At 65.4% G+C, this 56,926-nt stretch carries 52 protein-coding genes and 1 tRNA gene (1 of these 53 cut by a window edge); 27 read left to right on the top strand and 26 right to left on the bottom strand.

Going from position 1 to position 56,926, the window contains the following annotated elements; genetic code table 11:
* Nucleotides 1-533, top strand: partial view of a phosphoserine transaminase gene (gene serC / locus BEP01S_RS05790; RefSeq protein ID WP_062241361.1) — the final stretch only. Its footprint begins 649 nt before the window's first position; only the last 533 of its 1,182 coding nucleotides appear in the window; its start codon lies beyond the left edge, outside the window; its stop codon occupies nt 531-533.
* Between the two features lie 129 nt (nt 534-662).
* On the opposite strand, the gene BEP01S_RS05785 is transcribed toward serC, so the two are convergent.
* From BEP01S_RS05785 to BEP01S_RS05765, 5 genes are all read right to left on the bottom strand, one after another.
* Nucleotides 663-1,160 carry a DUF456 domain-containing protein gene (locus tag BEP01S_RS05785; protein WP_062241359.1) on the bottom strand — a complete coding sequence of 166 codons (498 nt, stop codon included), beginning with the start codon at nt 1,158-1,160 and terminating at the stop codon, nt 663-665.
* A 105-nt stretch (nt 1,161-1,265) separates the two neighbouring features.
* Entirely contained in the window at nt 1,266-2,543 is a 1,278-nt protein-coding gene (locus BEP01S_RS05780) for an MFS transporter (RefSeq protein ID WP_062241356.1), read from the bottom strand.
* Between the two features lie 8 nt (nt 2,544-2,551).
* Complete coding sequence (locus BEP01S_RS05775; protein ID WP_062241354.1) at nt 2,552-3,508, bottom strand: DUF3027 domain-containing protein; 957 nt, start codon at nt 3,506-3,508, stop codon at nt 2,552-2,554.
* Entirely contained in the window at nt 3,508-3,888 is a 381-nt protein-coding gene (locus BEP01S_RS05770; protein ID WP_039208526.1) for a cold-shock protein, read from the bottom strand. The genes BEP01S_RS05775 and BEP01S_RS05770 overlap by 1 nt, the downstream gene beginning before the upstream one ends.
* Nucleotides 3,889-4,219: 331 nt before the next feature.
* Nucleotides 4,220-4,450, bottom strand: a complete 231-nt coding sequence (locus tag BEP01S_RS05765; RefSeq protein ID WP_039208523.1) for a hypothetical protein — start codon at nt 4,448-4,450, stop codon at nt 4,220-4,222.
* A 73-nt stretch (nt 4,451-4,523) separates the two neighbouring features.
* Between BEP01S_RS05765 and BEP01S_RS05760 the strand changes: the two genes are divergently transcribed.
* A complete protein-coding gene (locus BEP01S_RS05760) occupies nt 4,524-6,653 on the top strand; it encodes a helicase-associated domain-containing protein (protein WP_083532578.1) in 2,130 nt (709 codons plus the stop codon).
* Between the two features lie 135 nt (nt 6,654-6,788).
* A complete protein-coding gene (locus tag BEP01S_RS05755; protein WP_062241349.1) occupies nt 6,789-8,423 on the top strand; it encodes a DNA repair helicase XPB in 1,635 nt (544 codons plus the stop codon).
* A gap of 71 nt (nt 8,424-8,494) precedes the next feature.
* On the opposite strand, the gene BEP01S_RS05750 is transcribed toward BEP01S_RS05755, so the two are convergent.
* Nucleotides 8,495-9,457 carry an EamA family transporter gene (locus BEP01S_RS05750; RefSeq protein ID WP_039208514.1) on the bottom strand — a complete coding sequence of 321 codons (963 nt, stop codon included), beginning with the start codon at nt 9,455-9,457 and terminating at the stop codon, nt 8,495-8,497.
* Nucleotides 9,458-9,684: 227 nt separating this feature from the next.
* Between BEP01S_RS05750 and BEP01S_RS05745 the strand changes: the two genes are divergently transcribed.
* The 10 genes from BEP01S_RS05745 (at nt 9,685) to pspAB (ending at nt 19,810) form a co-directional block, all read left to right on the top strand.
* On the top strand, nt 9,685-10,284 hold the full coding sequence (locus tag BEP01S_RS05745) for a CGNR zinc finger domain-containing protein (RefSeq protein WP_062241346.1): 600 nt from the start codon (nt 9,685-9,687) through the stop codon (nt 10,282-10,284).
* Between the two features lie 15 nt (nt 10,285-10,299).
* Nucleotides 10,300-11,076 carry a hypothetical protein gene (locus BEP01S_RS05740; RefSeq protein WP_062241344.1) on the top strand — a complete coding sequence of 259 codons (777 nt, stop codon included), beginning with the start codon at nt 10,300-10,302 and terminating at the stop codon, nt 11,074-11,076.
* Between the two features lie 285 nt (nt 11,077-11,361).
* On the top strand, nt 11,362-12,120 hold the full coding sequence (locus tag BEP01S_RS05735) for a response regulator transcription factor (RefSeq protein WP_062241342.1): 759 nt from the start codon (nt 11,362-11,364) through the stop codon (nt 12,118-12,120).
* Between the two features lie 30 nt (nt 12,121-12,150).
* The gene (locus BEP01S_RS05730; protein ID WP_062241341.1) at nt 12,151-14,211 is read left to right on the top strand and encodes a HAMP domain-containing sensor histidine kinase; all 2,061 of its coding nucleotides are present in this window, start codon (nt 12,151-12,153) and stop codon (nt 14,209-14,211) included.
* Nucleotides 14,208-16,430: a trypsin-like peptidase domain-containing protein gene (locus BEP01S_RS16775; protein WP_157070527.1), complete on the top strand. Its 2,223-nt coding sequence runs from the start codon at nt 14,208-14,210 to the stop codon at nt 16,428-16,430. The genes BEP01S_RS05730 and BEP01S_RS16775 overlap by 4 nt, the downstream gene beginning before the upstream one ends.
* Before the next feature lie 245 nt (nt 16,431-16,675).
* The gene (locus BEP01S_RS05720) at nt 16,676-16,963 is read left to right on the top strand and encodes a WXG100 family type VII secretion target (protein ID WP_039208504.1); all 288 of its coding nucleotides are present in this window, start codon (nt 16,676-16,678) and stop codon (nt 16,961-16,963) included.
* 178 nt (nt 16,964-17,141) lie between these two features.
* Nucleotides 17,142-17,891, top strand: coding sequence for a PspA/IM30 family protein (locus BEP01S_RS05715; protein WP_039208503.1), 750 nt, complete (start codon nt 17,142-17,144; stop codon nt 17,889-17,891).
* Entirely contained in the window at nt 17,888-18,172 is a 285-nt protein-coding gene (gene pspAA, locus BEP01S_RS05710; protein WP_062241336.1) for a PspA-associated protein PspAA, read from the top strand. Before BEP01S_RS05715 ends, pspAA begins: the two co-directional genes overlap by 4 nt.
* A 79-nt stretch (nt 18,173-18,251) precedes the next feature.
* On the top strand, nt 18,252-19,163 hold the full coding sequence (gene htpX / locus BEP01S_RS05705) for a zinc metalloprotease HtpX (protein WP_062241335.1): 912 nt from the start codon (nt 18,252-18,254) through the stop codon (nt 19,161-19,163).
* A 47-nt stretch (nt 19,164-19,210) separates the two neighbouring features.
* Nucleotides 19,211-19,810, top strand: a complete 600-nt coding sequence (gene pspAB / locus BEP01S_RS05700; RefSeq protein ID WP_062241333.1) for a PspA-associated protein PspAB — start codon at nt 19,211-19,213, stop codon at nt 19,808-19,810.
* Nucleotides 19,811-19,927: 117 nt separating this feature from the next.
* Here the strand turns inward: pspAB and BEP01S_RS05695 are convergent, their stop codons facing one another.
* The 3 genes from BEP01S_RS05695 to BEP01S_RS05685 form a co-directional block, all read right to left on the bottom strand.
* Entirely contained in the window at nt 19,928-20,143 is a 216-nt protein-coding gene (locus BEP01S_RS05695; protein WP_062241331.1) for an RNA-binding S4 domain-containing protein, read from the bottom strand.
* Nucleotides 20,143-20,964 carry a hypothetical protein gene (locus tag BEP01S_RS05690; protein ID WP_062241330.1) on the bottom strand — a complete coding sequence of 274 codons (822 nt, stop codon included), beginning with the start codon at nt 20,962-20,964 and terminating at the stop codon, nt 20,143-20,145. Before BEP01S_RS05690 ends, BEP01S_RS05695 begins: the two co-directional genes overlap by 1 nt.
* A gap of 157 nt (nt 20,965-21,121) precedes the next feature.
* Nucleotides 21,122-21,871, bottom strand: coding sequence for a sulfite exporter TauE/SafE family protein (locus BEP01S_RS05685; RefSeq protein ID WP_062241328.1), 750 nt, complete (start codon nt 21,869-21,871; stop codon nt 21,122-21,124).
* Nucleotides 21,872-21,947: 76 nt separating this feature from the next.
* Between BEP01S_RS05685 and BEP01S_RS05680 the strand changes: the two genes are divergently transcribed.
* Nucleotides 21,948-22,715 carry a DUF1707 SHOCT-like domain-containing protein gene (locus tag BEP01S_RS05680; protein WP_062241326.1) on the top strand — a complete coding sequence of 256 codons (768 nt, stop codon included), beginning with the start codon at nt 21,948-21,950 and terminating at the stop codon, nt 22,713-22,715.
* Between the two features lie 35 nt (nt 22,716-22,750).
* Here the strand turns inward: BEP01S_RS05680 and BEP01S_RS05675 are convergent, their stop codons facing one another.
* From BEP01S_RS05675 to BEP01S_RS05650, 6 genes are all read right to left on the bottom strand, one after another.
* Entirely contained in the window at nt 22,751-23,134 is a 384-nt protein-coding gene (locus BEP01S_RS05675) for a nuclear transport factor 2-like protein (protein ID WP_062241324.1), read from the bottom strand.
* A gap of 176 nt (nt 23,135-23,310) precedes the next feature.
* Nucleotides 23,311-24,954 (bottom strand): chaperonin GroEL, encoded by a 1,644-nt coding sequence (gene groL, locus BEP01S_RS05670; RefSeq protein WP_062241323.1) that lies wholly within the window; start codon nt 24,952-24,954, stop codon nt 23,311-23,313.
* A 781-nt stretch (nt 24,955-25,735) separates the two neighbouring features.
* Nucleotides 25,736-25,939, bottom strand: coding sequence for a cold-shock protein (locus BEP01S_RS05665; RefSeq protein WP_025780447.1), 204 nt, complete (start codon nt 25,937-25,939; stop codon nt 25,736-25,738).
* 404 nt (nt 25,940-26,343) lie between these two features.
* Nucleotides 26,344-26,904: a LytR C-terminal domain-containing protein gene (locus BEP01S_RS05660; protein WP_083532577.1), complete on the bottom strand. Its 561-nt coding sequence runs from the start codon at nt 26,902-26,904 to the stop codon at nt 26,344-26,346.
* Nucleotides 26,905-26,906: 2 nt separating this feature from the next.
* Complete coding sequence (locus BEP01S_RS05655; RefSeq protein WP_025780444.1) at nt 26,907-27,173, bottom strand: DUF3263 domain-containing protein; 267 nt, start codon at nt 27,171-27,173, stop codon at nt 26,907-26,909.
* A 237-nt stretch (nt 27,174-27,410) separates the two neighbouring features.
* Nucleotides 27,411-28,877 carry an aldehyde dehydrogenase family protein gene (locus tag BEP01S_RS05650; RefSeq protein ID WP_062241321.1) on the bottom strand — a complete coding sequence of 489 codons (1,467 nt, stop codon included), beginning with the start codon at nt 28,875-28,877 and terminating at the stop codon, nt 27,411-27,413.
* 174 nt (nt 28,878-29,051) lie between these two features.
* Between BEP01S_RS05650 and BEP01S_RS05645 the strand changes: the two genes are divergently transcribed.
* Nucleotides 29,052-29,753, top strand: coding sequence for a uracil-DNA glycosylase (locus BEP01S_RS05645; RefSeq protein WP_062241319.1), 702 nt, complete (start codon nt 29,052-29,054; stop codon nt 29,751-29,753).
* Nucleotides 29,754-29,836: 83 nt separating this feature from the next.
* Here the strand turns inward: BEP01S_RS05645 and BEP01S_RS05640 are convergent, their stop codons facing one another.
* On the bottom strand, nt 29,837-31,789 hold the full coding sequence (locus BEP01S_RS05640; protein ID WP_083532576.1) for a threonine/serine exporter family protein: 1,953 nt from the start codon (nt 31,787-31,789) through the stop codon (nt 29,837-29,839).
* The gene (locus tag BEP01S_RS05635; protein ID WP_083532575.1) at nt 31,786-33,066 is read right to left on the bottom strand and encodes an amidohydrolase; all 1,281 of its coding nucleotides are present in this window, start codon (nt 33,064-33,066) and stop codon (nt 31,786-31,788) included. The genes BEP01S_RS05640 and BEP01S_RS05635 overlap by 4 nt, the downstream gene beginning before the upstream one ends.
* A 305-nt stretch (nt 33,067-33,371) precedes the next feature.
* On the opposite strand from BEP01S_RS05635, the gene BEP01S_RS05630 reads away from it, so the two are divergent.
* Both BEP01S_RS05630 and BEP01S_RS05625 read left to right on the top strand, forming a co-directional pair.
* The gene (locus tag BEP01S_RS05630; protein ID WP_039208477.1) at nt 33,372-34,277 is read left to right on the top strand and encodes an SGNH/GDSL hydrolase family protein; all 906 of its coding nucleotides are present in this window, start codon (nt 33,372-33,374) and stop codon (nt 34,275-34,277) included.
* A complete protein-coding gene (locus BEP01S_RS05625) occupies nt 34,274-35,038 on the top strand; it encodes an alpha/beta hydrolase (RefSeq protein WP_039208474.1) in 765 nt (254 codons plus the stop codon). Before BEP01S_RS05630 ends, BEP01S_RS05625 begins: the two co-directional genes overlap by 4 nt.
* A 67-nt stretch (nt 35,039-35,105) precedes the next feature.
* Here BEP01S_RS05625 and BEP01S_RS05620 read toward each other — a convergent pair whose 3' ends face one another.
* The 3 genes from BEP01S_RS05620 to BEP01S_RS05610 are packed head-to-tail and all read right to left on the bottom strand — an operon-like array spanning nt 35,106 to nt 37,539.
* The gene (locus tag BEP01S_RS05620) at nt 35,106-36,026 is read right to left on the bottom strand and encodes a tryptophan 2,3-dioxygenase (RefSeq protein WP_052239893.1); all 921 of its coding nucleotides are present in this window, start codon (nt 36,024-36,026) and stop codon (nt 35,106-35,108) included.
* 17 nt (nt 36,027-36,043) lie between these two features.
* Nucleotides 36,044-36,418 carry a protealysin inhibitor emfourin gene (locus tag BEP01S_RS05615; protein WP_039208471.1) on the bottom strand — a complete coding sequence of 125 codons (375 nt, stop codon included), beginning with the start codon at nt 36,416-36,418 and terminating at the stop codon, nt 36,044-36,046.
* Entirely contained in the window at nt 36,415-37,539 is a 1,125-nt protein-coding gene (locus tag BEP01S_RS05610; protein WP_062241317.1) for a M4 family metallopeptidase, read from the bottom strand. The genes BEP01S_RS05615 and BEP01S_RS05610 overlap by 4 nt, the downstream gene beginning before the upstream one ends.
* A gap of 118 nt (nt 37,540-37,657) precedes the next feature.
* Here BEP01S_RS05610 and BEP01S_RS05605 point away from each other — a divergent pair, with 118 nt between their 5' ends.
* Both BEP01S_RS05605 and BEP01S_RS05600 read left to right on the top strand, forming a co-directional pair.
* Nucleotides 37,658-38,293 carry a winged helix-turn-helix domain-containing protein gene (locus tag BEP01S_RS05605; RefSeq protein WP_062241315.1) on the top strand — a complete coding sequence of 212 codons (636 nt, stop codon included), beginning with the start codon at nt 37,658-37,660 and terminating at the stop codon, nt 38,291-38,293.
* Nucleotides 38,290-38,589, top strand: a complete 300-nt coding sequence (locus BEP01S_RS05600) for a hypothetical protein (protein ID WP_062241314.1) — start codon at nt 38,290-38,292, stop codon at nt 38,587-38,589. The genes BEP01S_RS05605 and BEP01S_RS05600 overlap by 4 nt, the downstream gene beginning before the upstream one ends.
* Nucleotides 38,590-38,594: 5 nt before the next feature.
* Here the strand turns inward: BEP01S_RS05600 and BEP01S_RS05595 are convergent, their stop codons facing one another.
* On the bottom strand, nt 38,595-39,797 hold the full coding sequence (locus BEP01S_RS05595) for a low temperature requirement protein A (protein ID WP_218004326.1): 1,203 nt from the start codon (nt 39,795-39,797) through the stop codon (nt 38,595-38,597).
* A gap of 161 nt (nt 39,798-39,958) precedes the next feature.
* Here BEP01S_RS05595 and BEP01S_RS05590 point away from each other — a divergent pair, with 161 nt between their 5' ends.
* Nucleotides 39,959-41,287, top strand: coding sequence for an MFS transporter (locus tag BEP01S_RS05590; protein WP_083532573.1), 1,329 nt, complete (start codon nt 39,959-39,961; stop codon nt 41,285-41,287).
* Between the two features lie 192 nt (nt 41,288-41,479).
* On the top strand, nt 41,480-43,492 hold the full coding sequence (locus tag BEP01S_RS05585) for an ABC1 kinase family protein (protein ID WP_083532572.1): 2,013 nt from the start codon (nt 41,480-41,482) through the stop codon (nt 43,490-43,492).
* A gap of 417 nt (nt 43,493-43,909) precedes the next feature.
* Here BEP01S_RS05585 and BEP01S_RS05580 read toward each other — a convergent pair.
* The 3 genes from BEP01S_RS05580 to BEP01S_RS05570 all read right to left on the bottom strand — a co-directional run bounded on the left by BEP01S_RS05580 (nt 43,910) and on the right by BEP01S_RS05570 (nt 47,393).
* A tRNA-Thr gene (locus BEP01S_RS05580) sits at nt 43,910-43,985 on the bottom strand.
* A 228-nt stretch (nt 43,986-44,213) separates the two neighbouring features.
* Nucleotides 44,214-45,074: a DsbA family protein gene (locus BEP01S_RS05575; protein ID WP_062241313.1), complete on the bottom strand. Its 861-nt coding sequence runs from the start codon at nt 45,072-45,074 to the stop codon at nt 44,214-44,216.
* 273 nt (nt 45,075-45,347) lie between these two features.
* Nucleotides 45,348-47,393, bottom strand: coding sequence for a serine/threonine protein kinase (locus tag BEP01S_RS05570; protein ID WP_062241311.1), 2,046 nt, complete (start codon nt 47,391-47,393; stop codon nt 45,348-45,350).
* Between the two features lie 65 nt (nt 47,394-47,458).
* Here BEP01S_RS05570 and BEP01S_RS05565 point away from each other — a divergent pair, with 65 nt between their 5' ends.
* Both BEP01S_RS05565 and otsB read left to right on the top strand, forming a co-directional pair.
* Nucleotides 47,459-49,048: an alpha,alpha-trehalose-phosphate synthase (UDP-forming) gene (locus BEP01S_RS05565; RefSeq protein WP_083532571.1), complete on the top strand. Its 1,590-nt coding sequence runs from the start codon at nt 47,459-47,461 to the stop codon at nt 49,046-49,048.
* Nucleotides 49,049-49,058: 10 nt separating this feature from the next.
* Nucleotides 49,059-49,943 (top strand): trehalose-phosphatase, encoded by an 885-nt coding sequence (otsB, locus tag BEP01S_RS05560; RefSeq protein ID WP_062241309.1) that lies wholly within the window; start codon nt 49,059-49,061, stop codon nt 49,941-49,943.
* 44 nt (nt 49,944-49,987) lie between these two features.
* Here otsB and BEP01S_RS05555 read toward each other — a convergent pair whose 3' ends face one another.
* Both BEP01S_RS05555 and BEP01S_RS05550 read right to left on the bottom strand, forming a co-directional pair.
* Entirely contained in the window at nt 49,988-51,055 is a 1,068-nt protein-coding gene (locus BEP01S_RS05555; protein WP_062241307.1) for a substrate-binding domain-containing protein, read from the bottom strand.
* Nucleotides 51,052-52,143 (bottom strand): LacI family DNA-binding transcriptional regulator, encoded by a 1,092-nt coding sequence (locus BEP01S_RS05550; protein WP_062241305.1) that lies wholly within the window; start codon nt 52,141-52,143, stop codon nt 51,052-51,054. Before BEP01S_RS05550 ends, BEP01S_RS05555 begins: the two co-directional genes overlap by 4 nt.
* A gap of 191 nt (nt 52,144-52,334) precedes the next feature.
* Between BEP01S_RS05550 and BEP01S_RS05545 the strand changes: the two genes are divergently transcribed.
* From BEP01S_RS05545 to BEP01S_RS05530, 4 genes are all read left to right on the top strand, one after another.
* Nucleotides 52,335-53,042 (top strand): ABC transporter ATP-binding protein, encoded by a 708-nt coding sequence (locus tag BEP01S_RS05545; RefSeq protein WP_039208452.1) that lies wholly within the window; start codon nt 52,335-52,337, stop codon nt 53,040-53,042.
* A 3-nt stretch (nt 53,043-53,045) separates the two neighbouring features.
* Entirely contained in the window at nt 53,046-54,278 is a 1,233-nt protein-coding gene (locus tag BEP01S_RS05540) for a DUF4032 domain-containing protein (RefSeq protein ID WP_062241302.1), read from the top strand.
* 133 nt (nt 54,279-54,411) lie between these two features.
* On the top strand, nt 54,412-55,275 hold the full coding sequence (locus BEP01S_RS05535; RefSeq protein ID WP_236853177.1) for an SDR family NAD(P)-dependent oxidoreductase: 864 nt from the start codon (nt 54,412-54,414) through the stop codon (nt 55,273-55,275).
* Nucleotides 55,276-55,419: 144 nt separating this feature from the next.
* The gene (locus BEP01S_RS05530; RefSeq protein ID WP_062241300.1) at nt 55,420-56,919 is read left to right on the top strand and encodes an amino acid permease; all 1,500 of its coding nucleotides are present in this window, start codon (nt 55,420-55,422) and stop codon (nt 56,917-56,919) included.
* The last annotated feature ends 7 nt before the right edge of the window (nt 56,920-56,926 follow it).

Genomic DNA, 56,926 nt, shown 5'->3' with positions numbered 1-56,926 from the left:
ACATGGGCTCCGACGGCGGCCTATGGGTAGCGATCATGTCGCCGCGCGCGATCGCCCGCGCGCAGGAGATCAAGGACTCCGGACGCTGGATCCCGACCTCGCTCGATCTCGTCACCGCGGTCGAGAACTCGGCCAAGGATCAGACCTACAACACCCCGGCCGTAGCGACCCTGCTGCTGCTTGCCGAGCAGATCGAATGGATCAACGGCAACGGCGGCCTGACCTGGGCAACCGAGCGGACCGCTGAGTCCTCCGGGCTCGTCTACGACTGGGCTGAATCCGCCGAGGCGACCCACCCCTACGTCGTCGAACCGGCCGATCGTTCATCCGTTGTCGCCACCGTCGACTTCGACGAGTCGGTCGATGCTGCTGCTGTGGCCAAGGTGCTGCGCGCCAATGGCGTCGTCGATGTCGAGCCCTACCGCAAGCTCGGCCGCAACCAGCTGCGCATCGCGACCTTCGTCTCCGTCGACCCCGACGATGTGCGGGCGCTTCTGGCCTGCATCGACTACGTCATCGACGCCCTGAAGTAACGAGCGGCGCGCCGTCCGCGCAATTCCTCCACTTAGTGCCATAACCTCCCGTGGCAACGGGGCGTTATGGCACTTTGTGTGTCGGATGCGTTGGCAGGTGCAGAACAGCCGTCAGCCGCAGCACAGCCCTCAGGCGAAGAAGTGGATGAGCACGCCGATGCCGAAAGTGATGGCGGCGAGCATGGCGAGGGCGAATTCGATGGCAGCGCCGAGGCCGATCGCCTTGATCGACTCCCAGCTGGAGTTCCACGCCGTCTTCCCATCCTTGAGCCGAGAGTATTCGGCGAGGTAGAGGCCGCCGACGAAGCCGATGGGCAGGCCGAGCACGGGGATGACGAAGAAGCCGATGATGGCGAGCACCCCGCCCAGCAGCACCGAGGAGTTCGGCACCTGCATGGATTTCAGCTTGCGACCGGTGAGCACGAGTGAGGCGCTCATTCCGGCCGCGACGAACACGGCGACGATGGCGAAGATGATCCACGCGGCCGGTCCGCCGATGATGATCGCCCAGATGAGCACCGCGATGGCGATGAGAATCGACCCGGGCAGCACCGGCACGATGATGCCCAGGCAGCCGACGAGGATCGCCAGGCCCACGAGCGCCGAGGTGATGATGTCAGTTGTCACAGTCCGTCCGTTTCCTTTGGGCGACCCTCGAATCCCTCGCCGAGGCGGTCGACCGAAATTCTATGACACGAACCTCCGGGCCCGCCGAGTGCCGACCAGTCGCCGTCAGTGTCCGCTGTGTCCCGGCGGACGGCCGTGATAGCTCATGTGCAGCCGGATCCGCGACTTCGGATCCCGGTGGAGGCGCAGATCCTTGGCCGTGACCATCCACAGCAGTCCCACGGCGAAGGCGATGATCCCCGAGGCGGCTCCGACGACGAGTGCCATCCGCGGTCCGAAGGTGTCGGCGACCCATCCGGCCAGGGGTGCTCCGATCGGGGTGCCGCCCATGACGACGGCCGCGTAGATTGCCATCACTCGGCCGCGGTAGTTCGCGGCCGTGGTCGTCTGCACATACGCATTCGCCGAGGTCATCATCGTCAGCGAGGCGAAGCCGACGAACATCAGCGAGGCGGCGAAGAGATAGTAGTTCGGCATCAGCGATGCCACTCCGACGGCCACACCGAATCCGCCGGCGGCGCCGAAGATGAACCGCAGTCGGGGTTTCTCGCGTCTGGCCGAGGCGAGCGCTCCGGTCACGGATCCGATGGCCATGACGGAGTTGAGCAGACCGAAGCCGCTGGCGTCCTTGCCGAACTCGATCTTCGCCATCGTCGCCGTGTAGATGTTGAAGTTGAATCCGAAGGTCGCGACGATGAACAGCACGACGAGCACGACCGTGATGTCCGGGCGCCTGCGCAGGTATTTCAGTCCGCCGAGCACTCCGCCCTTGCCGCGCCGACCGGAGGGATGCAGCTTCGACTTGTCGAGGCGGATGAGCACCGTGAGCGTCGCCGCGAACCCGAGGCCGCTGATGAGGAACACGGGACCGGCGCCGATGAGTGCGGTGAGCACACCTGCGACGGCCGGGCCGATCATGCGGGCGCCGTTGAACGACGCCGAGTTGAGGCTGACGGCATTCGGCAGCAGCTTCTCACCGACGAGTTCGGAGACGAAGGCCTGCCGGGCCGGGTTGTCCAGAGTCGTGAGCATTCCGAGCGTGAACGCGAGCACGTAGACGTGCCACAGGACGATGACGTCGGTGATGGTCAGAGCAAAGAGGATGAGACCGATGAATCCCAGCAGCGCCTGTGTGACCATGAGCAGCCGTCGTTTGTCGAACTTGTCGACGAGGTTGCCCGCGAACGGGAACATGATGAGCTGCGGCCCCAGCTGCAGAGCCATGGTGAAGCCCAGCGCCGAGGCGTTGTTGTCCGTGAGCATGGTCAGGACGATCCAGTCCTGAGCCGTGCGCTGCATCCACGTTCCGGTGTTGGAGATCAGGGCACCAGCGAACCAGTGCCGGTAGTTCGGCTCCGAAAGCGACCGGAACGTCTGGGACATCGAGTGTGTCAGCCCTCCTGGAACTCGAGTTCGCCGGAGTAGTCGTCGACGACGGCTTCTGCGGGCTCATGGTCGGGCTTGCGCACGTCCGTCTCCGAGTGCGCTCCGCAGCCGGATTGGAGTCCGACGACGCGGCCGTCGAATGGTGACCATTCGTTGGCGCAGACACCGAACTTCTGTCGCAGCGATCCGGCGATCGGCATGAGGTAGCCGCAGCTGCCGCAGTTCGCCGACGCCCGGGAGGCGAATTCGCCATCGGGACCGGCGTCCGAATCGGCCCAGCGGCTGGCCGCGGCCGAGAGCCCGTCGGAGGAGAGCACGCGTTCACGTCCGAGACCGAACTCGAAGTTCGCGATCTGGTCGACGTTGTCCGCCGCATTGTCCTCGGTCTGCTGGAAACCCGGCTGCAGGTTCGGGTCCTGGTCGAGCTTCGGCAGTGTGTCACGCGGACCCATATCGCCGGGCTCGAGTCGTTCCTCCCACGGCACCCATTCGGGGGCGACGAGGGCGTCGGGCCCGGGCAGCAGTGCGGTTTCGCAGACCGTGACCTTCTTCGCGCGCGGGGCGCGGGCGAGCACAGCCACCCACCGCCAACCGCGGTAGGTCGGGTCGGTGCACACGAAGTAGTGGGTGACCAGGCGGGTCGCTTCGGCCACCGTTCCCAGGTGTTCGCCGACGACGGAAGTGCCGGCCACCTCGGTGATGGCGGAGCGGGCGATGTCGATCGCCGCGGCCAGCTGGGTGTCAAGGACGACTTTCTCCGTGCCCGACCGGCCACGGCCGGTCTTCGATTCCTTCGCCGAGGCGGTCGTGCCGGAATCCCCAGCGACCGCACTTCCAGCGGCGGTCGTCTCACCCGCGGCGGGCGCGTCTACGCCTGCGGTCGCCTCGGTGGTCTGCTCGGCGTCGTTCTCGGCGGGCGCGGCGGTCTGCCGGGCCAGCCAATCACTGAACAGTGATGACATCAGGACTCCAAATCGTCGGCAATCGCCCGCAGCAGGCTGGCGACCTTGTTCCCATGGGTGGGGTCCGGATAACGGCCGTGCTGCAGTCCGTTGTTGAGGTCATCCAATACTTTGATGACATCTTCAACCATAACTGCCATGTCCACGGCCGGACGTCGGCGGGCCTTGGCAACTTTGCCCGGAGTGTTCACGGGGCGGGCCTTGAGCACCTGTGCTCCGCGGCGGGAATCGACGACATCGTATTCGAGTCGGGTGCCCTTGGTGACTTCGAGTCCCTCAGGCAGCACGGAGGAATGGAGGAAGGCCTGCGAGCCGTCCTCGGCGATGACGAAGCCGAAGCCCTTGTCGGCATCGAACCATTTCACGCGTCCGGTGGGCATGATGTCCTTTCTGTCTGGTCGTACCCGCGGTGGCGGGCTCAACGTGTGGTGCCCGCTGAGGCGGGCGGTGTGTCGGTCAGACTGTGCTGACGTGGATGGCGAGGGCTGCCGTGATCGTGCAGGATGTGATCTCTGGATCTCGCTCAACAGCGAGGACCGTACACACCGTGCTGGTGGGAGCCTTGTCGGTGGCGGGAGATCACGGGCACGTGCGCACTGAGGTGGTCGGTCGCCTCGGCGAGGTGGGGATCCGCCCCGCCTGGATCACACTGTGCGGGCGTGGCTCATGCCCGTCCCCGCACCGGCGGGATGAGCGGCATGAGTGATGGTTTCAGCGGTGGCCCACCCCGGTCTGTCTGCGACGCATGGCGGCTCTGATCATGGCCACGCAGGCCAGGATGATGGCGATGGGCACGAGGATCATGGGCAGGTAGGTCAGCAGCGAACTGGGCGTTTGTCCCATCCACGCTTGGCCGAGGACGCCGATGAGGCCGAGCGCCCCGATGGCTGCGGCGGCAACCGCGGCGACGACGATGGTCGTGTCGACTCGAGTGGCTGACAATGCGCGTCCTTCCGTCCGATCTGTGATCCTGTTCTGCCCCTCCATTGTACCCCTCGCGATAGACTGATCTGCGATGTCAATGACCTTCAGCCAGTGGCTGTCCCACAGTGCAGATGCCGACTTCGAGTCCTTCGTCCGGACCCGACGCGACCTCCTCCAACCCGAGTCCCCGACGATGGCGGCCCTGGCCGCGGCCGCGTCCTCACGCATCGGGGTCTCCCGCGGCATCGAAGCCCTCGATGCGCAGACGCTCGAGGTCTTCATCTCCTTGGCCAAGGCGGCCCGGACGAAACCCGAAATCGAGATCACGGGCAATCCGCATCTCGACCCCACCCTCACCGAGGTGGCCCTCCCCCGACTGCGCGACCTCGGCCTGGCATGGCCGGCCGATGAGGACGCGGGTGCTGGTGGGTCTGGCAGGTCTGGTGGGACTGCGGCTGCGGGCGTCTGGAAGATCCAGTCGGAGGCCATCACCCTATTGCCGACCTCGGCGGCCGAATCCTCCCGGGCCTACCCGTGGCAGATCGCTGGGTCCGCAATCGATTCGTCCACGGCCACGATCGGCCAGCCGCTCATCCACAACAGCGAACAGGCCGCAGTGGCCGAGGTCATCTCGTCTCTGCGCGGACTCGTCGATGAGCTCGCCGCCTCCCCGATCTCCCGGCTGACCAGCGGCGGCATCTCGAAACGGGATGTCTCCCGGCTCGCTCGCACTCTCGAACTCAACCTCGAGCAGACGATCACCCTGCTGCAGGCGGCGAAGTCCCTGCACCTCATCGGGGTCCTCGACGATGCGCTCGATCCGCAGTGGACGGCCGCCGACGATGCCGATTCCGTTCTCGCCGGTGATCGTGCCGAACTGTGGGCGGCGTTGGTCGGGGCATGGCTGCGCGAACTGCTCGATGTCACTCAGCTGGCGGCCGGGGCGAGTGAGAACGAACGCCTCACCGTGCTCACAACCCCGAAGAAGTCCCTGTTCAAGGGGTACGGACTGTCGGTGCCGGCGATGCCGCTGCTGCGCTTCGCCGTACTCTCGGTGCTCCACGACATCGGTCTGGGTTCGGCACGGTCGGCAGGGTGGATCCATGCCGAGGTTCTGCGACGCCACCCGCTGCTGCCAGCACACGAGTTTGCGATGACCGAGGCCGTTCTCCACACGTGCGTCACCTTCGGGCTGGCGACGACGCCGCTGCAGCAGCCGGATCATTTCGGGCCGAGCCGGTTCGGCCTCCGCCTGGCCGCGGGACTGGATCGGGCGATGGCCGAGCATGCCGAGCAGGACCCCTCGATCCTGCCGCTGGGCGTGTCCGTCGAGGCTCTGACCGTACCCGGGGATGTCATCGCCGCGGTCACCGAGGGCCTCGGTGCCGAGGTCGACACCGTGCTCATCCAGTCCGATCTCACCGCCGTGGCCACGGGCCCGATCGAACCGCGGGTCCACCATATTCTGCGCAAGTACGCCGTCGTCGAGGCTCGCGGTCAGGGCACCGTCTATCGCATCGACGCCGAGACCATCGAAGACACGATGCAAGCCGGCCTCACTCCGGAGGAGGCCTTGGCCGAACTCGCCGAGATCAGTGCCGAAGAGCTGCCGTCGACCTTGGAGTTCCTCGTGCAGAACACGGCGTCGAAGCTGCGGCGGGTGCGCGTGGCCGGAGCTCGGGCGGTGCTCATCGTCGACGATCCAGTCGACCTCGATGTCATCCTCTCCGATCAGGCCATGATGCCGGCCGGTCTCGAACGTCTGGCCCCGACGGTGGCGATCTCTCAACTCGGCCCGGAGCGGACGATGCATCTGCTCGAGGCCGGGGATCATCATGCTCTGCTGCATTCGGCGGCCGGACCGGTGCGCAAGCGTCGGGTGATCACGGAATCGGAACCCGAGGTCAGCGTCAGGCGACGTCCGCGGGTCAGTGACGGCCACCTCGGCGAGTACATGCGGATCCTGCGTTCGGCGCCGGCTGCGGCGGCCGCGCAGACGAGCACGGACGAGCCCTTGGGACATATGGACCGGCTGCGGGAGGCCGCGGAGGCGAAGCAGCGCGTGCTCATCCGGATCGCGGATTCGCAGGGCAAGGAGCGGACGATCGAGATGCTGCCGGCCACCCTCAACGCCGGCCGAGTCCGCGGAGTGGTGACGACCACCGGAGCCGAGGCCTCCCTGTCCGTCGCCCGCATCGTCTCCGTCACCCCCTCCCCCTAATTGCTACCTGACGGCGTCCCAGCAACCTGGCGCCACGTATCTGGGCCCCCGTCAGGTAGCTCGGAGCGGGAACAATCGGGGTGATGGACGTGTTGTGTCCTCTGGTGTCATCACACTTCGGAAGGGAAGTATTGAATGAATGGTCCGTTGATCGTGCAGTCCGATCGGACTGTGCTGCTGGAATCGGGACATCCCCTCGCCGTCGAGGCGGCCGTGGCGATCGCCCCGTTCGCACAGCTGTCGCGGACCCCGGAGTACATCCACACCTATGAGATCACTCCGCTGGGACTGTGGAACGCACGCGCCAGCGGTCATGATGCCGAATCCGTCGTCGACGTGCTCCTCGAATTCGCGAAGTACCCGGTCCCGCACGAACTCCTCGTCGACATCGTCGACATCATGGACCGTTTCGGTGTGCTCACGCTCATCGACCATCCGATCCACGGGCTGACCCTGACCGCAACGGAGACGGGACTGCTCGACGAGCTCGTCGGCCAGCCCGATCTCGTCGGAAAGTTCGGCAAACGCATCGATGCCGAATCCGTCCTGGTCCACCCGTCCGAGCGCGGCGAACTCAAGCACGCGTTGCTCCAGTTGGGCCACCCGGTCTCCGATCATGCTGGCTATGTCGATGGCGAGGCCCACGAGATCGCGCTGTCCGATGATGCCCACGGCGGTCAGTGGCACCTGCGCGACTACCAGAAGCAGGCCATCGACCAGTCGCTGTCCGGAGAATCCGGGGTCGTCGTTCTGCCGTGTGGTGCCGGGAAGACGATCGTCGGTGTCGCCACGATGTCGCGTGTGCAGACGACGACGCTCATTCTCGTCACGAACTCGGTCTCGGCCAAGCAGTGGAAGGACGAGATCCTGCGCCGCACCACCCTGACCGAAGACGAAGTCGGCGAATATTCGGGGTCCACGAAGGAGATCCGCCCGATCACCATCGCCACCTACCAGGTGCTCACCACCCGGCGGAAGGGCTCGTACCTCCACCTCGAACTCCTCGATGCCAAGGACTGGGGCCTGGTCATCTATGACGAGGTGCACCTCCTGCCCGCGCCGATCTTCCGGCTGACGGCCAGCCTCCAGGCTCGTCGTCGCCTCGGACTGACCGCGACGCTGGTGCGTGAGGACGGACGCGAGGACGAGGTTTTCTCCCTCATCGGACCCAAGCAGTACGAAGTGCCGTGGAAGGAACTCGAACGACTCGGGTATATCGCCTCGGCGGCCTGCCAGGAAGTCCGCGTCCGCCTCGACGGCGGAACTAGAACCGCGTATGCCCGCGCCGACGGTGAGGACCGGTACCGGTTGGCGGCGACGTCGGATGCGAAGCTGCCGATCGTGTCCGAGCTCGTCGCCGATCATCCGGATGCGCAGATCCTCGTCATCGGTCAGTATCTCGATCAGCTCGAGGAGATCGGAGCCGAACTCGGTGCGCCCGTGCTCACCGGACAGACTCCAGAATCGGTGCGCCAGGAGCTCTTCCGCGAGTTCCGGTCCGGCGAGATCCCAGTGCTCGTCGTCTCGAAGGTCGCGAACTTCTCTGTGGACCTGCCGGCCGCCTCGGTGGCGATCCAGGTCTCCGGAGCATTCGGATCCCGGCAGGAGGAGGCCCAGCGCCTCGGACGGATTCTGCGCCCGAAGGAAGATCAGGGTTCGGCCACGTTCTACACGGTGGTCGCCGCCGACACCGTCGATGAGCATTTCGCCGCTCAGCGCCGCCGCTTCCTCACCGAACAGGGCTACAGCTACAGCATCGAAGTCCGCTGACACCCCTTATTACTACCTGACGGCGGCCCAGCAACCTCGCGCCAGGTATCTGAGCCCCCGTCAGGTAGTAGTTAGGTAGTGATGAGGGAGGGTTCGGAGGTGGCGACGACCTCGCGGCGGGCGACTCGGCGGGCCAGGCGGGACTCGCCCCACTTGATGAACCCGACTCCGCCGAGGATGAAGACTCCGCCGAAGAGCTGGATCGGGGCGGGCATTTCGAAGAGGACCAGCCAGGCGACGATGACGGAGAACGGAACCTCGACGAGGTTGACGAACGATCCGACGGTCGCCCCGACATAGCGCAGGCCCAGGATCCCGGTGATGTACGCGCCGACGGTGAAGACGACGATCATCGCCATCGGCACGACCCACGACATCGACACTCCGCCGAAGTCGACGTCGGCCGTCACCGCGTTCCACGGCATGACGCCGGCGAGCACGATGACCGACATCGCCAGCGCCCCGATGCCCATGCCCAGACCGGTCAGCGCGACCGGCGGGATCGTGATCGTGTCCTTCGCCGAGACGAGGAAATAGCTGGCCAGGCAGACAGCGGCGGCCATCGCCATGACCACGCCGAAGATGCTGATCGAGGATCCGCGCAGGTTGAGCACGAGCAGGAGCCCGAACATCGAGACGACGACTCCGATGAAGGTCACGGTCGCCGGCCGGGTCCGCGTCCGCGCCCAGATCCAGAAGACGATGAGCATCGGCGCAGTCATCTCCAGCAGCAGCGCCACGGCCACGGTGAGGTGTTCGACGGCGACGAAATAGAATCCCTGGACGCCGGCCATCGACACCAGGCCGTAGGTGACGACGGTGCGCCAGTGCGTGAGCACTTCGCCCCACCGTCCGCGCAGTGCGATGAGGGTGGGGATGAGCAGCAGGACCGCAGAGCCGGCCAAGCGGATGAGCACGACCGCGCCCGGCGTCCACCCGATCGCGTACATCGTCTTCGCGATCGGCCCCGACACCGCGAAGAAGAACGCGGAGGCAAGAGTGAGCAGGAACCCTGCGATGACGGTGCGATTCATTCCTGACCTCCTGATGTGGTGAAACGTTGAGTGGCGTACGAGGACAGACGCCCCCGAGGTGGTGGTGCAGTGTTGAGTTGACAGTGCGAAGTTGAGCGGATGATGCGGTGCCGGATCATCCCCTCGCCGAGGCGGCCCGACGGTTGCCGGTTTCAGTATCGGTCCTGAAATTGAAATGGGTCAAGTGCATTTTGGTCCTTACGTCCTGTGGCAGAATGATATTCACCATGGCTTTCATCTACGACATTCGCGCGAACCTCACGATGCTCGTCGACCTCCTCAACACCTCCGGCGACGTCACCGACGGCGGCGACGAACTGACGACAACCGCGAAACTCCGCGAATTCGCGGCCCGGCACGACTTCTCCGGACCTTTGACCGCCACCAGAAGCGACGTCGACGAGACCCTGGAACTGCGCCGCAGATTCGCCGCAGCACTGGATGCGAGCATCGACGCCGAGACCGATGACGAGGTCGAAGCGGGGACGATCGCGGTCGTCGATGAGATCAATCTCACACTGAGCGACTCGGGGTCAGTGCCGCAGTTGGTCAAACACGATCACTGGGACTGGCACCTGCACGCGACCGGCGCTCAAGCCAGCCTGGCCGACCGAGTGGCCGCCGATGTCGCTCTGGTCCTCATCGACCTCATCCGCTCCGGGGACCTCGACCGGCTCGGCCGCTGTGCCGCCGAGGACTGCCGCGCCTACCTCGCCGACTTCAGCCGCAATCGCTCGAAGCGCTTCTGCGATACCGGCAGCTGCGCCACCCGCACACACGTCGCGGCCTTCCGCGCCCGCCACTCCGACACCGGCTCCCACAACTAACCCGAGGAGCCACCCATGTCACTTCAGCCCTTGCGCATCACCGCCGGACGCAAGCTCGCCGCCAGCCTTGCAGGCATCATCACCATGTCGGTCACAATGACGTCGGGCTTCGCCACCTCAGCGATGGCCTTCCTCCCCATCGGTCCCGCAGATCCGCTCGGTCAGAAGCTCCTCTTCGGCACCCTCGCAGTACTCGTGGCCGCCATCTCCATCGCCGTCAGCTTTCTGCTCGTACGCGTCGCGCTCGGCCGCATCCGCACCGGAGGCAGCCTGTCCCGATTCTTCCGATACCAGCTGGCTGCGCTCGGAGCCGGTGCCGGGCTCGGCCTCGGCTTCGTTCCAGCCATGGCCGAGGCCGCTCCGGTCTGGTGGGTGGTTTCGATTACCGCTGGCCTCGGACTCATCGCCGTCTCCCTGCTCGCCTTCCGCAAGGCTCGCTATCCGATTCTCAGCAGGCCCCCGTTTCCGCACATCGGCTTGGCCGAAGGCCGCGTCATCGACGACTGGTCAAATAGCCAATCGAGGAGTCCGAGCCTGACCGTTGTTCATTTCGTCGACGACAAGGGGCGCGGACGGTGGGTCCGTCACCTCGTTCAGCAGAGCCCGTCGCTGCGGGGAACCGTCGGCCAGGTGGTCTATGACCGTCGTCGTCCCGAAAAGGTCCGACGCTTCGCTGTTACCCAACAGCTCTTCGATATCCGCCCGCCCTGCGAGATCCAGGAGAATTCGGCACCTCAACCACGCACCATCTACCCGATGCCTCCCGACTCTCGCCCGCAGCGTCCACGCTGAGCTGAACCCACCACCTGAGCAGAACTCACCAACACCCACCACCGCCTCGGCGAACGCGAAGACAGTCGAGCCGCCCTCGCATAGCTGGACCCGCCTCGGCGAGCATTTCTGAACGCGAACTGGTCGCAGCCACATTTTTCACTGAAATCGGCCCTTCGTTCCTGAGAACGAATGCCCGACGCGGGACTCAAAAGGACTTTCCTGAGAGTTTTTCAGTGATGCGCATCACATTTGCATTCAGGTAACCTCCAGGCCACTCCCAGGAATGGGTCTCAGACTGGATTCATGACTACAGCACAGAACGACACCGACATCGAAGCCACCCTGCTCGTTGTCGATGATGAGCCCAATATCCGCGAACTCCTGTCCACCAGCCTCCGCTTCGCCGGCTTCGACGTCGTCTCCGCCGCCAACGGCGCCGAGGCGCTCCGCCTGGCCGAGCAGACCGATGTCGACCTCCTCGTCCTCGACGTCATGCTCCCAGACATGGACGGCTTCACCGTCACCCGCCGTCTGCGCCAGATCGGCATGAACGCCCCCGTCGTGTTCCTCACCGCCCGTGACGACACCTCGGACAAGATCACCGGACTGACCGTCGGCGGCGACGACTACGTGACGAAGCCCTTCAGCCTCGAAGAGGTCGTCGCCCGCATCCGCGCCGTCCTCCGCCGCACCCGCAACCTCGAGGACGAAGAGAACGCCGTCATCGTGGCGGGCGACCTCGAACTCGACGACGACACCCACGAGGTCCGCCGCTCCGGCATCCTCATCGACCTCTCCCCCACCGAGTTCAAGCTGCTGCGCTACCTCATGCTCAACACCAACCGTGTCCTGTCGAAGTCGCAGATCCTCGACCACGTGTGGGAGTACGACTTCGGCGGCGACACCGGAATCGTCGAGTCCTATATCTCCTACCTGCGCCGCAAGATCGACGTCGCCCCGGAAACGGATGCCGCCGGCCACCCCGTCGAGATGGAGTGGACGCCGATGATCCAGACCAAGCGCGGGGTCGGCTACATGCTGCGCACACCGGAATCCAAGTAGTCGTCCATGCAAGGACGATAGATTACATACGTGGCAATAGAATCCCGTCCCTCCCGTCCCGGCTTCTGGGAAGAATGGTCCCTGACCACCAAGCTGCTGGCCATCATGATGCTACTCATGCTGCTCGTCCTTACGGGGACGAGCGCTTGGGTGTTGGAGAACCTGCGCGACAGCCTCGTCCAGCGCACCGATGAACGACTCATCAGCGCCTCGGAGACCTTGGCGAAGCAGGCCTACCAAGATGTGTTCCAACCAGCCGAGCTCCAGTCCGGGGACGATGACGCCGAGGAGGCGCCGTCGTCGACGACGATCGATTCGAATTCCTGGGATCAGCTCAAGAGTCTCCTGCCGGGAGGCTTCTATGTGCAGTTCTACGACACGAACGGGGACCCGATCCGCGATCCCGTCGCCCCGGAGCCGCAGAACCATCCGATCCTGCCGAAGATCGATGAGAAGGAAGTCTATTCCCGCGGCGGCGAGCCCTTCACCGTCGCTGGAACGAGTTCGCAGTGGCGGGCGCGGGCGATGAAGGTGCAGAACACCGACGTGCTCGTGTCCATCGCAGTGCCGTTCGACCGTGAGGTCGACAACATCAACGAGCGGGCGCGGAACACGATGATCGGCATCGGCCTGCTGGCCCTGGCGATGGTCGCCGGAGTCGGCTATTGGGCGATCAACAACACGTTCCGGCCGCTGCGCGATATCGAGAAGACCGCTTCCCGCATCGCCGCCGGTGACCTGTCCCAACGTGTGCCCAGCTATCCGCGTAATACCGAGCTCGGGCGTCTGTCGGCGGCGCTGAATACGATGCTCGGACGCATCGAGGACTCCTTCGACGGGCAGACCCGGTCGGAGAAGCGCATCCGCCAGTTCGTCTCCGACGCCTCCCACGAGCTGCGCACTCCCCTGGTCACGATCCGCGGTTACGCGGAGCTGTACCGACAGGGCGCGATCACGAAGTCCGAGGACGTTGCCAATGCGATGGAGCGGATGGAGTCCGAGGCCAAACGCATGGGCGTCCTCGTCGACGATCTCGTCGTCCTCGCCCGACTCGACGAGCAGCGCGCCGCCGAAATCGGTCCGATCGACCTGCACAAGGTCGTCCGAGACGCCGCTGCCGATGCCGCGGCACAGGCGCCGGACCGCGATATCAGCTTCATCGGACTCGACGGTGAGGACGCCCAGCCGGTGCCGATGATCCGCGGATCCGAGTCGAAGATCCGCCAGGTCATCGTCAACCTCGCCGGCAACGCCGTGCGCCACACCCCCGAACACACAGCGATCGAATTCGCCGTCGGCGTCGTCGGTCTGCCCGAATCGGTCGACCCCGACTCCGCAGACACCGGCGAGATCCGTGAAGGCGGCGCCCGCGGTCAGAACGGTCGCAACAGCAAGAGCGGCACGAAGGACAAACCGCGTGAGCGCGGGTTCGTCACCGGCGGGGTCCGCATATTCCGCCGAGGCGACTCCGCCGGAAACGACCAAGCCGACACCCAGCCGAACCCTCGGTCCAGCGCTCAACCTGACACCCAGCCCGAACGTCAGGTGGAGCCCCAGGATTCCACCCCGAACAACGAGCAGGAAAGCGGGCAGCACAACGGGCAACTGAGGACTCCGTCGGGAGCTCAGTCAGGATTGCAGTCCGGTGCTCAGTCTGAGGCAGCGGCCGATTCGCAGGCCTCGTCGCAGTCCGATCCAGCGACCGCGCCCGAGTCCGGCTCTGAGTCCAAGACCCCGGAGCCGGCGAACATCGTCCCCGATGTCACGGCGGCCGGTTCGATCACGGTTGATGAATCCCTGCGCGGGTTCCCCAACGGTCGGGTCCGCTTCGAGGTCAGGGACCACGGCGAAGGCATCGACCCCGAGGTAGTTCCACGCATCTTCGAACGGTTCTACCGCCTCGACGTGTCGCGGACCAGGGACACCGGCGGATCGGGCCTCGGACTGTCGATCGTCAAGGCGATCGTGGAGAACCACCACGGTGCGATCTCCGTCCACGAAACTCCGGGAGGCGGTGCGACGTTCCGCATCGACCTGCCCATCTCCGACAACGGCGAAACCACTGCGGACACACGAAAGGATGAGCGATGAACGAGAACAACGACTCCCAGAATCCGGATGAGGTGTCCCGCAGGTCCCGATCGGACGACCAGACTCCGCACCCAACGGCGAATCAGGAGGGAGCTTCCCCTGCGGAAGGACGTCGCGGCCCCTCCGCCGGAGGCTACCGCGGATCCGGCGCCGAGGTTCCGCGCACCTTCCCCTCTCAGCCCAACGGCCCGGCCCGAGTCAGTCCACCGGTCGCACCGCCCGAGCGACGCCCCGACGTTTCGCCGACTCACGCGCAGAACCCTGTGGACGGTTCCCCTCACCGAGGCGGCTCCCCGTCCCAGCAGCCCTCCCCCTACCAGCCGGGTGGGCAGCGGGCCGGGCAAACCGGCAGCCAAGCTGGTGGGCAGGTCGGCGGACGACAGGACGGACAGCCAGGTCAGCAGGGTCAGCACGGTCAGCAGGGTCAGCAGGGCGGCCAGTCAGCACGCCCCCAACAGGCATCGCCGTATCAGCCGAATGGACAGCAGTCCTCTCCATACCAGCCGGGCAGCCATCATCAAGGTGGTCAGCAGCCGAGAAGCCAACAACAGGGCGGCCAGTCAGGCTATCCAGGACACCAAAGCGGCCAGAGCAACTTCGGCAACCAGCCGCAGCCGGGTCAGCAGAACGCCCAACCGAATCAGCCACAGCACCAATCCCCGTATGGTCAGCCCCCGCAGAGCGGTTCGCAGTCGTACCCGGGTCAGAACGGGCAGAACAGTTCAGGCTCGTCTGCCACTGGAGCCGGAGCAGCGGCAGGCGCAGGAGCCGCGGCGGCCGGTGCTGGTGCCTACTACGCCGGATCGCACTCTCAGCAGACAGGTTCCGCCGGCTATCCAGCAGGTCCCGGCAACCCGAACGCCCCCGGGTACCCGAACTCTCCGAACCAACAGAATGGACCCGGCCAACCAAGCGGTCCGGGCCAACCAGGCGGACCGGGTCAGCAGAACGCCCCCGGCCAGCAAACCGGTTCCAACGCCTATGCGGCGGCACCCGGTACCGGACCCTATTCCTCTGAATTCTCTGCCGTCGGATCTCAGCCCGGACCGGGCGGACCCGGTGGACCGATCGGGCCGGACGGGTTTGGTCCGTACGGAACTCAGCAGCCGCCTCGGCGAGAGAAGAAAGGACCCGGTTGGGGCGCGACGATCGCGATCGGACTGGTGGCCGCCCTCCTCGGTGGGGCTCTCGCGTTCGGCGGAAACTATGCGCTTTCGGCGTTGCAGAATGAGGAACCGCGCAAGGTTGCCGAGGAGACGATCGAGACTCCCGACTGGACGCAGGTCGCAGAGAAGAGCTCGGACAGTGTGATGTCGATCCAGGTCGGCACCCGCGGTCAGGTCCAAGGGCTCGGCTCGGGGGCGCTGTATGACGATCAGGGCCACGTCATCACGAACAACCACGTCGTCGCTCCGGCGGACACCCCCGACGGCGAGATCGCCGTGACCATGAAGAACGGTGAGACGACGGAGGCGAAGATCGTCGGCCGCGACCCCTCGACCGATATCGCCGTCATCAAACTCGATCAGGTGCCCGACGGTGTGAAGCCGCTGGTCATCGGCGATTCGAAGAAGCTGACCGTGGGCGATCCGGTGATGGCACTGGGCAATCCGCTCGGCCTGGCCAACACCGTGACCACCGGCATCGTCTCCGCGCTCGACCGCCCGGTGTCGACGGAGAACATCGGCGAGGATGCGTCCTCGCAGGAGAAGGAGATGACGATCACGAACGCCATCCAGACGGATGCGGCGATCAACCCCGGCAACTCGGGTGGACCGCTGGTCAACGGTGATGGCGAGTTCATCGGCGTGAACTCGGCGGCGGCTTCGCTGAGTCAGAGCGAGGGCGGACAGTCCGGATCGATCGGCATCGGCTTCGCGATCCCCGCGAACCAGGCCGTGATGATCGCCGACCAGCTCATCTCCTCCGGCAAGGCCCAGCATCCGTTCCTCGGCATCACGCTCACCGACGGGCACATCAACAGCGGCGGGATCAGCCGCGGCAGTGCCAAGGTGCAGTCGGTTGCTGGCGGATCCCCCGCTGCCAAGGCCGGAATCAAAGACGGAGACGACATCATCGAGGTGGCCGGGACCAAGGTCAACAACGCCATCGCCCTGCGCGCCCTCGTCCGGGCTCAGCCGGTGAACACTCCGGTCGAGGTCACCGTGGTCCGCGGCGGGAAGGAACAGAAGCTCGACGTCACGCTCGTGCTGCAGTAGCTCCGCGACTCACGCGTCAGAGCACTCAAGCGACTGAGCGCTCGCGCATCAGTGCACTCAAACATCAGTGCACTCAAGCGTCAGAACTTGGGGACGCCGCTGCGACTCGGCCGCCTGGAGGGTGTGGACGGCTAAACGCTGTCCACACCCTCTTTCCGTGCTCTTCCGCTCTTCTCCCTAAGACGTCGACACTGATGTCGTCTCGCCCGACCGTGGCGGAACATCTCTGACCAAGAGGAGTGATGATGAGTTTCGAAGTCGACGCCGAACGCGTCCAATCTGCCGCCAACGCCGCCGCAAACACCTCCCGCAACCTCGTGTCCGAATCCGACACGATGATGCGCAATCTGCTCGCTCTCCAGGAATGCTGGCGAGGCAGTGCGGCCCAGAACTTCCAAGCCGTGGTCAACCAGTGGGAGCGTGCGCAGAAGCAGCTGATGGAATCGCTCAACTCCGTCCACGGTGCGCTCCACACAGCTGCCCGGCAGTACTCCGAAGTCGAGGCTGCGAACTCGCGTCTCTTCGCCCCCTGACCTGTCAGGACTCCACCGCCGGGATCTGTTCGATCTCGTAGTCGGCGTCTGGCAAACTATCAGCCTTTCTCAGTAGACTTGAGAGCGATAGTTCGCGGCGGTGTTGGCCAAGAATCTCCGGACCGGAGTGGATCGGGTTGGCAGCGTCGGGTCAAACCAATGCAGGAGTCGACTACGGATGAGTATCTTCCAACGGATCGCGACGATCTTCGGTGCCAAGGCCAACAAAGCTCTGGACAAGGCCGAAAACCCCAACGAAACCCTTGACTATTCGTACCAGAAGCAGCTGGAGCTGCTGCAGAAGGTCCGCCGCGGTGTTGCCGATGTCGCCACCAGCCGCAAGCGCCTCGAGCTGCAGATCAACCAGCTCGAACAGCAGCAGAACAAGCTGTCCGGTCAGGCCGAGAAGGCCATGCAGATCGGCCGTGAGGACCTCGCCCGCGAGGCTCTGACCCGCAAGTCCGGGCTGACCCAGCAGATCACCGATCTGCAGACCCAGCACGAAGGACTGCAGGGTGAGGAGCAGAAGCTCACTCTCGCTTCGCAGCGCCTGCAGGCCAAGGTCGACGCCTTCCGCACGAAGAAGGAGACTCTCAAGGCCACGTACAACGCCGCCGACGCACAGACCAAGATCGGCGAAGCGTTTTCGGGCATCTCCGAAGAGCTCGGCGACGTCGGACTCGCCGTCCAGCGCGCCGAGGACAAGACCGCGTCGCTGCAGGCTCGTGCCGGTGCCGTCGATGAGCTGCTCGCTTCAGGCGCCCTCGACGACGTCACAGGAACCCAGAAGGACGACATCACCGCCCAGCTAGATTCCCTCTCAAGCGAGAACGACGTTGAGATGGAACTCCAGCGCATGCGCGAATCCCTACCGGCCGGTTCCGAGAAGCAGGACCAGAAGTCGCTCGAAGGTGAGGATCAGCAATGATCATCCGAATCATGGGCGAAGGTCAGTTCGACGTCGAGAACGTCGACCAGGACCTGCTCCAGAAGTACGACAACCAGGTCGAGGATGCCGTCAACGCCGGCAACGAGCAAGCCGCCCGCACCGCGCTGAAAGCCCTCCACGAGTACGTCACGGCCAACGGAAAGGCCGTCGCCGATGACTACCTCGGATCCTCCGACGTCGTCATCCCGTTCGTCGACGCCACCTTGGCCGAGATCGCCGAACTGCTCACCGGCGAGGGCTTCATCCCGGACCCGGCCTGAAACAACAGAGCACCGAAATGCAGCCGGCCCATTGTCTCCGACAGTGGGCCGGTTCTGCCACTGCCAGAGAGGAACCACGATGAAGAATCGCTTCGTCAAAGACAACGGACTGACCATGCGGATGGGATGGACGATCTTCCTCAACGGCCTGATCTATGTCGTGCTCATCCTCGCGATCTGGTGGATCGTCGGCCAGAACCTCGGCGGTGTCATCGTCGCGGTCCTCATCAGTGCGGGCGCATTCTTCTTCCAGTGGTATTTCTCCGACAAGATCGCCATGCGCGCGATGGGCGGTCGGGAGGTCTCCCCCGAGGAGGCTCCGGAGCTGCATACGATCGTCGACCGACTCTGCCAGCTGGCCGATTCGACGAAACCCCGCGTGGCCGTCTCGAACTCTCCGATCCCCAATGCCTTCGCCACCGGCCGCTCCCCCGAGCGCTCGGTGGTGTGCGTGACCCGCGGTCTGCTCGAGAAGCTCGACCGTGACGAGGTCGAGGTCGTGCTCGCTCACGAGCTTTCACACGTCGCCCACCGCGACGTGACGGTGATGACCATCGCCGGCGTCACCGGTGTCGTCGCCGCACTGATGATGCGCGCCGGCTACTACATGAGCTTCGGACGGTCGAACAACAATAACAACGGCATCCCGATCCAGCTGCTGTTCATCCTCGTCGGAGCTGTCGTCTACGGGCTCTCGTTCGTCCTCATCCGCTCACTCTCCCGTTATCGTGAGCTTGCTGCCGACCGTGCCGCAGCCATCCTCACCGGTGCACCGTCGACCCTGGCCTCAGCACTGACGAAGCTGAGCGGGGACATGGCCAAGATCCCGGAGAAGGATCTGCGCTCGTCCGCCTCGGCGAACCATCTGGCTCTCATCCCTGCGATCAGTGGAAAGGCCGCCCTCGGTCAGCTCTTCTCCACCCACCCCTCGCTCGAGAAGCGCCTGGAGCAGCTGGCGAAGATCTCCGCCCAGCTCTCCCGCCCCGAGTGAGCATCCACCAACACCCTTGAACTGCGCACCACCGAATTAGGAGCTCCATGGGATTCTTCGACGCACTGCTCGGCCGGTCCAAACCGAAACGGGCCAACCTCGACGACCTCTTCGCCCTGCCCCCGGCGGCACTGACGCTGCAGGCCGCGACCGGCTTCACCCCCACCGGTGTCGGAGCCGTCGCCTTCCGTCAGGTCGAGGGGGCCGCGTTCCAGTCCGCCGAGTCCGAAAGCGTCGCGCTCATCGGCTCCGACCCGGCCGCCTCAGTGAGGCAGGAGAATGACGGCTTCGGGTTCACGTGGCAGGTCGTGGCCGACGAGAACGCCGAGGTGGTCAACCTCGTCACGAACATCCACGCCGTGAACTCGGCGCTGGTCAATCAGGGCTTCGACACCATGCTGCTGTGCACGACCGTGTACTTCGTCCACCCGGATGGTCGTCGGATGGCGTTGGTCTACCAGTACAAGCGCGGAACCTTCTATCCGTTCGTGCAGTTGGGACCGAAACAGCGGGACAATCCCCTCGAGATCCAGGTCAAGGGCATCCTCTCCAGTGAGCTGCCGTTTGAAGAGGACACGTCGAACTGGTCGGCTCTGTGGGACGCCCCGGGAATGAACGACACCCCTGGCGCTCCCGAGCTGCAGTAGGCATTCCCGGCCCGAACGCTGGTTCCCGTCCGACCCAAACAGTCGGACAGACAGATAGACAAACAGATGGAGGGCGTCCCCACGGGGACGCCCTCCATTCGTCTATGTCTATTCACCTCACTCCTCGGCGGCCACCTCGATGACTTCGCCGAGGGCTTCGATGCGATCGCCCGGACGGATCGTCGCGCCGCGGCGGGTCTCGACCTCACCGTTGACGCTGACTTCACCGTCGGCGATCATGTCCTTGGCCATGGCACCGTGCTCGGCGATGCCGTGGAGTTTGAGCAACTGGCCGAGTCTGATCGACTCGCCGCGGATCTCGATCGTGTCCATCAGAACATGTCTCCGAATCCGTCGAACAGGCCGCCGCCGTCACCGCCGTCGCCTCCGAAGAAGCCACCGCCGTCACCGCCGCCCATGTCTCCGCCAGCGTCTCCACCGGCGTCGCCCATGTCGCCTCCGTAGGCGCCGTCCCAGCCGCCGCCCATTCCGCCGAACATCATGGCTCCCATGAGGACGCCGGGCAGCAGGCCGGAACCTGCGTAGGAGTTGAAGTAGCCGCGGTTGTATTCGGCGTAGGCCGGTCCGGCCTCCCAGTAGGCGCGGCGGGTGTGTCCGTCACCGGTGACGACCTTGCGCACCAGCGGATCGGCACCGACAGCGACACGCTCGGCGTCGGCGGCACATACGGGCACCGGGCGCAGCTGGCCGCCGGCCGGGGCCCAGTCGATGTCCTCGACCGAGGGACCATGCTGGGGGTTGAAGAAGCAGGGCGGACGACGCACCGGAAGGGGCTTGCCCTCGACCCGGGCGCGAACGCATTTTGCGGCGTAGCGGCCGTCTTCGAGCGCCTCGGTGACGTGGCGGATGTCAGTGGGTTCGGAGACCTTCTCGAGAGTCTCCTTGGCAACGTCGTACGAATCGAGCGCCTGCTTGTAGTCCTGCGCTCCGCCCGTATCCAGTTCAACGCCTGCGGTGATGACGTCGAGTTCGGCGACTTCTTCGCCGAATGAGGTGACGTCCTCTTCAGCGGTCTTCTTCACCTGCTGAAGTTCGGCGGCGTGCAATTCCCGCTGCCGCTGCTTCTCCTTGCGGTGACCGATGAAGAAAACGGCCCCGAGAACAACGAGCAGCAACAGAAATACTTCAGTCACGATCCATGCCTCCCAGGCTAGCTTTGTCCTCGAACAGTATGCCCGATGAAACTGACAGGCGTCTGAGCCTGTGCCCCACATCCGCTCAGTCCTCGGCCGCCGATGGCCGGTGTGCAGAGGTCAGGCGAGACCGTCACTCTCCCCGTGAGCGACCGCCTCAGACGAGAGCCTGGAGGCCTTTGACCAAGGCCGCGATTCCACCGCCGAAGGCGAGGACGAGCATCCCGATCCGCGCGATCGCCACATCGATATGACGGGCGAGCCAGTCACCACCGGCGAGCCCCGCCACGAGGACGATTCCGAGCCCGATCCAGACCCCGACATCCAGATGCGGCCAGGTCCCTCCGTCGATGATCACCTTCATCACCACCGCCGAGGCGGTCCCGACGACGAGGAACGGCTGTAGGGTGGCTGCGAACGACCGCTGCTCCCAGTTCGTCAGCACAGCGTAGGCGCTCACCGCCGGACCCCCAGCTCCAGCCGCGGCCGACATCGCCCCGGAGAAGAGTCCGGCCGTCAGCCGTGTGCCGAGGTTCGCGGGGATCGTCCGCCCCAGCTTCCCCAAGGTCAGTGAGCTGATGAGGGAGACGACGATGAGGACGCCGATGAGGATCTGCAGCGGTGCGGTAGGCAGCGCCGACGAGAGCAGCGCTCCGGGAATTGTGCCGATCACGGCACCCAAGGCAAGATGTCGTAACGGCGGCCATTCCACCTCGGCGAAGGTGCGGACGAAGACGGAGAATGAGGCGACGATTCCGCAGATGTTGACGAGGATGACTCCGCTGAACGGGTCGAGGAGGAGGACGAGGAAGGGGCCGCTGACCAGGCCGAATCCCATCCCGGTGACGCGTTGGGACAATGCACCGAGGAACACTGCGAAGAGGATGAGCACGACGACGGGTTCCACCCGGCCGAGTTTAGTCGAGACCGATTCCCGGCTGATCCTCAGTCTCACCGCTGACGGCGGGGTTAGAGTATTCACCATGAACGCCAGTCCCCTCTGGTCGCGGTTCAGCGCAGATCCGCGCTCGTATGGGCAGGTCCGGGCCTCTGATGCCGATCGCGCGGTCGTCAGTGATGTCCTCTCGGAGGCTTACGCCCTCGGTCAGCTCGACGTGGAGGAGTTCGATGAACGCACCGAGGCTGCCGCGAAGATCAAAACGCTCGGTGAAGTCCCAGTACTGATCGAGGACCTCGTCCTCACTGATCCTGCAGAGACCGAACCCAGCCAGCTCGATGATGCGGGGCGCGCACAGGCGTTGGCCCGCCTCGAGGAGGATCGGGTGCCGATCACGCCGGAGCAGATCGATGCCGCGGCGCAGAAGTACTACAAGGATCGGGTGCGCCGGTCGTTGCTCGGCGCAGTCGCGGGCCCGGTCGGGATCGTGCTGGCGATCTGGGCGTTCTCGTCGGTCGCGTCTGGCCAGTTCATCTTCTTCTGGCCGATCTTCGTCATCGTGCCTATGCTGCTCGGCGGTTTGGGGCGCATCGCGCATAAGGACGAGATCATCCGCAATCGGAAGAAGGAGCTCACGCGTCGAGCCCGGGCCCACCTCGGCGATGCCGAGGCTCAACGGCAAATCGAACAGGGTGAGACTCCCGAGCGAGATTACGAAGCCGACTTCGGTACGGGGCTGCAGCCGCCGCATCCGTCCCACCCGCCCTACTCGCCCGGTCAGATCTCACGCCGGGAGGAACGGGACCGGCGCCGGTCGCACCGACGTCATAACCGCGACAATCCCTGGGACTGAGGGCACGCTCCGCGTCCGGGAGGTGCTGCTGCGCCTCAGACCTGGAAGATTCGGATCTGTCCGAAGTCCTGGGCTTTGTGAGTGGTGAACCACATGGTGTGCGAGAAGTGTCGCAGGTCGTCACCGTCGGCCTCGGATTGCCAGTAGCCCCACGCCGCCGCGGCCTTGCCGTGAGTGATCGCCGCTTCGAGGTGGCCGACCTCCGGCGAATGAGCGGACAGTTTCAGCAGCGCTTCGACGACGGCCTCCCGCCCGGTGTGGGTCTCGACGTCGGAGGGGTGAACGAGCTGGAGGACGCAGTCGTCGGCGATCACCTCGGCGAGGGCCTCTTTGTCCCCGTTGAAGAGATTCTCTTCGAACGTCGCGACGAAGACGTTCTTCGGACTGTTTCCGCAAGCATCGGTGCCGGTGAAAGTCATACCGTCAGCCTAGGCGGGCGGAGGCGGCGGGACAACGGGTCGGTGGGTCTCCTCGGCGAAGGTGGGTGCTTCTGGAAGAAGAATCGGATACGGCTGCCCCGGACTGTCGGGCATGAAAACGGCCGTGCCGGCACCCTTGCGGGCACCGGCACGGCCGATCGGACGAGCGGGGGCTATCAGAAGCCCATGCCGCCCATTCCACCCATGCCGTCCATGCCGGCAGCTGCGTCTGCACCTGCGGCGGCCTTTTCGGGCTTGTCGGCGACGACCGACTCGGTGGTGAGGAACAGACCGGCGATCGAGGCGGCGTTCTGCAGAGCAGAGCGGGTCACCTTGACTGGGTCGTTGATGCCGGCGGCCAGCAGGTCCTCGTACTCACCGGTTGCGGCGTTGAGACCGAATCCGGCTTCGAGGTTGGCGACCTTGTCGGCAACCACACCGGCTTCGAGGCCGGCGTTCGTGGCGATCTGCTTCAGCGGGGCTTCGATGGCAACCTTGACGATGTTGGCACCGGTGGCCTCGTCTCCCTCGAGTGCGAGGTCGGCGAATGCGGCCTTGCCCGCCTGGATGAGCGAGACGCCGCCACCGGCGACGATTCCCTCTTCCACAGCAGCCTTGGCGTTGCGCACGGCATCTTCGATGCGGTGCTTGGTTTCCTTGAGCTCAACCTCGGTGGCGGCTCCGGCCTTGATGACTGCAACACCGCCGGCCAGCTTGGCCAGACGTTCCTGCAGCTTCTCACGGTCGTAGTCGGAGTCCGAGTTCTCGATCTCGGCACGGATCTGAGCGACCCGTCCGGCGATCTCCTCGGCGTCTCCCGCGCCCTCGACGATGGTGGTCTCGTCCTTGGTGATGACGACCTTGCGGGCGGTACCCAGCAGGTCGGTGGTCACACTGTCGAGCTTGAGCCCGACTTCCTCGGACACGACCTGGCCACCGGTGAGGATGGCGATGTCGGCGAGCTGAGCCTTGCGACGGTCACCGAAGCCCGGAGCCTTGACAGCCACGGACTTGAAGGTGCCCTTGAGCTTGTTCAGCACCAGGACGGCCAGGGCTTCGCCCTCGACGTCTTCGGCGATGATGAACAGCGGCTTGTTGGACTGCTGGACCTTCTCGAGGACGGGCAGCAGGTCCTTCACGTTCGAGATCTTGGAGTTGACGATGAGGATGTAGGGATCCTCAAGGACAGCTTCCTGGCGATCGGTGTCGGTGACGAAGTAACCGGAGATGTAGCCCTTGTCGAAGCGCATACCCTCGGTCAGTTCGAGCTCGAGTCCGAAGGTGTTGGACTCCTCGACGGTGACGACGCCTTCCTTGCCGACCTTGTCGATGGCCTCGGCGATCAGTTCACCGATCGCGGGATCTCCGGCGGAGATGCCAGCGGTAGCGGCGATCTGTTCCTTGGTCTCGATGTCGATGGCGTTTTTCAGCAGGACGTTCGTGACGGCCTCAACGGCCTTCTCGATGCCGCGCTTGAGGCTGAGCGGATCAGCACCGGCTGCCACGTTGCGCAGGCCTTCGCGGACGAGAGCCTGTGCGAGCACGGTAGCGGTGGTGGTTCCGTCGCCTGCGACGTCGTCAGTCTTCTTGGCGACTTCCTTGACGAGCTCGGCGCCGATCTTCTCGTAGGGGTCCTCGAGTTCGATCTCCTTGGCAATGGAGACGCCATCGTTGGTGATGGTCGGTGCGCCCCACTGCTTTTCGAGCACGACATTGCGACCGCGGGGTCCAAGGGTCACCTTGACCGCGTCCGCAAGCTGGTTGAGGCCAGCTTCGAGTCCTCGACGAGCTTCTTCGTCGAATGCAATCATCTTTGCCATAGTGGCTTAGATCCTCCCTGATGGAGTGGAGTGGGAATCCAGAGCAGTCATCAACGCCCGCGACGGCAGAGAGTGTGTCCGCATGTTCCATTCCACATATGGACCACGCTCTCGAGACGACTGGTGGGTACCCATCGGTTTTCACCAGTACTAGATTTAGCACTCTCCCCATGCGAGTGCAAATATTCGTGGCCCGTCATGACGGTTGCGGAAGGCAGCGTTCCGCGAGTTCTCGGCGCGAGGTGCAGGCACTGAAGGCAGTTCGGCCCAGCGCGAAACGTCTGCCGACGGTGAAGCACGCCGGGTCAGATGACGCTCGCAGGTTCGAGCGGGCCGGAGCAGGCCCACTTGCGACGGCCGCGTGCGGGTCGACAGACGCCGGAATCAACGCGCGGGCGAAGTGGCACAGTCAAACACCCACGTCGCGGTCGCAATCGGCACGGTTTAGGGTGAACAGCCCTGTTTCAAACACGTGCTATTCAACTCAAACTGGGCCGATTCGAAGTTCGTACCTACGGGCGCAGCTCGAGTGAGCCCGCACCCTCTCAGCACCAAATCTTCAACTTTTGGTGCACCTCGTTCTGAAAGACACACAGAAGAACGTGTGCAACTCGGAACAAAGTGCACCAAAACGGGGGATGCCCCGACCACGCGGGCACTGAAAAGCGCCGAGCAGTTGCCTGCTCGGCGCTTTCCCCGTGCGGTTGCTGCCGGTCGGCCCGAAGGCCATTCCGACGACCCGCCGCAGCGGATCAAAAAACTGTGCTGACAGCAGCCAGTCTCAGAGGAGGGTGACGGACTCCGCCTGAGGACCCTTTTGTCCTTCTCCAACTTCGAACTGAACCTGCTGGCCCTCTTCGAGAGAGCGGTAGCCGTCCATCTGGATTGCGCTCCAGTGAACGAACACGTCCTGGTTGTCGCCTTCGAGGGTGATGAATCCATAGCCCTTTTCAGCGTTGAACCACTTGACGGTACCTTGTGCCATTACTTCTCCATACAGTGCAGTGCCATTGAAATCCCGCATCGCGGCCGCGATCAGATGACCTCACCCGAGATACGGAAGCTAGTAAAACTCAACTGACCCCGCGACTTCTCTCATTGACCTCTAGAGAATTATCTCGGTGAAGCACGAATAGAACACAAGGTGCTGTGCTTGCCTAGCTGTTGCAACTCTACCGCAGGCGCGCACCCCGCCTAGAGCGGTTCAGCACTGTTATAGATTCGTTATCTAAGGGTTTCTGCCCTGTTCACAGCGGGGATCGCCGCGAATCAAATCAGACCGTTCGGTCAGAAAGTCGCCGAGGATGCCCGCCGTCGAAGATCCCGACCGCAACCGAACCGATCTCCCCCCGGCTCAATCGCGCTGCGGCACGACCGAATCGCTTCGGGTCAGTCCGAGCCGCCTCCACTGGACTCCGGCCCGCGATCGGCGATGTCCGAACAGATGACGACGGTGATGTCGGCTTCGAAGTCGGAAGAGGCTTCCGTGGCCGAGACTCCCAGTGACTTGGCGACGAGCTTCGCCTGCGAAGCGTTCTCTTCGCCGTTGTAGTACACGGTCGAGTCGGAGAGGTCCGTCGAGTAGTTGCCGACCTGTCCGAGCGTCCAGCCCTTCTCTTCGACTGCCTCGGAGAACTTCTTCGCAGCGCCGGAGACTCCGGAGCCGTTGAGAACGTCGACGGTGATCGAATCGTCTGCGACGCTGACTTCGCTCTCACTCGGTGAGGGCTCGGCCGATGCCGATTCGGAGGCCGGCGGATCGGCGATCTTCGACTCGGGGTTGCCCATCGAGGAGAAGATGATGTTGATAGCGGCCACGACCAGCAGGACCGCGACCAGAGCGAGGATGATGACCAGCGAGATGGCACCGACGTTCGACGACGCCGCGGACTCCTGTCGATGGGCACCGCTGCGCCGGCCGGGCTCGATCTCGTCGAATTCGTCGGTCATGTCTACCTCGAGACGCGGGCTTGGGCGCGTTCGCTCTGCCGCGTGCTGCGGATTCGGCGAAGGCGCTTGACCAGCATGGGATCGCTGGCCAGAGCTGCAGGGTTGTCAAGAAGCGAGTTGAGGATCTGGAAGTAGCTGGTGGCCGACATGTCGAAGCGCTCACGGATCGCGTGGTCCTTGGCGCCTCCGTATTTCCACCACCGCCGCTCGAACTCCAAAACGGCCACCTCGAGCTCGCTCAGTTCTGAGGTGTCGTCGTTCGGCGGCATAGAGATTGTGCTCCTTCGAGAGGTGTCTGTACCCCTATGTTATCGCCCGATCGGCGGGACCGAAATTTCCGGCGCGCCGCTGCGGCTGTGAGATCTGTCCCCGATCCTCCCAAGTCAACCGCATCACCCCGCCGCACGGTACCGAATAGGTGATCGTGACGACGGGGTGAAGGGAACGAATTTCGCCGAGGCGGGGGCCGCCTCGGCGAACCGAGTGACCCGGCCTCGGGGATCGGATCAGCGGATGCGGATGTTGACCTGCTTGATCTGGGTGAAGCCCTCGAGCATGCCTTCCAGCGAAGCCTCACGTCCGAAGCCGGAGGTCTTCATGCCGCCGTAGGACTGACCGGCCAGCTGGCCGCCGCCCTGGTTGACCTGGACCCAGCCGGATTCGATCCGGTTGGCCATGGTCAGGGCAGCGTCGACGTCCTTGGTGAAGACGAAGGCTGCGAGGCCGAAGTCGGAGTCGTTGGCCATGTCGATAACCTCGTCGACGTCCTTCCACGGGATGACCGAGAGGACGGGGCCGAAGATCTCTTCACGGCTGGTCTGCCAGTCGTTCTTCGCCTTCGAAAAGATCACGGGTGCGTGGTAGAAGCCGGGTTCGCCGACTTCCAGCGAATCGGAGCCGTCATAGGCGATCTCGACGCCGTCCATCGCCTTGCCCATCTCGATGTAGCTGGCGACCTGGTCGTACTGCTTCTGGTTGATGATGCAGCCGATGTCGGTGGACTCATCGCGGGGGTCGCCGACCGTCATCTTCGACACCGCGTCGACGAGCTTGGACAGGAAGTCGTCGTAGATGTCTTCGTGGAGGAACAGGCGCGAACCCATGGTGCACGACTGGCCCTGGCGGGCGAAGCGGGTCGACAGCAGCACCTGCTCGAGGGTGTCGTCATCGTTCGAGTCCGGGAAGATGATGTTCGGGGACTTGCCGCCGAGCTCCATCGACGAATGCGCGAGTCGACCACCGGCCAGCTCGGCGACGTGACGGCCGACGCTCGTCGATCCGGTGAATGAGACCTTGTCGACGTCGGGGTGGACGTTGAGGGCCTCACCGATGACCGAGCCCTTGCCGGTGACGACGTTGAGCACACCGGCAGGGAGGATGTCGGCGATGATCTCGGCCATCTTGAGAATGGTCAGCGGTGCATCCTCGGCGCATTTGAGGACGATCGTGTTGCCGGCGGCGATCGCGGCAGGGGTCTTGAAGGCGGCGATCATCAGCGGCGAGTTCCACGGCAGGATGCCGGCGACGACACCCAGGGGCACGCGCTTGGTGTACTGGAGCTGCTTGTCTCCGGCGGGCAGGGTGTTGCCCTTGACCTCACCGGCGACGCCGCCCATGTAGCGGAACAGGTCGGCCAGGATGATCGTCTCCGGGCGAGCCTGGGTGCGGATCGCGTTGCCGGTGTCGAGAGCGGTCAGCTGGGCGAGCTCCTCCGAAGCGGCTTCGAGCGCATCGGCACAGGCCAGAAGCTTCTTCTGGCGCTCCTTGAACGGAAGGGCCGCCCACTCGGGGAAGGCCTTCCGTGCGGCTTTGACGGCGCGGTCGGCGTCGGCCTCTTTGCCGTTGGGCACCTTGGCGATGACGACGTTGCGGTCGATCGGGGTGATGACATCAGTGGTGTCGCCGTCAGCGGCGTCGACCCACTCTCCGCCGATGAGCATCTTCCAGTTCTTGGCCTCTGGGAATTCCGACATTTCGGTCCTTTCGTTCAACGATGAACTCCTTAGGCCGAGCATAACGCTTGGCAGTGACGCGCAATACACCGGTTCGGTAGGCGATCGCGCACACCCGATCTGCGCTGGGTGCACATGCGCGCAGGGCCCTCACCGAGGCGACCATGACCGCGGAGCATCGCTACACTCGTGCCCATGACGTCGACGCCTCCGCTGACCGAGATCATGTCCCACGATTGGGCGAACGCCCTGGCCGGAGTGGAGGATCGCATCCACTCGATGGGCGATTTCCTCCGCGACGAGAACGCCGCCGGCCGCGCCTACCTGCCCGCCGGAGACTTCGTCTTCCGCGCCTTCGCCGAGCCTCTGTCCGAGGTCAAGGTCCTCATCGTCGGTCAGGATCCCTACCCGACGCCCGGCCACGCCATCGGCCTGTCATTCGCCGTCGACCCCGAGGTCCGCCCCCTGCCGAGGTCACTGGGCAATATCTATAAGGAGCTCGAGTCCGATCTCGGCATCCCACCGGCCCAGCACGGGGACCTGCGGGCATGGTCACGGCAGGGAGTCATGTTGCTCAACCGCGCCCTCACCGTCTCCCCCGGCGAACCCGCGTCCCACCGCGGCAAGGGGTGGGAGGAGATCACGGAACGGGCGATCACCGCGCTGATCGAACGCGATCAGCCGCTCGTCGCCATCCTCTGGGGCCGAGATGCCCGGAACCTCGCTCCCCTGCTGACATCGGGCACCGCCGAGGTGGCCATCATCGAATCCGCGCATCCGTCACCGTTGTCGGCCCGGCGGGGATTCTTCGGCTCCCGACCGTTCTCGCGCACGAATGAATTGCTCGCACAGAAGGGCATCGACCCCATTGATTGGGCCCTGCCCGATCAGGCCTGAACCTGGATCCGAACTGAGCCCCGATCCGACCTGAGTCCGGATCAGACCGGGCCGGTACAAAACCGATCCGATCTGAGCCCGGATCAGATCTGAATCGGACCGGTATCGGCCTCGTCCGAGGCGTCCGCTTCTCCGGTCTCGCCCGATTGGGCCTTCTCTACCCCGGCCCCACTCGACTGAGCCTTCGGTCCTCCGGCCCCACTCGTCTGAGCCTTCGCTCCTCCGGTCCCACTCGACTGAGTCTTCGCCCCGCTGGGCTGCACCGAATCGATGACTGCGGTCGAGGTCTCGCCGCTGCGCACCTCCTCGACCTTCTCCTCGGCAGAGCTCTGGCTCTTGAAGTTCTGGCTCTTGAGGTTCTTCAGCGGCAGCGCCAGATAGCTGCCGAGCACAGCCCCGACGGCGAGAGCCGCATTCGCCAGTATCGCGGTGAACAGCGAGGACAGACCCACAGCGAAGGAGACGTTCTCCGATTCCGACGCGATCTGATAGACAGCGGTGAAGATCGACAGTCCCTGCAGAAGGGTGTAGATGCCGGGAATCATAAGCACGATCGCCGGAGCTCCCAGCCGCAGCGCCAGCGGCCGCGACAGGAAACCGGTGACGGTGGCCGCCAGCAGACTGGCTAGCACATTGTCGACGTCCAACAGCGTCAGCGACATCATCGTGATGTGCGAGGCGAGGCCGACGAGCGCCGCCGGCAAGATGAACCGGCGCCTGGCCGACATGGCCACGGCACCGGACATCGACACCACGGCCGCCGCGACCATCGACAGGATCGCCGTGACCACATGCGGGCTCGTCTTCGGCACGAGGACTTCGATATGGCCGAGCCCGATGGCCTGACCGCACACGATGCCCAGTGCGATTCCGGACACGATGCCGGCCAGGGTCATGAACACCCCGACCACTCGCCCGGACGCGGTCAGCGGGAAGTTCGTCAGCGCATCCTGAACCGCCGAATACAGGGACTGCGTCGGCAGCAGCAGAACGATTCCGGCGGCCACGAGGTACTGCGGAGAGTTGATGATCCCGAGGTCTCCGGCGATGGTGGCGATGAGCGTCGCCGAGGCGGCCTGCAGTGCCGTGATGAAGAACGAGGGCAGGTGGGTGCGCCCGATCAACTTGCCGAACTGGAAGACGACGATCGCCATCGCAATACCCAAGGGCACCGCGATCGGACCGCCCCCGAGCAGCAGGACGAGGGCACCGACCATGAGGCCCCAGGCTCCCGTGGTGAACCATTCGGGAAACGGCCGCCGCTGTGTCCGGATCGCGTCGAGGCGACTGCGCGCCTCATGGAATTCCAGACGTCCGTCGACGAGGTCGGTGACAAGCTTGTGCACTGAGGCGAGCTTCGCGAAGTGCGTGGACTCACCGCGGTTGACCCTCATCACCGTGAGCAGACGTCCGTCCGAGGTCGAGTAGTGCACGACGAGGGTGTTCGAGGTCAGATCGACCTCGACGGTGGCCAGTCCGCACGCGGTGCAGGCGGCGATGACGGAGACCTCGACATCGCTGGTGCCGGCTCCGGCGCGCATCATCATCGCCGCGATATCGGCGGCGAGGTCGAGGATCATCCGGGCTTCGTCTTCGCTCGGCTCCTGCGCCTGCACGGGCGCCTGGTACGGGGTGCCTTTGAGCGCGGTGACGATCGGCACCGGCTGCGTGTTCTCCGTCGTACCGGAGACGAGTTTGCCGACGGTGCGCCGGGCGACCTTCTGGGCGATGCGCTGAGACGCACCGCGGTGGTCGGTGCGGGGCTTCGACCGTCCGCTGCTGCGTCCGGGCTTCGCGGCCTTCGCTGCCGCGGCCTTCGCTACATCTTCAGGCTGGGGTTCCGGTGAGGATTCCCGCAGCTCTGCCAATCGCTGCAGCCGAGTGCGCTCCAACAGCTCGCGCAGAGCCTGGGATCCGGCCTCCGGGTTGCCGCCTTCGACCGGCGCCGGGGACGAACCACGGACGGGACCCGGCTCGGTCGGACTGTCGACCCGAACCTCGGCGGTGGTGGCGTCTTCGAGTTCTCTGTCGCTCACGGCTCGCTGATGAGTGTCGGGCCGAGCGGATCGGCGATGTGCGCGGTTCCAGAGGCGGCATCGAAGTCGAAGACGCGGCGGCCGGAGACGAAGACGGTCTCGGCGCGGGAGTTCAGGTCGAGCGGATCGCCCGACCAGATGACGATATCGGCGTCGCGGCCCACGGCAAGAGAGCCCAGCCGGTCGTCGAGGCCGAAGATCGCGGCCGGGTTGATCGTCAGCGCTTCGATCGCGACGACAGGGTCGAGCCCTTCCTTCACGGCCAGGGAGGCTTCGTGGATGAGGAAATTGATGGGGATGACAGGGTGGTCGGTGGTCAGCGCGATGCGCACTCCCGCCTCGGCGAGGGAGGCCGCAGTGGCCAGGGTGCGGTCGCGCAGTTCGACCTTCGAACGGGTGGTCATCAGCGGTCCGAGAATGACGTCGATGCCCTTGGCAGCGATGAAGTCGGCGATCTTGTGGCCTTCGGTCCCGTGGTTGATGACGAGACGGTAGCCGAATTCCTCGGACAGGCGGATGGCGGTGGCGATGTCGTCGGCACGGTGGCAGTGCTGATCCCAGGCGAGCTTGCCGTCGAGGACGTCGGCCAAGGTCTCCTTGACCAGGTCACGGTCGAACGGGGTGCCCTCGGCTTCCGCTTGGGCTCGTTTGGCCCGGTAGTTCCGTGCCTCGACGAAGGCGTCGCGGATGATCTTGACGGTGCCCATCCTCGTCGACGGGGTGACCTTCTTCTCCCCGTACACGCGTTTCGGGTTCTCGCCGAGCGCGGATTTCACGGACAGATCCTGCGTCACGAGCATCTCGTCGACGATCCGACCCCAGGTCTTGAGGAAGGCGGTGCGACCGCCGATGGGGTTGCCGGATCCGGGCTTGATGAGCGCCGAGGTGACTCCCCCACGCAGCGCATCCTTGAATCCGAGATCGGCAGGGTCGATGCTGTCGAGCGCGCGCAGGCCCGCCCCATTGGGATCGGTCATCTCATTCGTATCGTCACCGGACCAGCCTTCGCCGTCCTCATGCACGCCGAGGTGGCCGTGGGCTTCGATGAAACCGGGCAGGACCCAGCGTCCGCCAGCATCGATGACCTCGGTGTCCGCTGGGAGGGAAGAGGCGTCGACAGCTCCGGGGGCCACCTCGGTGATGCTGCCGTCCCTGACGGTCAACGTGCCCGATTCGATCGCCTCGGCGCGGTTGCCGGACGCATCGGCCACGGGCACGATCCGCGCATTCGTGATGACGAAATCTGTGGCTGCGGGGACCGGAACTGACCGATACATTCTGCTCCTAGCGAGGGGGTCGGCGACGACGTCTGGCTGCGGTGTCGAGTCTACGCCACTCGATGTTTCCGCTCAGTGACCACAGGACTGTTCGACGCGTTGGCGAAGAGCCTGCGGCGGGGCGGATTCTCCCCTATTCCCCTCCCCAATTACTACCTGACGGCGGCCCAGCAACCTGGCGCGAGGTAGCTGGGCCGCCGTCAGGTAGTTCTGGGGCGGAGGGGGCCGTGTCAGGCTCGGCGTATAGTCTGGGTGAGTCGCCCGAAGAGCACTGAATGAGTCGTCCGAAGAGAGAAGGATCCCTGATGCTTGAGCCGATCACCTCCTACGTCGCCATCGGAGACTCGTTCAGTGAGGGGCTGATGGATTCCGATCCGCGCGCCGAGGACCGGTACCGCGGCTGGGCCGACCGGCTCGCGCTCATGCTCACCGAGTCGCCGGTGGGCAGCCCCGACCTGTCCTACGCCAATCTGGCCATCCGAGGCCGTCTGCTCGACCGCATCGTCGATGACCAGGTGCCGCAGGTGCTCGAGATGAAGCCGGACCTGGTGAGCCTGTGCGCCGGGGGCAATGACTGCCTGCGCCCGAAGGCCGATATCGATGCCCTGGCCGCGAAGTTCGAACGTGCTGTCATCGCCATGCGCGAGGCCGGCATCGAGGTGCTCATGTGCAACGGCTTCGATACCGAGTTCAGCTCCCCGCTCATCCGCGCGGTCCGTCCTCGAGTGGGTATCTACAACGCCCACCTGTGGTCGATTGCGCAGCGGCATGGCTGCCATATGGTCGATCTGTGGGGCCTGCGTTCGCTCTATGCTGCGGAGATGTGGGCCGACGACCGCATCCACCTGTCGACGAAGGGACACCACCTCGTCGCCGAGCAGGCTCTCGCCACACTGGAGAGCGGTCGCTCGCTGCCGGCCAAGGGCTTCGGGGTTCCTGCTCGTCCGACGCGGGCGATACGCGAAGTGATGAGCGAGGAGTCGCGGTGGGCCCGCGAATACCTGGCCCCGTGGGTCGGTCGCCGACTGCGCGGGCAGTCCTCGGGTGACGCCCTCGACCCGAAGCTGTCGGAGCTCACTCGCGTCCGCGACCTCGTCGAACGCTCTCGCGAGGTCGACCGTGCGCGTGATGCCGGCAATGCCAGTGCTGGCGGTGCTGCCGGACAGACCGACTCCGGTGAGGTGGACGAGCCTCGCGGTTCCGAAGGATGAGCGTCGAGTCCGTGCGCATTCCCGAGCTCTCTGCCGCCGGCGCCGAGGCGGTTCCGGCGTTCCGGCACGCCTACGGGGACGCCCCCGAGCAGTTCGTCGAGGTCTATGGTGACCCGGCCGCCGCCTCGGCGACGGTGATCTTCGTCCACGGCGGCTACTTCCGGCCGCGCACCGATCTTGCTCATTCTCGACCTCTGGCCCGAGCCCTGGCCGAGGCGGGAGTGCTCGTCGCATCCGTCGAATACCGAAGACTCGGCGGTCAGCCGCTCCTGCTCGACGATGTCACCGCGGCCATCGATTCGGTGTGCGCCGAACTGCCGCACTGGGGTGTCAGCGAACAGGCAAGGCAGAATCTGGTCGTCTCGGGCCATTCGGCCGGCGGCTGCCTCGTCCTCGCCTGGGCATCGCACCTGCCCGCACAGGGACCGCGCATCCGCCTGCGTCCTCTGGCGCCGGTGACAGATCTGTTCCGGGAAGTAGAGGGCCACCTCGGCGATGGAGCGGTCCTCGACTATATGGGCGCGCGCCCCGAGGACGATCTGGAAGCCTACCTGCACCACGATCCCAGGTCACGGGCGGCGCTCATCCCTGCACGAGTCGATGTGCATTCGATCCATGGGGATGCCGATGCCACCGTCGACGTGGAATTCTCTCGTGTCTTTCCTGCCGCTCTGACAGAGCTGGCGGGGGCGAACCATGCCGATGTCATCGACCCCGATTCTCCGTACTTCGCGCAGGTGAGGGACCTCCTGCTCGGCTGACTTGCCGACAGCCCTGCATGCTGCGGGCCTGGGCGCAACGCGCCCTCGCGCTGGGACGGAGGGAAAATCAGACTCCCCTGTCGCCGATGCCGGGTCCGTTCTCGATGCCGGTGCGGATGTCGAAGAGTTCGGGGAAGAACGTCAGGTCGAGCGCTTTCTGCAGGAATCCGACTCCGCTCGAACCGCCGGTTCCGCGTTTCATGCCGATGATCCGCAGCACCGTGCGCATATGCCGGTAACGCCAGAGTTGGAAGTTCTCCTCGAGGTCGACGAGCTCTTCGCAGCTCTCGTACTCCTGCCAATACTTCTGCGGGTTCTCATAGATGATTCGGAAGACGTCGCAGAGTTCCTCATCGAAGGTGTGGGCGACGGACTTGTCCCGGTCGAGGAGCCGCTGCGGCACCGGAAGTCCGCGGCGGGCCAGGCAGGCGAGGAATTCGTCGTAGATGCTCGGTTCCTCGAGGTACTTCTCCAGCGCCGCCCGCGCATCGGGATCTCCGTCGAAGACCGGGAGCATGGCCCGGTTCTTGTTGCCGAGCAGAAACTCCACGGCCCGGTACTGCCAGGACTGGAAGCCGGAGGCACGGCCGAGTTGGTCGCGGAACCCGACGTATTCGCTCGGCGTCAGTGTTGCGAGCACGGACCACTGCTCGGTCAGGGTCTTCTGAATGTGCTTGACCCGGGCGATGCGCTTGAGCGCGGTCTGCAGCTCATCGTCGGCGATGAGCCGGCGGGCGTCGAGCAGTTCGTGGATGACGAGCCGGAACCACAGTTCCGTGGTCTGGTGCTGGATGATGAAGAGCAGCTCGTCATGATGCTCGGGGCTGCTGACGGGGTGCTGGGCGCCGAGGAGTCGGTCGAGGTCGAGATACGACCCGTACGTCATCGAATCTTTGAGGTCGGTGTGGACCCCGGCTTCGAGGTCTCGTTCGTTCTTCTCTGCCGTCGTCCGAGCGTCGCCGCCCGGGCCGTGGTTCGTGTCAGTCATGACCTCCAGCATAAGGGTCAGCCGGGTTGTCGCCTCTGCGGTTCGGCGACTTCCCGCACCTCGTCGACCAGCTGCTTCCACTCCGGCGGCAACTGACTCTCGCCGAAGCGCACTCGCCCGTACCGGCTTTCGATGAGGTAGGCGAACCGGTCGGCACCCGCCTGCTGCGGCGCATCCTCACTCTGCCCGCTGTCGGGCCAGGGAAGTTCGGCGATGCGCGGACCGAGGTCATCCCGCCGAGAGCTCGCGTCGATGTCGACGTCCCAGACGAGCAGCATCCCGCCGATCCCTCCGGACCGTTCGACGAGCAGACGTCCGAATCGCTCGGCCGGCTGGCCAGAGGAGCCGTTGTCACCGGAATCTCGCGGATCCCCGGCCAGGGTGTCGTTCACCAGCTGCTCCCCTGGTTTCCGCGTGCCGAACCTGAGTGGGAGATGCCCACGGCTTCCCACCCGGACACGATCGCATCGTGAACGTCGGATCCGGCTCCGAACTGGTCGGCCGCCTCGGCGATGGTGAGTTCTGCGAACTCCGCGAATTCTGTGCGCCGCGTGATCTCGGCCCCTGTGAGGACCGAGTACCAGACCTGTCCGACGCTTTCCCAGGCCGGACCGCCCACGGCGATGGCCGCGAGCGCGAACGCCCGGTTCGGAATCCCGGAGTTGAGGTGGACCCCGCCGTTGTCGGAATCGGTGGTGACGAAGTCGTCCATATGCGCAGGCTGCGGATCCTTGCCGAGGACGTCGTCGTCATAAGCCGTGCCGGGTTCGATCATGGAGCGCAGGGCGCGGCCGGTCACATCGGGAGTGAAGATCCCGGCGCCGATGAGCCAGTCGGCGTCCTCAGCGTTCTGTCCGGCGTCGTGTTGTTGGGTCAGCGCCCCGAAGACATCGGCACAGTGTTCGTTGAGTGCTCCCGGCTGGCCGAAGTATTCGAGGTCGGCGGTGTGGCTGATGACGCCGTGGGAGAGTTCGTGGCCGATGATCGACAGCGAACCGGTGAAGCCGGTGAACACTTCGTCATCGCCGTCGCCGAAGACCATGAGTCGGCCGTCGAAGAAGGCGTTGTCGTAGTCCTTGCCGTAGTGGACGCTGGCCATGAGCGGCATTCCCGCACCATCGAGCGAGTCACGCCCGAACACCTCGGAGTACAGCGAATACGAAGCGCCGAGTCCGTCATAGGCTTCGTTGACCGGTTCATCGTCGACGGGTCCTTCGCCTTCGGAGCGGACGAGTTCGCCGGGCAGTACCTCGGTGTTCTGCGCATCGTGGATGAGGCGCTGCAGTCCTGCAGGAGCGGGGGCGGCGAGCGCGGATTCGTCCTTGCCGAGATCGGCCGGAGGGGTATAGCGCAGTCCGGCCAGGCGCAGGTTCCGGCAGCTCTCATCGGACATCCGACAGCTGGCTGCGGCGGCCGCGGCCTTCGGGAATCGCTCGGTGCCGCGCTCGGCGATCGCATCGAGGAGATAAGGCGGGACGACACTGTGAAACGGGACGACGCTCTGAGAGACCATGACTCCAGCGTGCCACTTTCACCTCCGATCCGATAGTGCCTCACTGCCGGCAGCGCCCACCTCGAGAAACTGCAAACAAACTATTGCAAAGAGTTCTTTGCAAGTGTATCTTTGCAATATGAGCGAGGAGACCCCTGACGACAGCATCCGCGAGATCTCTCATCCCGATGGCGTCCGTGAGATCAGCACCTCGGCCCTCAAGGGGCTGGCCCATCCCCTGCGGATGGCGATCTACGATGCCCTGTCCACGCAGGGTCCGCAGACGGCGACGAGCCTGGCCAAACGCCTCGGCGAGTCCTCCGGTGCGACGAGCTATCACCTGCGTCAGCTCGCCCGCCATCAGCTCATCCGCGAGGTCGAGGGCGAGCGGAGCGGTCGGGAGAAGTGGTGGGAGAGGATCCCCGGGGCCATGAAGGTGCCGGGCCCCGAGCGCGAACTCGACCCGTCGGCACGGACGGCTTCCTCCTACGTCAACCGGGAGTTCGCACGCAATCAGCATCGCAATTTCGAAGACTTCATCGACGCGGCCTATGACGAGCACCGGATGTCGAAATCGTGGGTCGCAGCCTCGGTCAGCGAGACGAGCAATCTGCGCCTGACGAAGGAACAACTCGCTGAGATCGCCGCCGAGTTCGAAAGGACCACTATGACCTTCATCAACAAGTACCGCGGCCGCAATGATCCGGGCTCCCGCCCGGTGCAGATCCAGTTCAACGCTTTCCCCCTGACCGAAGGAGAGGAAACCCCATCATGAGCACTCTCACCGCACCCATCCGCCCACCTCTCGCCGATTTCGGCGGGGCATCTCATCAGCGCCGCATCGTCGAACGCACGGTCACCGTGACCCGGGAGCTCGTCGTCGACGGCGAGCAGTCGACGGCGACCTCGGCCACCGGCCTCGACGCTCTGGTCCTGCGGCTGGCGCTGTGGCTCATCGAGCGTCGCCGCGTCCGGGCCCTTCACGTGCGGGTCGATTCTGCGGAGATGTCACGTCGGGTCGACGAAGCCAAACGGAGGCACATCGACCGCTATCACGGCCTGCCGTTCTGACGCACTCACCGGACGACCGCCTCGGCGGCGGACTTGCCGTTCTCGTCCAGTGGAGGGAACACGACGAGGGCGATGACGATGATGACCATGAAGAACGTCGTGAGGAACGTCGGGACCGGGATGATCGGGTCGAGAAGGACGAGCAGGGCGCAGGCCGGAACGACGGTGTTGACGACTCCGTTGGCGTTGGCGCGGATCGCGAGCACCCACACCCCGAGGACGAACACGGCGATCGGCACCGAGACCGTGAATGTCGCCAGCCCTCGGTCGAGGGCGCTGGCGCCGAGCTGCGAATCGGCTTCGACTCCGACTCCGGCAGAGAATGCCCCTGCCGCAGCGAAGATGAAATAGTGCCCGTAGCCGTACTTGAGCGATCCACCGAGGCTGCCGATCGCGCGGTGATGCGGCGGCCAGAAGTAGATCCACCACATCGAGGCGGTGACGGTCAGGCACAGGACGCCGAGGGAGTCGAGCGGAACGATGTCCTCGACTTCGCCGAGGGCCTCGAAGATCGTGTTCGCCGAGGCCAGAAGGCTCTCACCGAGGACGATGATCGTGAAGCAGCCGTAGCGTTCGGTGATGTGGTCGGGGTGCCACGGCGTCGTGCCGCGCGTTTCCGCGATGACGGGCACCGCCACCTCGGCGAGGATGAGCACTCCGACGCCCACAGCACTGGACACGGGATCATCGATGCCCAGCCATGCCACCCAGAGAACCTGGACGATGCCGATCCCTGCCGCATACACGATCGTCGTCCATCGCGCCCGACCGGCGCCGCGGGAGGCGCGCAGCCATTGCGAGATCATGATGATGCGCATGAGGACGTAGCCGGCGATGAGCAGCCGGAAGTCACGGTCCTCGAAGACCGGCCCGATGCCGGCGGCGAGGATGAGCACTCCGCCCATCTGCACGATCGTGAGCACCCGGTAGAGCCAGTCATCGGTGTCGAATGAGGTCGCGAACCACGTGAAGTTCATCCACGCCCACCAGATCCCGAAGAACACGAGCAGATAGCTCACCACACCGTCACCGATGCGTCCGGCCGTGATCGTGTCATGCAGGTGTGAAGCCGCGATCGACACTGCGATGACGAAGACGAGGTCGAAGAAGAGTTCGAGTGTGCTCGCTGCGCGGCCCTCTTCGCCCGGGTCGCGCGGACGCATCGGGCTGAGGCGGAGTCGAGGTGCGGCTGAGTTCTGTGCGGTCATGCGGATCCTCAACGGCCGGACTGAGTGCTCGGACATTCTATGGCCGCCCAACCGACTCCGATACCCCGCCGCGCTGGCCCGCCCGGTGATCCGCATACCCACGGCCGCTCTCACCTCGGACTCCGCGACCACCTCACGCACACCCCAACTAGACTTGCCATGTGCTCAAACCCATCCTGTGGCCGGTGCTCGTGCCGTTCGCGCTCTTCGCCGTCGGCCTGGGCGCGATCATGCCGATCCTCGTCCTCGGGGCGCTGTCGCTGGGGTCGACGCAGGCGTTCGCGGCCGCCATCGTCGGCTTCATGGGAGCCGTGTCCCTGATGGCCACGGTGCCGGCGGGGATCCTCATCGACCGCCTTGGTGATTTCCGGGCGATGACCGTGGCCACGGCTGCGGCGATCATCGTCCTCGGCTCCATCGTCGCCGCCTTCATCTGGGATTCGCCGTACTCGCTGCTCGTCTACACGGTCGCACTCATGGTCTTCGGCCCGGTCTCCGACGTGTGGAGCCTGGCCCGTCAGGCCGTCGTCGCCGAGGTGATGCCGCCGGCCGACCTCGCCAAGGCGATGACCGCGCTCGGCGGCACGCAGCGGGTCGGCAACCTCATCGGGCCGATGATCGGCGCGGGCCTCATGCTCGTCTTCCCGATCTGGTCCGTGTTCGTCTTCTCCGGTCTCACCGCCGTCGCTGCGATCGCGATCATGGCCCTGCCGATCGCGCAGATCCCCGGTTTCGACGACCACCCCCACCGCGCCGAGGCGGCACCGACCTCCCGTCCGGACGATCACGATCCCTCCCTCACCGATGGTGATTCTCCCGCCGAGGCGGCCGATCCTGGACACGGAGACGCCGCTCATCCTCGGCGAGGGAAGAAGGACCGTCGGCCGCCGTTGGACGTGCGGTGGAAGTCGGTGATCCTCACCGGCGTCACGATCATCGCACTTGCGGCGGCCCGCGCCGCCCAGCCGGTCGTCGTCCAGCTGTGGGGCGTCGAGATCGGGCTGCACAAGTCCTCGATCTCGCTTATCATCGCGTTCGGCGCCGGACTCGAACTCATCGTCATGTTCCTCGGCGCGTACATCAAGGATCACCTCGGCCGGGTGGCGACTCTCGTCGCCTGCCTGTCCATCTTCGGCACCGGGTTCGTCATCATGGTCGCGAAGCCGGATCTCGCCGGAATGGTCATCGCCGCCGCGGTCATGGCCTTCGGCAACGGCCTCGGGGCGGGTGTGAACATGACTATCGGGGCGGACCTCTCCCCCGCAGTCGGACGGCCCCGGTTCCTCGGCATCTGGGCGATCTTCAACAACGGCGGCAAACTCGGCGGGCCGACGCTGCTGTCCCTCATCATCACCGTGACCACCCTGCGATTCGGGGTGCTCTTCCCGGGACTGCTCGCCTTCCTCGGCGCGGTCTGGATCCTCATCTGGGCCCGCCAGGTCGGACTGCCCGGCCGCCGGAGGCGCCTTGACCCACCGAGCACGGGCTGACCCGCAAGGTACGGGCTGACCCACCGAGTACGGGCTGACCCGCAAGGTACGGGCTGAACCAACGAGCACGGACTGACCCGTCGCGCGCACACTGAACCAGCGCACACGGACTAGGCTGGAGATGACCGATTCGACGATGTTCGCCCTGACAGCCTCACGCTGACGGGCCGGACAGGATCAGGAGAGTCATCGATGGAAGCGCTGGACGTCGGCGGATACGTGCTGGTGAGCCTGGCCGCGCTCGTCTTCCTCTTCCTCCAGTCATGGTTCGCCGCCACCGTGGTCCGCCGTGTCGTCGGAGTTCCCACCGGCTGGCCGCGCACCCTGGCCGTCGGCCTCGTCATGAGCGCCGTCGTGGCCGTGACCGTCCAATACCTCTACCGGGCCGGCACCGGGCAGAACACCACCGGCCTCGACGTCTCCCCCGGGGTAGCGGTGCTGTTCATGGTGCTCGCCCTCGGGTGGATCTTCGCCCTGGGCGTCGGTGCCCTCGTCATGCTCGAAGCGGCCTTCCCGACCGGGTCCCTGCCGAGCCCGCAGTCGCTGTTCTTCGGGTGGAAGTCCCGCCGTCGCCGCGCCCGCCGCTACGCCCAAGTCGTGTCCATCGCCGTGCGGCACGGGCTCGGCTCCCAGCTGCGCGGCTTCGGCGGGGATTCACCGGGTCGCGAGGTCAAGACCGCGCGGGCGCTCAAGGAATCCCTCGCCGAGGCGGGGGTGACCTTCGTCAAGCTCGGACAGATGCTCTCGACCCGCCGAGATATCCTCCCTCCGGTGTTCGTCCGGGAGCTCGAGACCCTCCAGACCGAGGTCACACCCGAACCCTGGTCGGTCATCGAACCGGCCATCACCGAACGCCTCGGTCGACCCATCGACGAAGTCTTCGCCCGGATCGGGTCCACTCCGCTGGCGGCCGCCTCGGTGGCGCAGGTCCATGAGGCGACCCTGCTCGACGGCACGGAGGTCATCGTCAAGGTGCAGCGCCCGAAGGCGCTCAATCAGGTCACGCAGGATCTCGACATCATCCTGCGACTGGCGGCCTGGCTGAACAAGACCACGACCTGGGGTCGGGATCTGGGTGTGAAGTCGCTGGCCGCGGGGTTCGCGAACACACTCGAAGAGGAGCTCGACTATCGGATCGAGTTGGACAATATGGCCAGCATCGAGGCCTCTCTCACGCGGTCGGGCAAGTTCGATGTCACCGTTCCTCACGGTTATCCGGGCCTGAGCGGCGAACGTCTGCTGGTCATGGATCGGCTGCCCGGACAGCCGGTCTCTCGGGCAGGGGCGCTGCTGACCGGGCTCAGCGATGCCGAACGCTCCCGGTTGGCGACCACGCTGCTGGGAGCCACGCTCGAGCAGATCATCGGCGACGGGATCTTCCACGCCGATCTGCATGCCGGCAATATCTTCATCACTCCCGAGGGGAAACTGGGGCTTCTCGACTTCGGTGCCGTCGGCCGACTCGACCCGGGCACCCAGACCTCGCTGGGTCTCATGCTCTATTCGATCGACCAGAACGACAGCGCCGGAGCCACCGATGCCATCATCGAACTCCTCGGACGGCCTGATGGACTCGACGATCGGGACGTCGAACGCGCCGTCGGCGAACTGCTGCTGCGCTACGGAGGCGGCATCCGTGCGGCGCAGGGGCAGAAGCTCTTCGATGATCTGTTCAATCTCGTGCTCGCCCACCGGTTCTCCGTGCCGGCGCCGATCAGCGCAGCTTTCCGCGCGATGGCCACGGTGGAGGGTGCGCTGCTGACGATCGACCCGAACTTCGATGTCGTCGCCGTGTCCCGGCGAGAGGGCAACAGACTCGTGCGGTCGAAGCTCAAGGGCACGAAGATCACCGATGAGCTGCAGCGTCGGGCGCTGCAGCTGATGCCGATGATCGACCGCATGCCGCGCCGGATCAACAAGATCACCGAGGATCTCGAGCAGGGCCGGTTCTCGATGAACATGCGCGTGCTCGAGAATCCCTCCGATCGCAGCTTCCTCACCAGCCTGTTCCAGCAGCTCATCGTCGCCGTCCTCGCCGGGGCCGCCGTGGTCGGAGCGATCATGCTCATCACCAGCGACGAGGGTCCGCTGCTGACGAAAGATATCCACCTGTACTCGTTCTTCGGCTTCGTGCTGCTCTTCGGCGGCTTCGTGCTGAGCATGCGCTCCCTCATGCTCGTGTTCAGACGCGACGGGCAGGGCTAGCCGGGGCAATCCGAGCTCGCACTGGCCCGGTGGCTGACTTCAGGTCAGTATCGGATACTTTTCGCCAACGGAAATGTCCGATGGCGACCCAATTCGATTGCGTCACCCTTCTTAAGCGCATTGTTGGGTCGATCCACGGTGTTTTTGACACGAAAACCACCGTGGATCGACCCAACAATCCAATGCGGGCGGGGTTCACGGAACGACTCGCGGGCAGCTTGATGCCTGGCGGCTGCTGCCTCACGGGCCGGACGACGGCATCCAGAAGGGATGGGGCGGCCGATCACGGTGACCGCAGTGGGCGTGACACGGCTGCGCTGTACACACATTTTGGTCATTAACCCTCGGTCGGCCTCTAATGAGCACAGAAAAAGCCCCGCGCTCACTGTTTCCAGCGATGCGCGGGGCCTCTTCGGGTGGAGCCCCCTGTCAGACTCGAACTGACGACCTTCGCTTTACAAGAGCGGTGCTCTACCAACTGAGCTAAGGAGGCGTGGTGCGCACCGAGCGTGCGCGCCTACACGATAGTAGTCCATGGCCGGGCCCGGCCACAAAACCGCGGGGACGAGCCCTCCCGGACTCCCTCACCGAGGCGGCCCCCACCTCAACCTGGACCACCCATCCCGCGGAGACGAAGAAGGCCGGACCCCACGTCGGCGGGATCCGGCCTTTCTCACCTAGCACCGGTACTCACGTGGCACCGGCCGGGAGACTCAGGCAATCAGCCCTTGAACTCTCCGGTGGCCTTGAGAATCTCGGTGGCCAGGGCCTGCGAGTCGCTGGTCTTGTCGGTGTGCTTGCCGTTGATGAGCACCCACGGGGTGGCTTCGACGCCATCGTCCAGAGCGGTCTGGCTCGACTGCTCGACGAACTTGTCGAAGGTCCGGTCGGTGACGCAGGACTTCACGGTCTGCTCAGGGTCGGCCTTGAGCTTCTTCGAGGTGTCGACACCGGCATCTTCGGCCACCTTGAGCAGCTCCTCATCGGTGCGGCCCTCGGTGCCTTCCTCCGGCTGCTGAGCGAAGAGGGCGTCAAACAGATCGACGGCGACCTCGGGCTGGCTGTCGACGACGCAGGCGGCGAGGTTGGCGGCGCGAGTCGAGTACTCGTTTCCGCTGGACATGCGGTCGAGGAACGACACCGGCTTGTAGTTGACGACGATCGAGCCCTCATTGGCGAGCTTGCGCAGCATGTCTGCATTGCCTTCCTCGAAGGCCTTGCAGCCGGGGCACTGGAAGTCCAGGTAGACGGTGACTGTGGCGGCCCCCTTCTTCGCACCCTCATCGGTCGGAGCCGGCAGATCCGACTCCTCACCTTCGGGCATCTTCAGCGGCTGCACGAGCGTTTTGTCCTTGCCCACGGTGATTCCGTCGGCAACATAGTTCGTGGGGCTGACAGCTGGTTTGCTCTGCTGGAAAACGAGCACACCGACCACGGCCAGCACGGCGACGACGACCACTGCGATCCCGGTGTACAGGATCGTCTTGGCGGTCTTCTCCTTCTTCGCCTGATTCGCCGCGATCTGGCGGGCGTTCTCGCGTGCGCGGTTCCGCTTGTCGTCCGCGGAGTTGTTCTTCGCCATTGTTCCTCACGTTGGATCGTCTGACATCGGTGCGGCCTGAGGCCCGATCGGTGCGGGACGGCTTCCACGACCCGCCAGCACCACTGTACCGAAACAGGTGAGTGGCCGACTCCCAGAAACATTCAAGGTTCAACTACAACGTTCAACTACCTCGACGCAGCGGCACTGGTTTCCAGGCGTCGGCGGCAGACACAGCGACAACGACCTACGGACGTCGACTGCGGACACAGCGGCGCTGATCTCCCGACATCGGAGGCAGACTCCCCCGCCGGCTCAGACCGGTCCGGGCAGATAGTCGAAGGGGTTCGTCGTCAGCGGCCACCACGACATGGCCGCACCGGACTGGATGACCATGACGGCCAGGATGATGAGCAGCGCGATCACGGCCAGGGCGATGAGTCGGCCGAGCTGATTGCGAGTGGCCCCCGAGACGAGCAGCCGCGACCCGAAACGCAGACTCGAAGCTCCCGGCCCGACCCACAACACGAGCGAACCGGCGGCACCGGCTACCCACACCGACCATTGTTCGGAGGCACCGCTGGGCACGATCCCGGCGATGTCGAGTCGAGTGAGTACGAGCGCGGCAGCAGCCGCGATCGCCGGCAGGATGAGCGAGGCCACTGAGGTCAGGATCGACGCCAGCACGGCTCCCGGCGCCGAGGCGAGCGCCCGGAAGAATCCACCGGAATCCGTTCCGCGGTCGAACCGGTACCGCTGAACCTTCCGATCCAGACGTGTGCCGGTGCGGGCGAGCACCGACCAGATCAGCGCGACGACGCTGATGACCAGCGGGCCGAGGGGCATGACGGCGACCGCCAAGGCGACGAGTCCGAAGACGACCCAGCCGCCGGACTGCACTCGCCGATTTCCCATCGGCGACAGCGGCTGCCTGCCCGGCTGTACCGGCTGACCGTCGGGACCCCTGAGCTGACCGCCGTAACCGGACCGGTCGCCCCACTGCCCCTGCGCGACCTGACCATGCGGTCCGCCGGGACCGCTCGGTCCGACCAGACTCTGTCCCTGACCGGACTGGGTGCCGGGCTGGACGAAGCCGGAACGACCGAGGTCGGCGCCGGCCATCGGAGATCCCGGGCCGGCCTGAATGCCGCCATTGGGGTTGCTGATCGGTGGCGCGGTCGCCTGTTGGGGCGGCTGCCCATGCATCTGCCCGGGCCCATAGCCCGCCCCTTGGTTGGGTCCTGCCCCGAAGTCTGAACCGGCATGATTTGTCGGCCGGCTGGATCCGGGGTACTGCGGCTGCCCGCTGCCGGAGGTCCCGGCTCCCGGATAGCCCGTGCCTGCGAAATCTCCGCGCGAACTGCCATGACCACCAGAGCCCCCAGCCCCGGCAGCACCGAATCCAGCAGCAGCTCCCGCAGCACCGCCGATAGCCGCACCGCCCAAGGCGGCCCCTGCCGCCCCGGCACCACTGCCGGCACCGTCATCGACGGCCGGCATGACCGCGGTTCCGCTCGGTGTCCGCTGCTGTCCACCGGCTCCGCCGCTGGGGCCCGATCCGAGCTGCGGCGGGCGTCCGGACTCGATGTCGACGAGTGCGTCGAGGATCATCTGCCCCGAAGGGCGGCGCTCGGGTTTCGGGTCGAGGCAGGCGGCGATGAGCGGTGCGAAGTTCTTCGGTGCCCCGTCAAGATCGAATTTGCCCATGGCCACGCGTCCGAGCACTGCTTCCAAGGGCCCGGAGCCATAGGGGTTGCGACCGGTGGCGGCGAACGCCATGGTCGCGGCCCATCCCCACCAGTCGGTCTTCTCGCTCGAGGACTTGCCGTCGGCGATCTCCGGGGACAGGTAGCCGGGTGTGCCCATGACCAGGCCCGTCGCGGTCACGCGCACCTCGTCGGCGACCTGGGCGATGCCGAAGTCGATGACCATCGGCTCACCGTCCATGATCATCACGTTGGCGGGCTTGAGGTCGCGGTGGATGACGCCGGCGTCGTGGACGGCGTTGAGGGCGTCGAGGAGGGCGTGGCCGAAGTGGACGAGCTCATCCTCGGCGAAAGGACCGTTGTCGCGGACATCATCGGACAAGGTCTGCCCGTCGACGAATTCGGTGATGATGAACGGCTGCGCGGAATCGAGCTCGGCGTCGAGGACCTCGGCGATCCGAGGGTGGCGGATCCGGCGCAGAGTGCGGGTTTCGCGGGCCAGACGCTTCCTGGCGGTCTCGTCATTGGCGATGTGCGGATGGAGGACCTTGACCGCGACCGGGTTGTTTCCGCCGTCGACACCGAGGTAGACGACACCCATGCCGCCCGAGCCGAGCTCCTCGATGAGGCGGTAGCCTCCCAGTTCCTGATCCATCACCTGGCCAAGCCTAGTCGAGCGAGTACAGTTCATTCCAAGGACCGATTCAGGAGGAGGCGCAGATGAGCACCGTCAACTCTGCCGAGCCAAGCACCGAAATCCCCTATGGCGACAGCGATTTCGTCGTCGTGGCCAACCGCCTTCCCGTCGACCGTGATCCCGATGACGAGAACCACGGATGGCGCACCTCACCAGGAGGTTTGGTCACTGCGGTGGCTCCGGTGATGAAGGCTCAGGAGGGTGCGTGGATCGGGTGGACGGGTGTTGCCGATGAGGACTTCGAGCCCTTCACGATCGACGGCATGCACCTGACCCCGGTGACTCTGACAAGTGAGGATGTCCTCAGGTACTACGAAGGGTTTTCCAACGCCACACTGTGGCCGCTCTACCACGATGTCATCGTCCCGCCCGAGTACCACCGCACCTGGTGGGATGCGTATGTGCGGGTCAATGAGCGCTTCGCGCACAAGATCGCCGAGGTGGCCGCGGAGTCCGCGACCGTGTGGATCCACGATTATCAGCTCCAGTTGGTTCCGCTCATGGTCCGTCGGATGCGTCCCGACGTGGCGATCGGCTTCTTCAACCACATTCCCTTCCCGCCGTACGAACTCTTCGCCCAGCTGCCCTGGCGCGATGAGATCCTGCGCGGCCTCCTCGGTGCTGATCTCGTCGGCTTCCAGCGTCCTGCGGATGCGGCGAACTTCCGGCGCGCGGTGCGGGGTCGGCTCAACTTCTCGACGAAGGGCTCGACGGTCCTCGTCCCGGCGGGCGAGGCCGTGGCCGCGCACGTCGTCCGCGCCGAGGCCTTCCCGATCTCCATCGACACTCCCTATCTGGAGGAGCTCGCGAAGGATCCGGACATCATCGAACGGGCCCGGCAGATCCGTGAGGACGTCGGCAATCCGAAGGTCGTCATGCTCGGCGTCGATCGGATGGACTATACGAAGGGCATCCGGCACCGGCTCAAGGCCTACGGCGAGCTTATCGCCGAGGGGCGCCTCAACGTCGAGGATGTCGTACTCATCCAGATCGCGACCCCGTCGCGGGAGCGGCTCGAGCAGTACAAGATCATCCGACACGACGTCGAGCTCGCGGTCGGTCGGATCAACGGAGAGCAGGCCGATGTCGGGTCGATTCCCGTCCGCTACCTCCACCATTCTTATCCGCGCGATGAGATGACGGCGTTCTTCCTCGCCTCCGATGTCATGTTGGTGACGGCTCTGCGCGACGGGATGAACCTCGTGGCCAAAGAGTATGTGGCGTGCCGGCAGAAGGACGACGGGGCGCTCGTGCTCTCGGAGTTCACGGGTGCCGCCGAGCAGCTCACGGGTGCGGTGATGGTCAATCCGCACGATATCGCGAACCTCAAGGCAGGCATCCTCGAGGCCATCGAGATGGATGACAAGACGCGTGCCCGGCGGATGCGGCAGATGCGGCGGAAGGTCACCACGGATACCGTGAGTCTGTGGTCGAAGAACTTCCTCGATGAGCTCAACCACCTCAAGCACAATCCCGAGGCCGTCGTCCCCGACCGCCCGGTCGTGCAGAAGAGTCGGACCGCTCCCCCACCGGATGCCCCCGCGGCCCCATCGGGCCGGGCCGATCGCCCCGAGGAAGCCGAATGGGTCTCCGAGATCTCCACTTCCCGATAGGAGGATCTCAGTGACGTCCGATCCGACCGTTTCCGCGCCCGCCGTCTCGACTCCCGCCGAGGTGGCTCTGCGTGATCTCGCCACCGCCGATTCGCTGTTGGTGGCCTTGGATTTCGATGGGGTGCTCGCACCCCTCCAAGACGATCCGTCGACCTCGCGGATGGTCCCCGAATCGGCCGCGGCCATTGCGGCGCTGGCGGATCTTCCGCGCACTCGGGTGGCGTTGGTGTCAGGTCGGGATATTGCGACTCTGCGTCGCCTGTCGCAGGCCCCGGATATGGCCTGGCTGGTCGGTTCGCACGGCGCGGAGGCCGAGCTCGGGATCGACGCCGACCGCGATGGCGACTCTGCTGTCGTCCGGTCGCCCGAGCTCACTGCGGCCGAGGCGGAGATGCTCGCCGCCATCGATGCTCACCTCGAGGCGTTCGAACACACTCTTCCGGGCGGGCACGGCACCGCGGATTTCCTCATCGAGCGCAAACCCTATTCGCGAACCGTGCACACTCGCGGAATCGCCCCCGAGGCAGCCGCGGCACTGCACGGCCACGCCACCGAAGTGCTCGAGGAGTTCCCGGACATCCGCGTCATCGAAGGTCACGACATCACCGAACTCGCCGTCAAACAGGCGACGAAAGGTGATGGCATCCGGCTGCTCGTCCGCGCCGGCGAACCGACGGCAGCGGGCTACCTCGGCGACGATGTCACCGATGAGGACGCATTCGCGGCCCTCGACGAACTCACGGACTCCCGCGCCCTCGACACCGGCCTGAGCGTCAAGGTCGGGTCCGCGCAGACTCGTGCTCCCTGGCGGATCGCCGGCCCTGAAGCCGTGGCCGAACTGCTCGGCCGCCTCGTTGCAGAGCGCACGGAGTTCCTCCGCACCGTCCACGGTTGAGCTCGAGCCGCCTCGGCGAGGATGATCGCGAACGAACCCCGAGGTCAGCGGCGCTGCGGGGGCACTGCGCTGGCGCGGAGGACGAGGTCCGGATCGACCGTGTAATCGACGTGCACGCGCGCGTCACCGGCGGCGATCATCGTGCGGATCTCGTCGATCGCGGACTGCGCCACGGTCGCCCAGTCGTAGACGACCTGCGACAGGGGCGGTTGGACGACATCGGCGTCGGGGACGTCGCCGACCGTGAGCAGGGACAGATCTCGGGGCACGTCGAGCCTGAGCCGCTGCGCGGCCTCGAGCATGCCGAAGGACAGGGACGGGGCGCAGGCGATGACGGCGGTGCAGCGCAGATCGAGCAGCTCCTCTGCAGCGGCGACTCCGGCCATGGCTCCGCCGGCAGCCTCGACGACCGGCGCCTGATCACGAGTGGCGGGGATGTGGAGGATCCCGGCCATCGATCTGCGGAAGCCGGCGATGCGGGCAGGCGCAGCCGAATCGCGCAGGACGGCCAACCCGATACGTTTGTGGCCGAGGTGGACGAGGTGAGCCACGGCGGTGTCGATTCCACCGGTCGCGTCGAGGTAGATGCGCGAGATCCCGTCGTCGTGACGGGCATTCGAGATGCGGATGAGCGGCAGCCCGCGTTCGGCGAGCATTCCCGCGAGCACTCCGGCGGCTCCACCGCCGACGACGACGGCTCCGGAGATCGCGGGTCCGCCGTGTTCGCTGCCGAGGATGGTCTCGAGCAGGGTCTCATTGCGTTCGGTGATGGCCTCGATGTGGACGACGGCGATGCCGAGTGCGAACATCCGGTTCGTCAGGATCTCCGCGAGACGCGAGTACGGGTCGACGTTGCCTGCCGACACCGCGGGTTTGATGAGCGCAATGAGCAGCGGTCCAGAACCGGTTCCGGCTCCCTCCCCGGCTCCCGGGCTTGAGGTCTGCCCGGTGGCGCCGAGGATCGCGAGCGCCTGACGCACCTTCGCCAACGAGTCAGCCGACACGGATTCGGGGTAGCGCAGGGCTCGTGAGGCGGTGGCCTTCGAGACCCCGGCGGTACCGGCGATCTCGGCGAGGCGAACGTGACGGTGCTCGGGCAGGTGCTCGCTCATTGGCGTGCCGCCGTCGTCGAGGTCCGGGCGACGAGCCGCGGACGGAACACCGGAGGAACGGAAGGCAGGCCTGTCGTCGAGATCCGCAGGGTCTGCAGGGTCGCTGCGATGAGGGCATTCGACAGCCCTTCGACGTCGAGGCCGAGCACTGTGGCCGGAGGGCCCGTGAACTTCATCGTCGGGGAGTCGCCGAATCCGACGACCGACATGTCGCGCGGCACCTGCAGATGCCGGTTCCGCAGACCATGGAGGGCACCGTGCAGCTGCAGAGCGGACTGGACGATCACCGCGGTGCACGTCGCATCCTTGAGCTCGAGCACGGCACGCGAGCCTCCGGAGAACGACTTCGGCACCCGTGAGATCCAATCCTCGAGGTTGAGCCCTAGGTTCCTGGCCGGATGTTCGGCGAGGAAGCGGCGGATGAGCTGGACGGCCAGCTCACCGCTGTCATTGCAGATCAGCCCGATCCTCCGGTGTCCGATCGCTCGCAGATGCTCGAACGCCGTGGTCATCCCGCCGCCGAGATCGAGGCGCGCGGCGATGACATCGGCGCTGCCCGGCCCGGTCGATCCAGTCGATCCGGTCCCACCCGATCCCGACGCCACCGGTCCCGAGCCAGACGATCCAGTCCCGGCCGCCCCTTCCACGGGAACATCCGTTCCGGGCCCGCCGTCCTCCTCGGTGGCGGACTGTTCGGCGACGCGGATACACGGGATCTCCGTGTTCAGGCTCGTCATCGTCGTGGTCACCAGGGCCACGGCACCGGCGTCGATCGCGGTCTGCAGCGGCTCCGGGTCGGTCTCGACCAGCGGGCGGGTGACGAGGAGATCATGATCCTGCAGGGCCTTGGCCACGCGAGTGCAGACCTGGACCTGCCAATGTTCGGGATTGCCGGGAGCACTGACGGCAACGAGCCGCCTCGGCGCATCATGGAGCAGGGTCGAACGCGAATAGCCGAGCTCGCTCATCGCCTCCAGCACCTTCGCCCGCGTCGACTCGGCGACGGCACCGCGACGGCCGAGCACTCGGGAGACCGTGGCCAGAGAGACCCCGGCCCTGGCGGCGACCTCGTCCAACGTGACCTTCATACGAATCAGTCTACTTTCGCACCGCGGTATGCGTCGGCGCACAGCCATCGTGCTGAGAATCACTCTACGCTTTGTCGAATTCACAGTGTGCCCCAACTCTCCACCCCTTAGGATGAGAGTGACTGAGCATCCCTGCCAGGTCACCGACGACCAGCTGCTCACGGAGTTATTCAGAAGTTTTAGGAGGACTTATGTCAACGGTGTCGTTGAATGGCCTCAGTCATGTCTACGAGAACACGACGTCCGAATCCGTTCACCCTTTCAACCTCTTCGTCGATGACGGCGAATTCCTCGTCCTCTACGGCCCCACCGCCTCGGGCAAATCGACGATCCTGCGGATGCTCCACGGTCTGGAGACCCCGAAGTCCGGCACCATCCTCATCGACGGTTCCGATATCACCCACGCCGCCGTCAACGACCGCGATGTGACCCTGGCCCTGGAGAGCTACGCGCTCTACCCGCATATGAGCGTGCGCGACAACCTCGGCTTTGCGCTGCGCGTCGACGGCCTGCCCGCCGACGAGATCCAGGAACGCGTCGAATCCGTGATGGACAAGATCGGACTGAGCGACATCCTCGATTCCGTCCCCGGCGACCTCACCCAGCTGCAGCGCCAGACCGTGGCCCTGGCCCGCGCCGTGGTGCGCCGCCCCAAGGTGCTCATCATGGACGAACCCGTGGTCAACCTCGTCCCCGAGCAGCAGGCGGAGACTCTGTCGCTGATCAAGGACCTGCAGCAGGAGTTCGGGCTGACGACGATCTATGCCACCTCGAATCTCGAGGATGCTAAGGTCCTCGGCGACCGGATCGCCTTCCTCGATCACGGTCGGCTCATCGGCGTGGAGAAACCCGACCTCGCCGAGGCGCTCGTGGCCTCGGTCTCCGACACGGACTCCTGAGCCGTGGCTCCGGAGATCCACACCGTCCGGAACGCCGATCATCAGGCCCTGGCCGAACTCCCCTGGCACCTGCCCCTGGCGGAATGGCCGGAGACGCTGGTCGGCGGTCTGCCCCGCGGAATCTCCCGCCACGTCGTGCGCTACGTCGAGATCGGGGACGAAGTCCTCGCGATCAAGGAGACCGACGACGCGCAGGCGCTGCGTGAGTTCGACATCCTCGGCGCGCTCGGCAACCTCGACGTCCCCCTCGTCGAACCCCGCGCCTCCGTCGGAGGTCGACGGACCGAATCGGGCGAGAAGCTCAAGGGCGCCCTCATCACCGCCTATCTCGAATTCTCCCTGCCCTACCGTGCCCTGTTCTCCCGGGACCTGGCCGAGGACACCGGCGGCCGCCTCGTCGATGCTCTGGCCGTTCTCCTCGTCCGCCTCCACCTCGTCGGCTTCTACTGGGGGGACGTGTCGCTGTCGAACACGCTCTTCCGCCGCGATGCCGATGCCTACGCCGCCTATGTCGTCGATGCCGAGACCGGTGAGCTGCACGACCAGCTCTCCGACGGGCAGCGGAACATGGACCTGCGGATCGCGCGGATGAACATCGCCGGGGACTTCCTCGACCTGCAGGCCGCGGGTCTCGTCGCACCCGAGACAGATCCGCTGGCTGCCGGTGAGCGACTCTGCGAGTCGTACAACGCCCTGTGGGCGGAGCTGACCCGGGTCGAGGAGTTCAGCGTCAACGAACGCTGGCGCATCGACGAACGCATCCGCCGCCTCAACGATCTGGGCTTCGACCTCGGCGAACTGACCGTGACGACCGACCTCGACGGCATCAGCCTCCTCGTGTCCCCGAAGGTCGTCGAACCCAATCATCATTCGAGGCGTCTGCTGCGCCTGACCGGGATCGGCGCGAACGAGAACCAGGCCCGCGCGATGCTCAACGACCTCGACTCGTTCCGTTCTGCCCCCGAGATCGCCGAATTCGATGAACTCGACGAGTCCCAAGCCGCCCGCCGCTGGCTCGACGAGGTGTACAAACCCCTCATCCAGGCGATCCCGGAGAACCTCACCCGCAAACTCGAACCCGGGCAGATCTTCTACGAATTCGCCGAGCACCGCCGCACCATGGCCCGTGCCCGCCAACGCGACATCCCCACGATGGAGGCCATCGCCTACTTCATCGTCGACTACCTGGCGAACCTCCCCGACGAGATCCGCTACGTCGACAGCGAGAAGTTCTGACACCTTCACCTCAGCCGATGTTCCACAAGGTGAAACGGGGACTGCAGGGCCGCCTCGGCGGGCATACCTTTGAATTCCACGGAGACGACACCGGTGTCGCTCCGGCACCGAACCCCGTCCGGAAGGATTCCCGATGTCGACGAATGAGCCGATGCCCACGAACGAGAACAACCCGTCGATTCCGTCCCTGTTCGACTTGAGCGGCCGCACCGCCGTCGTCGTCGGGGCCGGCTCCGGACTGGGGCAGGCCAGCGCGATCGGTCTCGCGGACGCGGGGGCGCACGTCGTCGTCGCCGATCTCAACCTCGCCGGCGCCGAGGAGACCGCCGCCCTCATCGCCGCCCGTCGCGCGGGATCGGCCGCCCACGGAGCCGCCGATGGCGGATCTGACGCCGGGCCCGCGACGGCGGTGGCCGTCGACATCACGGACACGGCGTCGGTCGATGCGCTCGTCGACGCGTGGTCCGATGCCGAGGTCCTCGTCGTCACTCCCGGTGCGAACGTTCGCAAGCGGCTGACGGACACCACCGATGACGAGTTCGACCGGGTCATCGACATCAACCTCAAGGGCACGTACCGGCTGATGCGCGGATTCGGTCGCGAGATGGGTGAGCGCGGTCGCGGATCGATCGTCACCTACGCCTCGTTCCGGGCGCTGGCCATCGAACCAGGTCAGGGACTGTATGCGGCGGCCAAGGCCGGAGTCGTGCAGCTGACGAAGACCATGGCCAGCGAGCTCGGGGGGAAGGGCGTGCGCGTCAATGCGATCCTGCCCGGGCCCTTCGACACTCCCCTGACTCAGCAGATCAAGGCCGACGGGAAGTGGTGGGACGCGTATGCGGATAAGACCGCCCTGGGCCGCTGGGGCCGCCTGCACGAGATCGCCGGGCCCGTCCTGTTCCTCGCCTCTGATGCATCGAGCTATGTCACCGGACATTCGCAGCTCGTCGACGGCGGATGGATGGCACAGGACGGCCGGTTCACCCCCGACGTGTGAGCGCTCTGCCGTATTCGGCACCCCCTCTGCCGCATCTGGCACCCCCCCCTGCCGTGTGAGATCGGCGACGTTGCGGAGCGGTTTCGCCCGTCATCACGCGGAAGCTCAGCGAGACAATATTCATGACTATGCAAGAATATTCATATGACCGTTTCGCAGACACCGTCCACCCCGCCGACGCACACTCCCACAGGAGTGCTGCGGCAGCTGGGGCGGCGCAAGTCGATCAGCGCCATGACCGCCGAGGCCCACACCGATGCGCAGACCGCGCAGTCGGGTGGACTGCGGCGGACCTTCGGCGTCTTCCAGCTGACGATGATCAGCGTCGGCGCCACCTTGGGTACGGGCATCCTCGTCATCCTCGGCGAGGCTGTTCCCGTCGCCGGACCTGCCGTCTGGATCGCTTTCGTCCTCGCCGGAATCACAGCGCTGCTGTCGGCGGTCAGCTACGCCGAGATGGCCGGAATGGTGCCGGTATCCGGGTCGAGCTACTCGTATTCATACGCAACCCTCGGTGAAGGCGTCGCCTGGGTCTGCGGCTGGTGCCTCGTCCTCGAATACGCGGTCTCGGTCGCAGCGGTCGCCGTCGGCGCCGCCGACTACGTCAACGAGACCCTGCGCGTCTTCGGTCTCGAACTGCCCGCGTCCCTGACCACGGGTCCGGGCCTGGCCGACAATCCAGACGGAATCATCAACGTCTCGGCCCTCGTCGTCGTGGCCCTGGCGACCGTGCTGCTCATGCGCGGCGCCCGCGAATCCGGTGTCGTCAACACCATTCTCGTGTTCGTCAAGCTCGGCATCCTCGTCTTCTTCGCCATCGTTGCATTCACCGCGTTCAAGGCCGGCAACTTCGCGCCGCTGCTGCCGATGGGCGCCGCCGGAGTCACCGCGGCCGCCTCGAGCGTGTTCTTCTCCTATATCGGCTTCGATGCCGCATCCACGGCCGGTGAGGAAGCGAAGAACCCGCGCCGGGACCTGCCGCGTGCGATCATCTTCTCGATGCTCATCGTCACCTCGATGTACGTCCTCGTCGCCGTCACGGCGATCGGGGCTCGGCAGTGGCAGTGGTTCGAGGGCGCCCACGCCCCGCTGGTCCAGATCGTCGAAGAGATCACCGGATCGAACATCGCGGTGCTGCTCTTCGCGGTGGCTGCGGTGCTCGCGATCTTCTCCGTCGTCATCACCGTGCTCTACGGCCAGTCGCGGATCCTGCTGACGATGGCGCGCGACGGTATGGTGCCGAAGATCTTCGGTGTCGTCTCCCAGCGCACGGGCACTCCACTGATCGGCACTCTCATCGTCGGCGGCCTCGTCGCCATCACAGCGGCGTTCATTCCGCTCGGCGAACTCGCCGATGCCACGAGCATCGGCACCCTGTTCGCGTTCTGCCTGGTCAATATCGCCGTCATCTACCTGCGGTTCAAACGCCCCGACCTCGACCGTTCGTTCAAGGTTCCGTTCGGTCCGGTCGTGCCCGCGCTGGGAGCCCTGGCGTGCGCGTTCCTCATGGTCAACCTCGGCGGGCGGACCTGGATCGTCTTCGCGGCGTGGATGGCCGTCGGTGCCGTCGTCTACTTCACCTACAGCCGCCGCCATTCGGTTGTCGGCCAGCTCAGCGAAACCGACTACCGCACCACCCTCTAAACCCCTT

It is taken from the genome of Brevibacterium epidermidis NBRC 14811, from assembly GCF_001570805.1.
Lineage (GTDB): Bacteria > Actinomycetota > Actinomycetes > Actinomycetales > Brevibacteriaceae > Brevibacterium > Brevibacterium epidermidis.
This window is presented reverse-complemented; position numbering and strand designations above follow the sequence as displayed.

Coding starts and splice junctions, on each gene's coding strand:
- BEP01S_RS05780 (WP_062241356.1), bottom strand. CDS start 2,543: ATGTCCCAGACGTTCCGGTCGCTTTCGGAGCCGAACTACCGGCACTGG.
- BEP01S_RS05775 (WP_062241354.1), bottom strand. CDS start 3,508: ATGTCATCACTGTTCAGTGATTGGCTGGCCCGGCAGACCGCCGCGCCC.
- BEP01S_RS05770 (WP_039208526.1), bottom strand. CDS start 3,888: ATGCCCACCGGACGCGTGAAATGGTTCGATGCCGACAAGGGCTTCGGC.
- BEP01S_RS05760 (WP_083532578.1), top strand. CDS start 4,524: ATGTCAATGACCTTCAGCCAGTGGCTGTCCCACAGTGCAGATGCCGAC.
- BEP01S_RS05755 (WP_062241349.1), top strand. CDS start 6,789: ATGAATGGTCCGTTGATCGTGCAGTCCGATCGGACTGTGCTGCTGGAA.
- BEP01S_RS05750 (WP_039208514.1), bottom strand. CDS start 9,457: ATGAATCGCACCGTCATCGCAGGGTTCCTGCTCACTCTTGCCTCCGCG.
- BEP01S_RS05745 (WP_062241346.1), top strand. CDS start 9,685: ATGGCTTTCATCTACGACATTCGCGCGAACCTCACGATGCTCGTCGAC.
- BEP01S_RS05740 (WP_062241344.1), top strand. CDS start 10,300: ATGTCACTTCAGCCCTTGCGCATCACCGCCGGACGCAAGCTCGCCGCC.
- BEP01S_RS05735 (WP_062241342.1), top strand. CDS start 11,362: ATGACTACAGCACAGAACGACACCGACATCGAAGCCACCCTGCTCGTT.
- BEP01S_RS16775 (WP_157070527.1), top strand. CDS start 14,208: ATGAACGAGAACAACGACTCCCAGAATCCGGATGAGGTGTCCCGCAGG.
- BEP01S_RS05720 (WP_039208504.1), top strand. CDS start 16,676: ATGAGTTTCGAAGTCGACGCCGAACGCGTCCAATCTGCCGCCAACGCC.
- BEP01S_RS05715 (WP_039208503.1), top strand. CDS start 17,142: ATGAGTATCTTCCAACGGATCGCGACGATCTTCGGTGCCAAGGCCAAC.
- pspAA (WP_062241336.1), top strand. CDS start 17,888: ATGATCATCCGAATCATGGGCGAAGGTCAGTTCGACGTCGAGAACGTC.
- htpX (WP_062241335.1), top strand. CDS start 18,252: ATGAAGAATCGCTTCGTCAAAGACAACGGACTGACCATGCGGATGGGA.
- pspAB (WP_062241333.1), top strand. CDS start 19,211: ATGGGATTCTTCGACGCACTGCTCGGCCGGTCCAAACCGAAACGGGCC.
- BEP01S_RS05695 (WP_062241331.1), bottom strand. CDS start 20,143: ATGGACACGATCGAGATCCGCGGCGAGTCGATCAGACTCGGCCAGTTG.
- BEP01S_RS05680 (WP_062241326.1), top strand. CDS start 21,948: ATGAACGCCAGTCCCCTCTGGTCGCGGTTCAGCGCAGATCCGCGCTCG.
- BEP01S_RS05675 (WP_062241324.1), bottom strand. CDS start 23,134: ATGACTTTCACCGGCACCGATGCTTGCGGAAACAGTCCGAAGAACGTC.
- groL (WP_062241323.1), bottom strand. CDS start 24,954: ATGGCAAAGATGATTGCATTCGACGAAGAAGCTCGTCGAGGACTCGAA.
- BEP01S_RS05665 (WP_025780447.1), bottom strand. CDS start 25,939: ATGGCACAAGGTACCGTCAAGTGGTTCAACGCTGAAAAGGGCTATGGA.
- BEP01S_RS05660 (WP_083532577.1), bottom strand. CDS start 26,904: ATGACCGACGAATTCGACGAGATCGAGCCCGGCCGGCGCAGCGGTGCC.
- BEP01S_RS05655 (WP_025780444.1), bottom strand. CDS start 27,173: ATGCCGCCGAACGACGACACCTCAGAACTGAGCGAGCTCGAGGTGGCC.
- BEP01S_RS05650 (WP_062241321.1), bottom strand. CDS start 28,877: ATGTCGGAATTCCCAGAGGCCAAGAACTGGAAGATGCTCATCGGCGGA.
- BEP01S_RS05645 (WP_062241319.1), top strand. CDS start 29,052: ATGACGTCGACGCCTCCGCTGACCGAGATCATGTCCCACGATTGGGCG.
- BEP01S_RS05635 (WP_083532575.1), bottom strand. CDS start 33,066: ATGTATCGGTCAGTTCCGGTCCCCGCAGCCACAGATTTCGTCATCACG.
- BEP01S_RS05630 (WP_039208477.1), top strand. CDS start 33,372: ATGCTTGAGCCGATCACCTCCTACGTCGCCATCGGAGACTCGTTCAGT.
- BEP01S_RS05625 (WP_039208474.1), top strand. CDS start 34,274: ATGAGCGTCGAGTCCGTGCGCATTCCCGAGCTCTCTGCCGCCGGCGCC.
- BEP01S_RS05620 (WP_052239893.1), bottom strand. CDS start 36,026: ATGACTGACACGAACCACGGCCCGGGCGGCGACGCTCGGACGACGGCA.
- BEP01S_RS05610 (WP_062241317.1), bottom strand. CDS start 37,539: ATGGTCTCTCAGAGCGTCGTCCCGTTTCACAGTGTCGTCCCGCCTTAT.
- BEP01S_RS05605 (WP_062241315.1), top strand. CDS start 37,658: ATGAGCGAGGAGACCCCTGACGACAGCATCCGCGAGATCTCTCATCCC.
- BEP01S_RS05600 (WP_062241314.1), top strand. CDS start 38,290: ATGAGCACTCTCACCGCACCCATCCGCCCACCTCTCGCCGATTTCGGC.
- BEP01S_RS05595 (WP_218004326.1), bottom strand. CDS start 39,797: ATGACCGCACAGAACTCAGCCGCACCTCGACTCCGCCTCAGCCCGATG.
- BEP01S_RS05585 (WP_083532572.1), top strand. CDS start 41,480: ATGGAAGCGCTGGACGTCGGCGGATACGTGCTGGTGAGCCTGGCCGCG.
- BEP01S_RS05575 (WP_062241313.1), bottom strand. CDS start 45,074: ATGGCGAAGAACAACTCCGCGGACGACAAGCGGAACCGCGCACGCGAG.
- BEP01S_RS05570 (WP_062241311.1), bottom strand. CDS start 47,393: ATGGATCAGGAACTGGGAGGCTACCGCCTCATCGAGGAGCTCGGCTCG.
- BEP01S_RS05565 (WP_083532571.1), top strand. CDS start 47,459: ATGAGCACCGTCAACTCTGCCGAGCCAAGCACCGAAATCCCCTATGGC.
- BEP01S_RS05555 (WP_062241307.1), bottom strand. CDS start 51,055: ATGAGCGAGCACCTGCCCGAGCACCGTCACGTTCGCCTCGCCGAGATC.
- BEP01S_RS05550 (WP_062241305.1), bottom strand. CDS start 52,143: ATGAAGGTCACGTTGGACGAGGTCGCCGCCAGGGCCGGGGTCTCTCTG.
- BEP01S_RS05545 (WP_039208452.1), top strand. CDS start 52,335: ATGTCAACGGTGTCGTTGAATGGCCTCAGTCATGTCTACGAGAACACG.
- BEP01S_RS05535 (WP_236853177.1), top strand. CDS start 54,412: ATGTCGACGAATGAGCCGATGCCCACGAACGAGAACAACCCGTCGATT.
- BEP01S_RS05530 (WP_062241300.1), top strand. CDS start 55,420: ATGACCGTTTCGCAGACACCGTCCACCCCGCCGACGCACACTCCCACA.